We start from the raw sequence: 57,671 nt of genomic DNA, 5'->3' as shown, positions 1-57,671 counted from the left end.
CGCCTGCATCCGGACGACATCGCTGCCCTCACCCCAATGCTGTCACTCATGCCGGTGACCCGGCTGGCCGCCGACCCGGGCCTGGCACGCGGCGACCTGCGCGTACATGCGGAAAGCGTGCGCATCGACGGCAGCCTGGAAGCGCGCCTGCGTGGGGCGCTGGAAAACGTGCTGCAGCGCGCGGGAGAGCGCCGATGAGCACCGCTGGGTCCGCGACGGACAGGGCCAACCCCGCTGACTGGCTGGCGGCCCGCAACCTGCGGCTCGCCACGCGGCTGGCCGCCGCCGCGCCCGACCCTTCCTCCAACCGCGGCCTGATCCGCGAAGGCGTACTCCGCCGCGCGATCGGCCTGACCCTGGAAGCTGCGGGCTGCGAAGCTCCCTTGGGCGCCACATGCAAGGTCGAGGTGGACGGCGGCTGGGTTGATGCCGAAGTCGTCGGCTTTTCAGGCGACCGGACCTACCTCATGCCCAGCGCGGAGCTGCACGGCCTGCTGCCAAACGCCCGGGTGGTTCCGCTCGGCCGCCGGGGCCGGGTTGCGGTGGGCGAGGCCCTGCTTGGCCGGGTGATCGACAGCGATGGCGTGCCGCTGGACGGCAAGGGTCCGATCCGCGCGGAGGGCAGCGTCGGCATGGCCGGCGCCCCGATCAATCCGCTTGCGCGCGAGCCGATCACCCAGCCCCTGGACGTGGGCGTGCGGGCGATCAACGCGTTGCTGCCGATCGGCCGCGGCCAGCGCGTGGGCCTGTTCGCCGGCTCGGGCGTCGGCAAATCGACCCTGTTGGGCATGATGACCCGCTACACCGCGGCCGACGTGATCGTGGTCGGGCTGGTCGGTGAACGCGGCCGCGAGGTGCGCGACTTCGTCGAGGCCACGCTGGGCGAGGAAGGCATGCAGCGTGCCGTAGTGGTTGCCGCGCCGGCCGACCGACCACCGCTGGCGCGCCTGCAGGGCGCCTACCGCGCCACCGCTATTGCAGAATGGTTCCGCGACCAGGGGCTGCACGTGCTGCTGCTGATGGATTCGCTGACCCGGTTCGCCCAGGCGCAGCGCGAAATCGGGCTCTCTGTGGGCGAGCCGCCAACCACACGCGGCTATCCACCCTCCGTGTTTGCACGCCTGCCCGCGCTGGTGGAACGCGCCGGCAACGGTGCGGACGGACGCGGATCGATCACCGCGTTCTACACCGTGCTCACCGAGGGCGACGACCCGCAGGACCCGATCGCGGACGCTGCCCGCGCGATCCTGGACGGCCATATCCTGCTCTCGCGCCGGATCGCCGACGCCGGGCTGTACCCGGCCATCGATGTCGAATCATCGGTCAGCCGGGTGGTCACCGAGATTGCCGACGCCGGCTGGCGCGAACACATCCGCGGGCTCAAGCGCCTGGTAGCGGCCTACAACGCAAACCGCGACCTGATCGCGATTGGCGCATACCAGCGTGGCAGCGACGCCGTGGTGGACGAAGCGCTGGCGCGCTGGTCCGAGATCACCGCTTTCCTTGGACAGGACGTCGCCCACGCCGCGGACCTGGACCACAGCCGTGAGGCGCTCACGCACCTGCTGCATCCCGAAGAGGCATCCGCATGAAGCAATCCCGTCGTATCGATCCGCTGCTCAGTCGCGCCCAGGACCGCGAGGACGCCGCAGCGCGTGAGCTGGCCGAGCGCCAGCGCCTGCTGGGCGAACAGGAATCGCGGCTGGCGGAGCTGCGCCGCTATTCGCAGGAATATGCAGACAGCCAGCTTGCGGCCACCAGCCCGGCGCAGCTGGCCAACCGGCGTGCGTTCCTCGATCGCCTGCAGAGCGCAGTCGAACAGCAGAGCCGTGCGGTGGACAGCAAGCGCCAGACGGTGGAGGTGGAGCGTGGCCGCCTGCTGCTGGCCAGCCGTGACAAGCAGGTGCTGGAAAAGCTCGCCGCCAGCTACCGCGCCCAGGAGCAGCTGGTCGATGAGCGGCGTTCACAGCGCGAACTCGATGATCTGGGCGCGCGGCAGGTACGGCTTGCCTCGCTGGCAAGCAGGGAGCCAGCGGCGTGACTCCCCTGATCCCGGTGCCAGGCGCGCCACAGGCCCTTCCGTCCGGCCGCGGCTCCGGCCAGCGACCGGCAAACGATGACGCCGGCCCGGACCTGTTCGCCACCACGCTTGAGCAGGAGCGGACCGCCGTCCAGAACCAGGGCGACAACAACGGCGCCGGCACCACCGGACAGCACTGCGACGACGCGGACTCCACGGACACTGATGCGGCCCAGGCAGCAGCTGCGGCGGGAGCCATCCCGCTTCTGCCGCCCGCCCCGCCGTGGCCTCCACCCGGCCTCGCAGGGTTGGCGCTGTCCAAGGCCGCCGGGCACTCCCCGACGGAATTGAACGGGGCGGTGCCAGTCACCCCAGGCGATGCTGCTGCCGCGCAGCTATCGTCCATGCCGCCCGCAGCGGGCGAAGGCGACGGCACGCTGGAAAGCGCCAGAGCCCTGCTGGCCGCCGGCACCACTGGGAGTGGTGCAGCGGCTGGACTGCCAATCGACACCGCGGAAGCCGGGACGGAGGTGTTCGCCCTGCCCTCCCTGCCTCCGGACCCGGGACAGGCAACGGGACCGCGCCAGCCCGCCCCGCTACTGGCCACTCCATTGCCCACGCCCGACCTGCGTAACGCCGACTTCAGTGAAAGATTCAGCGCCCAGCTGCAGTGGATGGCTGGCCAGAACATCGGTCATGCCCGCATCAACATCTCGCCGCAGGACCTGGGTCCGGTCGAAGTCCTGCTGCACCTGGATGGCGACCGCATATCGGCCGACTTCATCAGTGCCCACGCGGATACCCGCCAGGCACTCGAACAGGGCCTGCCGCGGCTGCGTGACCTGCTGGGCCAGCATGGCTTCCAGCTGGCCCACGCTGGCGTCGGCAGCGAGTCGTCCGACTCGTCCGATGGCACCGACAACCGTGCCGCTGCAGAAGGTGCGGATGGTACAGACGACCCATCATCGACCACGCATGTGGCCGCACCGGTGCGGATCGCACGGGGTCTGGTCGACGCCTACGCCTGAGCGCGCCGTAAAGCTGACGCGCGAACGGCACGCGGATTGCATCGGCTGATGTGGATCCACAACCGGTACCCAACGTGTCCGCCGCAGAACATTCCCGCAAGCCCCCGTCCTCGACCTGGCACTACATCATCATGGCGATCGTCGCGCTGACGGCTTCTGCCGGGGTGGCCGCCGCCGTTGCCTGGTATCACACCTCGCGCCCCCATGAGCCCGCGGCAACCCTGCCCGCCCCGGCCCAGTACATCGCCATGGCACCGCCCTTCGTCGTCAACCTCGACGACACGGATTACGGCCCGCGCTACCTGCAGGTCGAGGTGCAGCTGGTGACCCGTGAGCCAGAGGCGGTGGAGGTACTGCAGCACCACCATCCGGCCCTGCGCGCCCGACTGTTGATGCTGTTCGCGCAGCAGACCTATGAGGGCGTTTCCACCCGCGAAGGCAAGGAGGCGCTGCAGGCGAAGGCGCTCGATGAAGTGCGCGACCTGATGACCGCAGAAACCGGGCAGCCGCACGCCGAGGCCCTGCTGTTCACCACCTTCGTGACCCAGTAATGAGGGCTACCCGATGAGCGCCAACGACCTGCTTTCCCAGGATGAGATCGATGCCCTGCTGCACGGGGTCGACTCCGGCGAGGTGGACATCGAACCACCCCCTGAACCCGGCGAGGCGCGGACCTACGACCTGGCCAGCCAGGACCGGATCATCCGCGGGCGCATGCCCACCCTGGAGATGGTCAACGAACGGTTCGCACGGCTGTGGCGGATCGGCCTGTTCAATCTGATCCGGCGCTCGGCCGACCTGTCGGTGCGCGGCATCGAACTGATCAAATTCAGCGATTACCTGCACTCGCTGTACGTGCCCACCAACCTCAATCTGATCCGCTTCAAGCCGCTGCGCGGAACGGGCCTGATCGTGTTCGAACCGAAGTTGGTGTTCGCCGTTGTCGACAACTTTTTCGGCGGCGACGGCCGCTATCCCACCCGGATCGAAGGACGCGAGTTCACGGCCACCGAAATGCGGGTGATCCAGCTGATGCTCAAGCAGACCTTCGCCGACCTTGAGGAGGCCTGGTCACCGGTGCTCGAGGCCGAGTGCGAGTACGTGAGCTCGGAGATCAATCCGCACTTCGCCAATATCGTCACGCCACGCGAGTACGTGGTGGTCAGCCGTTTCCACGTTGACCTGGAGGGCGGCGGTGGCGAGATCCACGTGACCCTTCCCTATTCGATGCTCGAGCCGATCCGCGAGCTGCTTGATGCCGGCATCCAGAGCGACCGCGTGGACCGCGACGAGAGTTGGAACATCTCGCTGCGCGAGCAGCTGATGGGCGCGGAGATCACCGTATCGAGTGCGCTCACCCAACGCCAGATCGACCTGCGCCAACTCACCGGGCTCAAGGTCGGTGACGTGCTCCCCATCGACCTGCCGGAAGAGGTTCCGGTCTGCGTTGAAGGCATCCCCCTTTTCAGCGGGCGCTTCGGCACCGCCAACGGCCGCAACGTCGTCAAGCTCACCGCCATCCATCCCCCCGGCGCCGCCACGGCCCGACAACCCGATACCCAGGAAGAGCCCACATGAACATCGAGGACAACCAGAGCGCAGGAGCCGCCCAGGCGCAATTTGACACCCTGCAGCCGGACGACCTTGGCGACGCGACCGATCTCAGTCTCGATGTCATCCTTGATGTGCCGGTTTCGCTCTCGCTCGAGGTGGGGCGCACGCGCATGCCGATCCGCAACCTGCTCCAGCTCAATCGCGGTTCGGTGATCGAGCTGGAACGCGGCGCGGGCGATCCGTTGGATGTGTACGTCAACGGGACATTGATCGCACACGGTGAGGTCGTCGTGATCAACGACCGCTTCGGCGTGCGCCTGACGGAGGTGGTGAGCCCCAGCGAGCGGATCCGGAGGCTGCGGTGATCCTTGCCGGCCAATCTCCCCTGGTGGTTGCGGTGCCAGCAGCGGTCGCATACGCCGCAGCACCAGTGGTTCCACCGTCTGCGCAGCCAGACCAGGCCATGCAGGCCCATTCCCCTGCACCGGTACAGATCGGCAGCCACGCGCCGTCGACACCGGGACTCGGCGGCGCGGTGGTGGCACTGCTGCTGGTGCTGGCGCTGATCGTCGGGCTGTCCTGGCTGCTCAAGCGCATGCCGGGCGGAGGTCTGCGTCCGGCCGACGGGCTGCGGGTGGTGGCCAGCATTCCGCTTGGCACCCGGGAGCGCGCGGCCGTGGTCCAGGTTGGCGGGGAACAACTGCTGCTGGGCATCGGCTCCGGCGGCGTGCGCACCCTGCACGTACTGCCACAGCCGCTGCCGACCGGTGGCCAGGCTTCCGGCCCGCAGGTGCGGCTGCCCGATTTCCGCCAGTTGTTGTCCCAGCGGCTGCGCAGGGAAAACTGATATGCGCGCCTGGCTCATCATTCCGCTCGTTGCCCTGCTGCTGATACCTTCGCTGGCCGCGGCCGCGCCGCAGCTGCCCGCCATGCCCGGTGTCACCGTCGGCCAGATCGGCGACGCGCCGGTCAGCCTGCCGCTGCAGACCCTGCTGCTGATGACGGCGATCACCCTGATCCCGTCCATGCTGCTGGTATTGACGGCGTTTACCCGCATCATCGTCGTGCTAGCACTGCTGCGCCAGGCGCTGGGCACCGGGCAGACTCCATCCAACCAGGTGCTGGTCGGACTCGCGCTGTTCCTGACCGCGCTGGTGATGACCCCGGTGTGGGAGGCGGCGTGGAACGCGGGCTTCGGGCCCTGGCTCAACGGCGACCTGGACTTCCGCAGCGCCTGGACACTGGGTACCGAGCCGCTGCGTGCCTTCATGCTCGCCCAGGTACGCGAGACAGACCTGATGACATTCGCCGGCCTGGCCGGCCACGACACCTATGCCGGTCCCGAAGACGTTCCGTTCCAGGTGCTGGTCGCCTCGTTCATCACCAGCGAGCTGAAGACCGCGTTCGAGATCGGGTTCCTGGTGTTCATTCCCTTCATCATCATCGACCTGGTGGTGGCCAGCGTGCTGATGTCGATGGGCATGATGATGCTCTCGCCCATGCTGGTCTCGGCACCGTTCAAGATCCTGCTGTTCGTGCTGGTGGACGGCTGGGTGCTGGCGGTGGGCACCCTGGCAGCCAGCTTCAACGCGGTGTAGGCGACATGACCCCGGAACTTGCATTGACCGAACTGCGCCGCGGCCTGGAGGTTGCGCTCTGGGTGGGTGGACCGCTGCTGCTGACCGTGCTGGTGGTGGGCGTGGTGGTCGGCGTGCTGCAGGCCGCGACCCAGATCAACGAGCCCACCATCGCGTTCGTCGCCAAGGCGGCGGCGCTCACCGCGGCCCTGTTCGCCCTGGGCGGGTTCCTGCTGACCTACCTGGTGGAATTCGTGGTGTCCCTGTTCCACCGTATTCCGCACCTCATCGGCTGAGAATGCACCGCCACCGGACCCACCGCTGATGGACGCCACTACGCAGATGCTGGTCGACGGCGAGCAGGCCTTCGGCATGATCGTGGCGCTGATGTGGACCGCGCTGCGCGTGGGCGCGCTGCTGATGGCCATGCCGCTGATTGGTACCCGCTCGATCCCTGCACGGATCCGGGTCATGGCGGCGCTGGCCCTGAGCCTGGCCCTGACGCCGCTGCTGCCGTCGCCCCCGGCCTGGCAGGGATTCGACGCTGCAACGGTGCTGTCGGTGGCGCGGGAGCTGGCGATCGGTGCGGCGATGGGCTTCATGCTGCGGCTGGTGTTTGAGGCCGGAGCGCTGGCCGGCGAGCTGATTTCGCAGGGAACCGGCTTGTCATTCGCACAGATGAGCGATCCGCTGCGCGGAGTGAACTCGGGGGTCATCGCGCAATGGTTCTACCTGGTGTTCGGGCTGCTGTTCTTCGCCGCCAACGGCCATCTCGCCATGGTGGCGCTGCTGGTGCACAGCTACCACGCAGTGCCGATCGGCGTTGCCCTGCCGGACCTGGAAGCGACACTTTCCACGGCTCCCGGGTTCTTCTCCTTCGTGCTGCGCGGCGCCGTCGGCCTGGCCCTGCCGGTGATGGTGGCCATGCTGGCGGTCAATCTGGCGTTCGGCGTGCTCTCGCGCGCGGCACCGGCACTGAACCCGATCCAACTCGGGCTGCCGATTTCAGTGCTGGTGGGATTGTTCCTGATTGCAGCGCTATCCGGTGAGCTGGGCCCGCCAGTACAGCGGTTGTTCGACGCGTCATTCGACGCTGCTGCACGGATTCCACTCGGTCACTGACGGAGCGGTACGCCGCTTGCATCCAGGTCAACAGGTACCCGGCGAGCGACACAGGCAATGGCCGAAAACGAAAACGGTCAGGAAAAAACCGAACAGCCAAGCGAAAAACGGCTGCGCGAAGCGCGCGAGAAAGGCAACGTCCCGCGCTCGCGCGAGCTGTCGACCGTGGCCGTGTTCGGCGCCGGTGTGGCTGCGCTGCTGACGCTGGGCGGCAATCTGGCCGCGCGTGCCCTGGACTGGATGCGCCTTGCCCTCAGCCCCGATCCGCTGCTGATGGCCTCACCGGAGTTGCTGCCCGCCCACGTCGGTCGACTGATGCTGGGATTCATGTGGATCCTGGCCCCGTTCCTGCTGGCCACCCTGCTCGCCTGCTTCGTGGCCCCCGCGGTCATGGGCGGATTCAACTTCGCCACCAAGGGCCTGGTGCCCGACGTCAAGCGAATCAATCCGCTGAGCGGGCTCAAGCGCATCTATGGCCCGGAAGGCCTTGCGGAACTACTGAAGTCGCTGTTGCGCGTGGTGCTGGTAGGCACGGCAGCGACGCTGTTCCTGTGGCCCGGCCTGCCCAGGCTGCGGGCCATGATCAACCAGCCACTGGAACTGGCCGCACGTAACGGCCTGGTGTTCGCGCTGTGGATGTTGATGGCAGCAGCGGGCGCGCTGCTGCTGCTTGCGCTGATGGACGCGCCCTACCAGAAGTGGAATTGGCGGCGGAAGCTGAAAATGACCCGCCAGGAGCTGCGCGAGGAACTCAAGGAAAGCGAGGGCCGCCCCGAGGTGAAAGGCCGTATCCGCCAGCTGCAGCAGCAGATGTCCCAGCGGCGGATGATGGAAGACGTACCGACGGCCGATGCGATCGTGGTCAACCCGACCCACTATGCCGTGGCGCTCAAGTACGACGGCACGATGCGCGCGCCAAAAGTGGTTGCCAAGGGCATGGATGAACTGGCACTGCGCATCCGTGAAGTGGGCGAAGCCCACGGCGTGGCCCTGGTGTCCGCCCCGCCATTGGCACGGGTCTTGTATCGGGATACGGAGATTGGTCAGGAAATCCCCGTGAAGCTCTACTCTGCCGTTGCCCACGTTCTGTCTTATGTCTACCAGCTGCGCAGCTGGCGGCCGGGCACGGCTCGCCCGCAGCTGGCGCCGGTCGAAGTCGATGAGGATGACGTGGCACCTGGAGCGGGCCAATGAGCGCCATTCCCCTGGGCACCCCGCAACGCATCTTTGCCCTGCTGCGCAATGGCCTGGGCGCGCCTCTGATCGTGCTGGCGATGCTGGCGATGGTGGTGGTGCCCCTGCCGCCGCTGATTCTGGACGTGCTTTTCAGCTTCAACATCGCGCTGTCACTGGTGGTCCTGCTTGCAGTGATCCACGTGCAGCGGCCACTGGACTTCAGCATCTTTCCGATCGTCCTGCTGATGACCACGATGCTGCGGCTGGCACTGAACGTTGCCTCGACCCGGGTGATCCTGATGCGTGGGCAGGAAGGGCCAGGCGCTGCGGGGCGGGTGATCGAAGCGTTCGGCGAATTCGTCGTTGGCGGCAACTTCGCGGTCGGCATCGTGGCGTTCACGATCCTGGTGATCATCAATTTCGTCGTCATCACCAAGGGCGCGGGGCGCGTTTCTGAAGTGACCGCGCGCTTCATCCTCGACGCCATGCCCGGCAAGCAGATGGCGATCGACGCCGACCTCAATGCCGGCCTGCTGTCCCGGGACGAAGCCAAGGCGCGCCGCGATGAAGTGCGCCAGGAAGCGGACTTCTACGGAGCCATGGATGGTGCCAGCAAGTTCGTGCGCGGCGACGCCATCGCCGGCATCCTCATTCTCGTGGTGACCCTGATCGGCGGTGTGGCGATTGGAACCATGCAGCACGGCATGTCCCTGGCCGATGCCGGCTCATCGTACGTCCTGCTGACGATCGGCGACGGCCTGGTGGCGCAGATCCCCGGCCTGCTGATCTCCACGTCCGTCGCCTTGCTGATCACCCGTGCGTCGCGCTCGCAGGACATGGCCGGCGCAGTGGCTAGCCAAGTGTTCGGTCATTACCGGACGCTGGCGATCGCCGCAACAATCCTGCTGATGGTCGGCCTGGTCCCAGGCATGCCCGGCTTCGCCTTCCTGAGCCTGGCTGCGATCACCGGGAGTGGCGCGTGGCTGGTGCGCCGCCGCACCCTTGAGGCCGAAGCCGCCGGACGCCAGGATCCGGCGCTGGCACCGCCTGAGCAGGGTCCGGCCGCCGAACTGGGCTGGGACGACCTGGATCCGGTCGATCCGATCGGACTGGAGGTCGGATACCGCCTCATCCCGCTGGTGGACAAGAGCCAGGGCGGCGAGCTGATGGCCCGCATCAAGGCAGTGCGGCGCAAGCTCACCCAGGACATCGGCTTCCTGATCCCGCCGGTGCACATCCGCGACAACCTGGAGCTGGCTCCCAACGCTTACACCGTGATGGTGCATGGCGTCCCGGTTGCCCGGGCTGAAGTGCATCCGGACCGCCTGCTCGCACTCGACCCTGGTGGCGCGCTGGGCGATCTGGATGGCATCCCGGGCAAGGACCCGGCGTTTGGCCTGGACGCCGTGTGGATCCTGCCGTCCCAACGGGTACAGGCCGAGTCGGCGGGCTACACGGTGGTCGATCCAGCCACCGTCATTGCCACCCACATGTCCCACCTGACCCGCGAGCAGGCGCCCGAGCTGCTGGGTCACGAGGAAGTACAGCAGCTGCTGGCCACCCTGGCCCGCAATGCACCCAAGCTGGTCGAGGAACTGACGCCCAAGTTGCTGCCAATCGCCGTGGTGGCCCGGGTGCTGCAGAACCTGCTGGTCGAGCGCATTCCGATCCGCCAGCTGCGACGGATTGTCGAAGCCCTGGTCGAACACGCGCCGAACAGCCAGGACCCGGCGCAGCTCACAGCCGCAGTGCGGACGGCACTCGGCCGCTTCATCGTGCAGGAGATCACCGGCCCCGCGCCCGAGCTGCCGGTATACACCCTGGCACCGGAACTGGAACGGGTCTTGCAGGAGTCTGCACAGGGCAACAGTGCCGCGCTAGAGCCCGGACTGGCGGAGCGCCTGCAGCAGAGCTTGGCTGAATGTGCCAGCCAACAGGAAGCCAGGAACGAGCCGGCGGTTGTGCTGGTGCCTGCTCCGGTTCGCGCAGCGCTTGCGAGGCTGGTACGCCACAGCGTCCCGAACCTGTCGGTACTGGCCTACACCGAAGTACCGGAAGACAAGCGGTTGAAGCTGATTGGAACCATCAGCTGACATCCACGAAAAACGATTCCGACCGGATCCAAGAATGCAGAGGAACGGCAATGAAACAAATGACAGAGATGGCTTCAGGACTGCCGGCAGCGGGCAATACGATCGGCGCACGCGTCCTGCTTCCGGTAACGCCCCACATCCAGCCTGGGCGACGGCCATGAGGATCCGTCGTTTCGTTGCCGACGACATGCGCGGCGCCCTGCAGCTGGTGCGCGAAGCGCACGGTCCGGATGCGGTGATCCTGTCCAACCGCCGTACTGAAGAAGGGGTGGAGATCGTCGCCGCCAGTAACTACGACGAGGCTTTCGTCCAGCGCGCACTGGTGGACGCCGAGCGCGAGCGCAAGGCGGCTCCCGCGGAGGTTGCGCCACCTGTTCGCATGGAAACCGACGACGCGGCACTGTCCCCATCCGAGCGCTGGCTCAAATCCTTGGCACCGGATGCGTCGCCCGTCGGACAGCCCGTGCCCGCACCTGCCCTCGCAGCGGATCCGCAACCTGGCGGCCATGCCGCCGCTCCCGGGCCTCCGGCTGATTCCGGGACCCCAGTCCTGGCTGGCGCTTCCGCCACAGGGCCGGAACCGCCCAGCTTTGCCAACCTGCTCACGCGCCACCACACCGATCCCGATCCCGTTCCCGTTCCCGCCAAGGGCCCCGCTCCCGACCCCGTTCCGGCCACCGCTCCCGCCAGACCCCATGTCCAGGCCGATCCCGGCGACGGAAATCCGGCGCCGACGCCGCTCGTCTCGGTTCCGTCTCCACCTGCGGCGGCCAGCGACGGAGAATTGGCGCAGCTGCGCGGGGAGCTGGCGCAGATGCGGCAGATGATCGAACGCGAGATGACGCGGCTGACCGACGAGCGCCTGCGCGGATCACCGGTGCGCGCGCTGACGATGGACCTGATGGACGACTATGGCTTCGATGCCGGCATCACCCGGGACGTCGCGCTGCAGATTCCTGCCGACACGCCCGAGCAGCGCGCACGCGCGCTGATGCTGGGACTGATTTCCAAACGCCTGCCGGTGTGTCCCATCGACCCGCTGCACGATGCCGGCATCATCGCCCTGGTCGGGCCGACCGGTGCGGGCAAGACCACCACCATCGCCAAGCTGGCCGCCCTGTACGCCGCCCAGCACCAGCCCCGCGACGTGGCGCTGGTGACCACCGACACCGTCCGCGTCGGCGGCCGCGACCAGCTTTACAGTTACGGCCGCCAACTGGGAATTGCCGTGCATGAGGCCAACAGCGAGGCCGGCCTGCTTGAACTGTTGCAACGCCTGCAGGACTACCGCCTGGTCCTGATAGATACCGCCGGATTGAGCCAGCGCGATCGCGCCCTGGCCGCCCAGCTCAACTGGCTGCGCGCCGCGCGCCAGGTCCGCACCCTCCTTGTGCTCCCGGCCAACACCCACTTCGCCGACCTGGACGAAGTGGTCCGCCGCTTCCAGCACGCCCGCCCGCAGGGCGCTGTGCTTACCAAGCTGGACGAAACAGGCCGCCTGGGCAGCGCATTGTCGGTGGTCGTGGATCACCAGCTCCCGCTGGCGTGGATCACTGATGGGCAGCGGGTCCCCGACGACCTGCGGCGCGCGAACGCCGCCCACCTGGTGCTGCGCCTTGAAGATCTCCGGCGCGCTGCCGATAAGTCGATTGTCCCGGAGTATCACGATGCCATTGCCTGATCCACTGTTGACAACCCACTCCCCGCACCCGCGATCGGTGCGCACCCTGGCCGTGACCGGGGGCAAGGGCGGCGTGGGCAAGACCAACGTGTCGGTCAACCTCGGCGCCGCCCTGTCCCGGATGGGCAAACGGACGATGCTGCTCGACGCGGACCTGGGTCTGGCCAACGTGGATGTGTTGCTCGGCCTGGCACCAAAGCACACCATCGCCGACCTTGTCGCCGGCCGCTGCACCCTGAACGACGTGATCGTGGACGGGCCGGAAGGTCTGCTGATCGTGCCGGCTGCATCGGGCCGCCGCCACATGGCGGAACTGCTGCCTGCCGAGCACACCGGCCTGGTCAACGTGTTCAGCGAGTTCAACCGCGAGCTGGACATGCTGCTGGTGGACACCGCTGCGGGCATCACAGATTCGGTCCTGACCTTCTGCCAGGCCGCGCAGGACGCGGCAGTGGTGGTATGCGACGAGCCGGCCTCGATCACCGATGCCTACGCCCTGATCAAGGTGCTGGCCCGCGAGCGTGGCGTGCACCGGGTGCAGATCATTGCCAACATGGTGCGCGAACCCCGCGAGGGACGGGTGCTGTATGACAAGCTGTCGCGGGTCTGCGAACGCTTCATAGGCGATGTGTCGCTCAACTACCTGGGTGCGGTCCCGCACTGTGAGTGGCTGCGCATGGCAGTACAGCGCCAACAGCCCGTCGTGCAGGCTTTCCCGGGCAGTCCATCGGCACGGGCCCTGGTCGATATCGCCCAGCGGGCCGCACGCTGGCAGGCGCCAACCGCACCGCGCGGACACGTGGAATTCTTCGTTGAGCGGATGATCCGCCAGGGAGCGCCGGCATGAACCTGGCGGCCCGTAGCTACCAAGCGGTGCAGCGCTCCACAGCCGCCGACCCGACGATCGAGCATGCGGAACTGGTTCGGCGGATTGCCCATCATCTGGCAGCGCGTCTGCCGCCCAGCGTGGACGTTGATGATCTCATCCAGGCCGGGATGATCGGCCTGATCGAAGCTTCGCGCAGTTATGACGCGAACCAGGGTGCAGCGTTCGAAACCTATGCCTCGATCCGGATCCGCGGGTCAATGATCGACGAGATACGTCGCGGCGACTGGGTGCCGCGCTCGGTGCACCGGCGCGCACGGGAAGCAGCAGCCGCGATCCGCGAAATCGAGCAGGCTACTGGCCGTTCGGCGACTGCACAGGAGGTGGCCGAGCGGCTGGACATCCCGATGACAGACTATATGCGCCTGCTGGAAAACGCGGCGCGCGGCTACGTGTTGAGCCTGGATGCGCATGTGGAGGATCATGGCGAATCCGAGCCGGTGGGCAACCAGGCGTTCCCTACCCCGCACGAGACAGCCGTGCGCAGCGAGTTCGGGCGCGAGCTGGGTAATGCCATCGGCCACCTGCCCGAGCGCGAGCAACTGGTGCTGTCGCTGTACTACGAACAGGATCTGAACCTGAAAGAAATCGGCGCGGTGCTGGGCGTGAGCGAATCTCGCGTGTGCCAGCTGCATGGCCAGGCCGTGGTGCGCCTGCGCGGACGCCTGACAGCCTTTGAACTGGCGGACACCGGCATCGGCGCCGACGACTGATGCTGCAATATGGGAGTTGCAATTGAACAAGAACATGCGCGTGCTGATCGTCGACGATTTCTCGACGATGCGCCGGATCATCAAGAACCTGTTGACCGACCTCGGCTTCAACAACATGGTCGAGGCTGAAGACGGGCACAGCGCGCTAGCGGTGCTGCGCCGCGAGACCGTGGACTTCGTGGTCACCGACTGGAACATGCCGGGCATGAGCGGCATCGAGCTGCTGCGGGCGATCCGCGCCGACCAGCAGCTGCGGTCGATGCCGGTGCTGATGGTCACCGCCGAAGCCAAGCGCGAGCAGATCATCGAAGCGGCCCAGTCCGGGGTCAATGGCTACATCATCAAGCCTTTCACCGCGCAGGTCCTGGAAGAAAAGCTCAGCCGGATCTTCGAGCGACTGGAGGCCGGAAAATGACCGTGGATGCGGCCAACCGCAACCTGCTGACCCGGCTGCTGCAGGATGCACTTGAGGCGCTGGAGCGCGGCGATGAAGCCACCTGGCGTGAGCGGATCGAAACGCTCTCCGACTCGAAGACCCGAAACGTGGTCAAACGCCTGGGGCGGTTGGCACGGGAGCTGGAGCAGGCGCTCGAGACCCTGCCTCCTTCGCCTGCAGAAGGGGGGCTGGGAGATGCCTGTGCACGGCTGGACCACGTGGTTGAAATGACCGAGCAGGCCACCCATCGCACACTGGACCTGATTGATGACAGCCGCGCCCTTTTGGCGCAGTTGCAGGACGAGGCGCTGGCGCCCGCACAGGCAACCATCGTGGAAGGTCTGCGCACCCACTTGAAGGATATGGCGTTGACTCAGAGCCACCAGGACCTGGGTGGGCAAATCATCCGCCGTGTCGCCGGGATCGTGCGTCACGTCCACGAGAACCTCGGCGCGCTTGATCTGTCGTCGCCAGATGGCGGGACGGACTCCGCCCGTGGCCACGGTCCGGCCGTATCCGGACTGGACCGTGACACCGTTGACCAGCGGGACGCGGACGACCTGCTTTCCCACCTGGGGCTGTGACCGATGTCATCATGGTCACCGGAAATCGCCGCGGATTTCTGCCTTGAAGCCAGGGAGCTTCTCGACGAACTGGGCGGACAGCTGGTCGAGCTGGAACACACCCCGGATGACCACGAGCTGCTGAACGCGGTATTCCGCGCCTTCCATACCATCAAGGGCGGAGCCGGCTTTCTTGGCGCCACGCCGCTGGTCGAGCTTTGTCATGCCGCCGAAGAAACACTCGGCGTCGTGCGCAGCGGTGCGGCAGCGATGCAGCCTCGGCATTTCGATGCCGCGCAGCAGTCACTGGACTGGCTGCACGCCATGGTGGATGCGATTGAGCGGAACGCCAAGCTGCCGCAGGCGCCGCCGGAACTGATTGCCGCCTTCGCCATCGAGGAATCCGCCGCCTCCGCGCCCGTCGCCCCCTCCCCCGACGCGGTCCAGTCTTCATCGCCGGAAGCCACGGTGGCGGGCGATGTCATTTCCGACGACGAGTTCGAGGCCCTGCTCGACCAGCTGCACGGCAGCGGCCCTCCGGGCGCATCCTCACCGGCGCCATCACCAGCACCGGCACCCCCGCCGGTGCCGACGCGCCTGCCCCTCCCGGCAGCTTCCAGGGTGCCAGCCCCCGGCCCGTCAGCGAACGGCCCCGAGCGGGAGCAGAGCGTTCGCGTCAACACCCGTCGCCTGGATGCAATCGTCGATCTGGTGGGCGAACTGGTGTTGGCGCGCAACCGCCTCAAGACGCTGCGCGACCGACTGCGCGACGAGGAACTCGACCGCGCGGTCAGCACCCTGGACATCGCCACCGCACGTCTGCAGGGAGCAGTCATGCGCACCCGCATGCAGCCGGTGGGCAAGGTGTTTTCCCGATTCCCCAAAGTGACCCGCGACCTCGCCCGAGCCCTGGACAAGGAAGTCGAGCTGGAAATAGAAGGCGCGGAAACCGAGCTGGATCGCAACCTCGTGGAAGCATTGGCCGACCCGCTGGTGCACCTGGTCCGCAACTCGATAGACCACGGGATTGAATCACCCTCCGTGCGTGCAGCGGCGCGCAAGCCCCGCGCCGGCAAAGTCAGCCTGATCGCTCAGCAGCAGGGCGACCACGTCGGGATCGAAGTACGTGACGATGGCGCAGGCATCGATCCGGAAAGGCTGCGCAGCAAAGCCCGCGAGAAGGGTTTGATTGACCCCGAGGTGGCAGCCCGGCTCGGCCCGGAAGAATGTCTCAACCTGCTTTTTCTGGCTGGCCTGTCCACCCGTACCGAAGTCAGTGATGTCTCTGGACGCGGTGTTGGCATGGATGTGGTGCAGTCCCGAATCCGGGAGCTGGGTGGTCAGATCCAGGTCCAGTCGGAACTTGGTCGCGGCAGCCGCTTTCTGCTGCGCCTGCCCTTGACCCTCGCCATCCTGCCCACCCTGCTGGTCCATGCCGGGGGCGATGCCTATGCCTTGCCGCTGGCCCGGGTGCAGGAAGTCCTGCACGCTCCGCAGACGGCGCTGAACTGGATCGACGGGCAGGCCACCCTCGACCGTCGATCCCATACCCTGCCGCTGTTGGACCTGCGCAAATGGCTTGCCGTCCCTCCTCCGGCCGCACAGCTGCTCACCATCGTGGTGCTGCAAAGCGGCGACAGCAGGTTCGGCCTGGTCGTGGACGAGGTGCGCGGGCGTGAGGAAGTGGTCATCAAGCCCCTGCCCCACGCCCTTCGTGGCCTGCCCGGATACGCCGGCGCTTCACTGATCGGTGACGGCCGGCTGGCGCTGATCCTCGACGTCGACGAACTGCGGGGAGGCTGATCCGGAGATGTCCGCCCCGCCTGTCGCCGACCAGGCCCCGGCTCAAGTCCGCAGCCGTCGGGCCGATACCGTTCGCATGGACATCCTCAGTCTCATCGGCATCCTGCTCGGACTGTTTTCGATCCTGGGCGGCACCATGCTCAAGGGAGCGGGACTCGCCTCCCTGTGGTCGCCGGCCGCCTTTGCGATCGTGATCGTCGGCACCGTGGCGGCGATCTTCCTGCAAACACCGGGGCCAGTGTTCAGCCGCGCGCTGAAGATCGCACGGTGGACGTTCCAGCCGCCGGTGGCCGATCGCCGTGTGCTGGTGGACCAGTTGCTGGAGTGGAGCAACGCGTCGCGCCGCCAGGGGCTGCTGTGGCTGGAAAACCAGGTGGAGGAGCAGAGCGACCCCTTCGTGCGCAAGGGGCTGCAGATGTTGGTGGACGGCGTGGAACCCGAAGCGATCCGCCACATGCTCGAAATCGAGATGGCAGGCGAAGAGACGCAGGACCTGGCCGCGACCAAGGTGTTCGAAGGCATGGGGGTGTACGCACCCACCCTGGGCATCGTAGGCGCGGTGCTGGGCCTGATGGCAGTCATGCAGAACCTCGCCGACCCCAGCAAGCTCGGCCCCGGCATCGCGGCGGCCTTCACCGCCACCGTTTACGGCATCGCCTCTGCGAACCTCTTGTTCCTGCCGATGGCATCCAAACTCAAGAGCGTGATCCATCGCCGCAGCGGTGAACGCGAGCTGGTGATCGAGGGATTGATCGCCATCGCCCAGGGCGAGAATCCGCGGAACATCGAAGCGCGCCTGGTCGGCTTCCTGTACTGAGGCGCCGGCGATGGCACGACGCAGGCGCCAGGAAGAACACGTCAACCATGAGGCCTGGGCAATCCCCTACGCTGACCTCATGACGCTGCTGCTCGCTTTTTTTGTGGTGATGTACGCGATCTCTTCGCTCAATGAAGACAAGTACCGTGTCCTTTCCGAATCGCTGACCAGCGCCTTCACCGGAACGCCACGAAGCGTCGATCCAGTACAGATCGGCGAGCGCCAGGCGAACGATCCGGATTTTGGACGCCCGATGCCCATTCCATCCGCCGCCCGCCATGGCTCGCAGGTGGCGTCTCCGGGATTGGATTCGCCGCTGCGTCCACTGCTCGAGTCCAAGCTGCGTGCCGACCGCACCGGCGACGACGCCAGCGCTGCCACGATGGCCGATTCCCGTCGGCAGCTGTCGCGTATCGCGGAGCAGCTGGAACATGAGCTCGCGGACCTGATCCGCACCCGTACCGTGACGCTCAGGCGCACCGACCTGTGGCTGGAGGTTGAGATCCACAGCGACGTCCTGTTCGACACTGCCTCGGCCTCGCTTGCCCCCCCGGCACAGCACCTGCTTGCCCGGCTGGCACGGCTGCTGCGCGACCAGCCCAACCTGGTGCGGGTCGAAGGCCATACCGACTCCCGTCCCATCAATACCCAGCGCTTTCCTTCAAACTGGGAGCTCTCAGCGGCGCGCGCCGCCAGCGTGGTCCATCTGTTCATCCGCGAACATGTAGCGCCGGAGCGCCTGGTGATGGTTGGCTATGGCGAGCACCGGCCCAAAGCCGACAACAACAGCGTTGCCGGGTTCGACGCCAATCGCCGGGTGGTGTTGCTGGTACTGGCCTCTCCTGACACGCCCAACGCCGCACGCCCGGCCGACGCTCCGGAACTGCACAGCACCGGAGAAATTCCGGTCGCCACGGCGTCGCTGCGCCGCGAAAGAGCTGCCAGCCAGCCAGGAGGCCGATGATGCGCGTTTGGGCTGTTGCCAACCAGAAGGGTGGCGTGGGCAAGACCACAAGCACCATCGCGCTCGCTCGGGCCTTGGTGGCCCAGCACCGCCGCGTGTTGCTGATCGACCTCGATCCGCACGCCTCGTTGACCCGTGCCTTCGGTGTGCTGCCCGAGCCGCCCCCCACCGGCGTGGCGGACCTGTTTGCCGTGCCCCCTGGAACCCTGTCCAGCCTGCTGCGCCCTTCCCGTGTCGAAGGCCTGGATTTCATCTGTGCCCAGACCTCGCTCGCCACCCTCGAGCGGCGCAGCGTCACCCAGCCGGGGCTCGGGCTCGCGCTGTTCCAGGCGCTTTCGCGCCACGCAGGCCACGACTTCGTCCTGCTTGACTGCCCTCCCATGCTCGGCCTGCTGGTGGTCAATGCGCTCGCTGCAGCGGACCGTCTGATTGTTCCCACCCAGTGCGAACCCTTGGCGATGCACGGCCTTTCCGGCATGTTGCGGACCGCGTCCATGATCGAGCGTTCCCGCAAGCGGCCACTGCCGGTCACCATCCTGCCAACCATGTTCGACCGCCGTACCCGCGCCAGCCGTGACACCTACCTGCTCCTGCAGAAGGAGTACCGGGATCAGGTGTGGGAGGACGCGATCCCGGTCGACACGCTAGTCAGCAATGCCGAAGCACTGGCCAGCCAATCCTTCGAAGGCGCGCTGCCCGGGCGTGCGCTGGCGGCATATGGCCGGGTGCTGCAATGGTTGCTGGCGCGGGAACGTGCCCTGGAACAGGCGGCATGAGCAAGGCCATGGATGCGATCGAAGACTACGTTGACCTGCTGCTGTCCCCGGGGGAGTACCCGCCGCCGGCCGCGTCTCCGACCAACCCGGCGCCCGGCGGCCCGGCCACACTTGCGCAACACCACGCACTTCGGCAGCAGAACGCGGAGCTGCCCCGGCCTGGAGCCCGCTGCGACGCTCAGGACGGCGAGGTCCCGGCCGCGCAGAACGGGAAACTGGCACGCTGGCTGCGCCTGCGGTGCGGCTCCCAGACCTATGCGCTGGAGTTGCTGAAAATCCGCGAAGTCGTGCTGCCCGCCGCGCTGCTGCCACTGCGCGGCGTGAACAGCGCTGTGAGCGGAGTCATGAATCTCCGCGGCCAGGTGGTGCCAGTGCTTGACCTGGGATTGCATTTCGACGGTGTTCCCATCGAGACGACTGCCGATACCCGCATCGTGGTGTTGGAAGAGAGCAATGAGGTCCTGGGACTGAGGGTGTCGGCCGCGGATGACATTGTCCTGCTGGATGAAACCGGGATCGAGGACGCACGGGCATCCAATCTCGCACCGGTCGGAGACCAACGCATCCGGGGCATCGCACGGCTGGGTGGGCAGGTCATGCTGCTGCTCGACGCCTCGCGGCTGATCCAGACCCCGCTGCACTGAACAGCGGGGCCTAAAGTCTTTCTCCCTGCGGCCGCTACAGACTGCAGACCGTCGTCATCCGGAGTCCCATGGACGTCCTGACATTGGAAAATGATCTGGGAATTGAGCACTGCTCCTTGCTGAAGGAGACACTCGCCACATGCCTTGATTCCTCCCCGCTGCAAGTGGATGCGGGCGCCGTGGAACGGCTGCATGCCGCGAGCCTGCAGCTGCTGGTTGCGTGGCTGCGTGACCGGACGTCGGCTGGACTGGATACGCGATGGAGCGCGTGCAGCGATGCGCTGCACGCCGCGGCGCGCAGTCTCGGACTGGAAGCGGCACTCGACCTGCCCGCGCCCGCCGCACAACCACACAATGCTTTGGAGGAACCCGCATGACGGCACGCATACTGGTAGTGGACGACTCGACCTCGATGCGGCAGATGGTCTCGTTCGCGCTGACCTCTGCCGGCTTCGACGTGGAGGAGGCCGAGGACGGCGACGTAGCCCTGGCCTGCGCCCGCAATTCGAAGTTCAACGCGGTGATCACTGACGTGAACATGCCCAACATGGATGGCATAACCCTGATCCGCGAGCTGCGCCAGCTTCCGGACTACAGGTTCACACCGCTGCTCATGCTGACCACGGAGTCAGGGGCCGATCGCAAGGGAGAGGGTCGCGCCGCCGGCGCGACCGGCTGGATGGTGAAACCCTTCGACCCCGACCAGCTCGTCGCCACCGTGCGGCGGGTACTCGGCTGAGCCCCGGCAGGATCCCGGCTTGAGCATCGATCTGCAGCGGTTCCACGTCGCCTGGTTCGAGGAGAGCCGCGAGGGGCTGGACGAAATGGAGAACGGCCTGCTTGCGCTGGAAGCGGGCGAGCGCGACGCGGAACTGGTCAACTCCATCTTCCGTGCCGCGCATTCCATAAAGGGCGGCGCCGCGACCTTCGGCTTCAGCACCATGGCCGACCTGACCCATCTGCTGGAAACCCTGCTCGAAGGCATCCGATCAGGGCAGCGTGGGATCGAAGCAGCTGCGGTGGATGCCATGCTGGGATCGGTGGATGTGCTACGCGCACTGCTCGCCGAGGCGGAGCACGGCCGACCTGCCGACCCATCCCAGGTGCGCGCCGTGCATGAGCGACTGCAGGCCATCCTGGGCGGCGAACCCCCGTCGCAGCCGGCTGCCACCGCAGACGGACCCGGCGACACCGAGGCGTCGGGCGGTCAGCTGATCGGCTGGCGGATTGGTTTCACGCCTGAGCCGGACCTGTTCATGAGCGGCAACGACCCGCTGCGCATCCTGCGTGAGCTGGAGGAACTTGGACCGCTTGAGGTACAGGCGAACCTGGATGCCCTGCCCCTCTTCAACGACCTGGATCCGCTGCAGGCGACAGTCGGCTGGAACATCGAACTGCAAGCGCCTGCCGCGCGGGCAGCCGTGGAGGGCGTGTTTGCCTGGGTGGAGGACGTATGCCGGCTGGAGCTTTCCCCCATCCAACGACAGGAAGAGCAGGTGTCATCGACGTCCGCCACCCGGTCCGCCCGGGACAGTGGCGAGGGGTCGATCCGGGTGAGCGTCGACAAGGTTGATGCGCTCATCAACCTGGTCGGCGAGCTGGTGGTGACCCAATCGATGCTGCAGCAGCTGGGTACAGGAGTTGAGCCCGAATTGGCCGAGCGCCTGTCCACTGCGATGGAGCAGCTCGAACGCAATACCCGCGATCTGCAGGATGCGGTGATCGGCATCCGCATGCTCCCGGTCGATGCGGTTTTCCGCCGCTTTCCGCGCCTGGTGCGAGACCTGTCCGGCAAACTGGGCAAGCTGGTGCGCCTGCAGGTCCGGGGCGAAGGCACGGAGCTCGACAAGGGCTTGATCGAAAACATCACCGATCCACTTGTGCACCTGGTCCGCAACGCGATCGACCACGGCCTGGAACTGCCCGCCGAGCGTGTTGCCGCGGGCAAGGACGCCACCGGCACGGTCACCCTGGCGGCATCCCACCAGGATGGTCACGTCGTGATCGAGGTGGCGGACGATGGTCGCGGACTGGACCGGGACCGCATCCTGGCCAAGGCCCACGAGCGCGGGCTGGGCATCGCCGACGATCCCGCCGACGCCCAAGTCTGGGATCTCGTGTTCCACCCGGGCTTCTCAACGGCAGGCGCGGTGACTGACCTGTCCGGGCGCGGCGTGGGCATGGACGTTGTGCGCAGCAATATCCGCAAGCTCGGCGGAAGCGTGCAGATCGATTCCCGTCACGGCTTCGGCACCCGGGTGGTGATCCGTCTGCCCCTGACCCTGGCGATCCTGGACGGCATGACGGTGACGGCCGGCGACGAGTCCATGGTGCTGCCGCTGGCCAACGTGCGCGAGGTAATCCAGCCGGAGCCCGGCGACGTCAGCACCGTCAAGGGCCGCGGGCGCCTGCTGAAGGTGCGCGACGAATACCTGCCGCTGCTCACGCTTGCCGAGGCTTTCGGCTACGGGACGCATGAATCATCCCCCATGCCGGTCGCGGTGGTGGTTGAAGGAGACGGCCAGCGCCTGGCGGTGGAAGTTGACGCGCTGCTCGGCCAGCAGCAGATCGTGGTCAAGAGCCTGGAGCGCAATTACCGGCATGTGGACGGCATCTCCGGGGCCACCATCCTCGGCGATGGCCGCGTGGCGCTGATCGTCGATGTCGGCGGGCTGGCGCGCAGCCGCCTGCTCGCCCCGGCGGCCTGACAGGCACTGCTCAAGTTTTCCGGATCGCGGCCGATTCTCCCTGCACAGGGCGGATTCCCGCCCGCGACCGAAGCAGGAGCGGCACTTGAATACCCCCGACACCCTCCCCGACCCCGGCGAATACCTGAGCTTCACCCTGACCGACGAGCACTATGCGCTCAGCATCCTCAAGGTCCAGGAAATCCGAGGCTACGAAGGGGTCACCCGGGTCCCGGACACGCCCGATTACATCCGTGGCGTGGTCAACATCCGCGGCGCCATCATCCCGGTGCTGGACCTGCGCATGAAGCTCGGCCTGCAGGCCCACTACGACGCCTTCACCGTCATGGTGGTGCTCAACCTGGACGGCCGCTACGCCGGAGTCGTCGTGGACGCGGTCTCGGACGTCGTAGTCCTCGATGCCGACCAGATCCGCCCCACGCCCGAACTTGGTGCCGCGGTGGACACCCGCTTCATCTCTGCGATCGGCACAACAGAGGAGCGGATGGTGATCCTGCTGGACATCAAGTCACTGATCGACTGGGCCGACATCGGTGACGAGTCTCTGGAAAGTGCGTGAAGTCCGGCCTCAAGCTTTTCCAACTGCGGCCGATAGCAAGTGTGGAAGCCACTGCCGGACATCCCGTTCCCGGCCCCCCCCTTTCAATTGATGTGCCCCGGAGTCGATCTATGAAGTCCAGCCACCTTTTGGCCGCCACCAGTCTCGGCGCGGTCCTGCTTTTCTCCACCGCTGCGCTGTTGCCGTCGCAAGCGTCGGCACAGGAAATGATTCCCGCAGCCCAGGCCACCCGCTTTGTCGGCAGGACCGGCATGGTCTGCGGCAAGGTTGAGCGCACCCGCCACGCTCGCAACACCGAGGGTGAGCCCACATTCCTGTACATGGGCGGCTCGTTCCCGCGCCATACGTTCTCGGCCCGCATTCCGAACACGATCCGTGACAGCTTCCGCCCGACGCCTGAGGAACTGGAAGGCCAGGACGTGTGTGTCACCGGCAGCATCCAGCGTGATGCCAGCCGTGCGGAAATCGCGGTGAACTCCCCATCGGACATCAGGCTCGCCGACATCCGCTGACCGCCAGTCACGCCCCTCTCCACCCCGGAATCTGGAATGGCCATGTTGCAGAAAATCAACGATCTCAAGTTTGCCTACAAGCTGCCCATGGCCTTCGGCCTTGTGCTGATGCTGATGCTCGCCCAGGGCATCGTGTCCTATGTAGGGATGTCGTCGATCGCGCGCGAAACCGGCCATCTTGTCGACGGCACCATGCAGTCTCTGGCTACAGGCACTGGAATCAAGATGGCACTTGGCCAGTACAGGGACAATTCGTACCGGGGGCTGGTGCGTGCCAGCGACGCAGTAAAGGAACAGGCGCGCCGCGAGGCGGAAACGGTCAATGCCCAGATCGGCACGTTGCTGGCCGAGTATGAGGCGCTGCTTGATGTCGACAACGAGGCGGCACGCAAGCTGTATGAAGACGTGCTTGCAGCTTGGGGCCTCGCCCGGCTCTCCTATGTCGATGTCAACGAGATGATCGATCTGGACCTGCCGGATGATGCGCTCGACACCTTCCTCGGCGAAACGAACGAGCTGCATGCCGCCACGATCGCGGCCATCGACACGCTGATTGCGCACGACAACGCGGCGGCAGAAGCCGCTGAAGCGAGCGTGCGAAGCACGCACGCCACCTCCAATACCCTGGTGACCGTAATGCTGCTGGCCGGCATTGCCCTGGGGATGCTGATCGCATGGGCCGGCGCGATGGTCCTCACCCGCCGGTTGCGGCGTGCGGTCGAGGTGGCCAACTCCGTCGCATCCGGGAACCTCGACAACGAGATCACTGTAAACAGCAAGGACGAGGTGGGAGAGCTGCTGCTTGCCATGCAGCGCATGCAGCACGATCTGCGCGAGCGCATCGAGGAAGACCGCAAGGTGGCGCTGGAAAACATGCGCATCCGCACCGCCCTGGATGCTTCCGGCACCAGCGTGATGATCGCCGATGCCAACCGCAACATCATCTACGCCAACGAGGCGATGGAATCGCTGTTGCAGGGCTACCTGGACGAGATCCACAAGGACCTGTCCCATGTGGATCCCGACGCTCTGGTCGGCACCAACATTGATGGTTTCCATGCCGATCCGCAGCGCATCGCCAGGCTTCTGGAAAGCCTGGAGGGTACTCACCGCGGCGAAATCAGGATGGGCGACGCCCACTTCGTGCAGAACATCTCGCCTGTGCGCACCGCAGACGGAAGCCTGCTGGGCTATGTCGTGGAGTGGCGCGACCGCACCCCCCAGGTCCGGGTCGAGGATGAGCTTGCACAGGTGATCCGCGCCGCGGTGGCAGGCGACCTGTCGCAGCGCATCACCCTGGACGGAAAGGAAGGGTTCTACCTGCTCCTGGCCGAACAGTTGAACCGTCTGCTGGAGGAGAACGCTTCCAGCCTCGAAGGCGTACTGGCCGTCCTGCAGGCCCTCGCTGCCGGCGACCTCACCGTGCGCATGGACGGCGATTACGAGGGCGTATTCGCTCGCATGCGTGACGACACCAATCGCACTACCGAGCAGCTGACCGCCCTGGTGGCCAGCATCCAGCAGGCATCGTCCGCAATCAACGCCGCATCCGGCGAAATCGCCGCGGGCAACAGCGACCTTTCAACGCGTACCGAACAGCAGGCAGCCAACCTGGAGGAAACCGCCGCCTCCATGGAAGAACTCACATCAACCGTCCGGCAGAACGCCGAACACGCCCATCAGGCCAATCATCTGGTCATCAATGCGGCCGAGGTCGCCACACGAGGCGGCGACGTGGTCGGCCAGGTGGTGGGCACGATGCACGAGATAGAACAGGCATCGCGCCGCATCGCCGAGATCCTCTCGGTCATCGATGGTATTGCCTTCCAGACCAATATCCTTGCCCTCAACGCCGCGGTGGAGGCTGCGCGCGCAGGTGAACAGGGACGCGGATTTGCGGTGGTTGCCGCCGAAGTGCGCTCGCTGGCGCAACGCTCAGCTACTGCCGCGAAGGAGATCAAGACCCTGATCGACGACTCGGTGGCCAAGGTGGCCAGCGGCTCCACCCTGGCCGAACAGGCAGGACAGACCATGGGCGAGATGGTGACCTCGGTGCGTCGGGTGACCGACATCATGGCTGAAATCTCGGCCGCATCGCAGGAGCAGGCTTCAGGCATCGAGCAGGTCAACCAGACCATTGCCCAGATGGATGAAACGACGCAGCAGAACGCGGCCCTGGTTGAAGAGGCGTCCGCAGCCGCCCGCAGCATGGAGCAACAGGCTGGCGAACTGTCGGGCGCCGTGTCGGTCTTCCGCTTGAATGGGGTGGATGAGACAGAGATTGTTGACGTACTGGCCATTCCCGCCTCCCGCACGGCGCGCACCGGCGCCGCTGCTCCCGCCGCCCGGCGCCCCGCGCCGCGCCGTGTCCAGACCGATCCTGCCCTGGCCGGCGAGGACTGGCAGGAGTTCTGAGGAACTCGCCCCGGGTCGCCAATCGAAGCCGGGGCGTTCCAATCAACCATGGTCACAGGACGACTGGCCTCATTACCCCATGCCGCGGAGCGGGAGTTTCCTTTCGGCGAGCGTGAATTCCGCCGGGCCCGCGAACTGATCCACCATCATGCCGGCATCTCACTGGCCGACGGCAAGCGCGACATGGTGTACAGCCGGCTTTCGCGGCGGCTCAGAGCCCTGGGCCTCCACGAATTCCGCCTGTACCTGGACATGGTGCAAGACGATCGTGATGGCGAGCTGCAAGCGTTCATCAACGCGCTGACCACCAACCTCACCGCATTTTTTCGCGAGCCCCATCACTTCGACCGGCTACGTGAAGAGCTCGCCAGTTGCTCTCTTGCGTCCCAGCCGCTCCAGCTATGGTCGTGCGCTGCATCAACCGGGGAAGAACCCTACTCCATGGCGATCACCGCCTGTGAGGCGTTCGGCACCCTCACTCCACCGGTGCGGATCCTGGCTACTGATATCGACACGCGTGTCCTGGAGTCAGCGGCACGAGGCGTGTACTCCCTCGAACGAATCGCCGACCTGGACCGTGGCCTGGTGCGCCGCTACTTCCTGCGGGGGACAGGCCCGAATGCGGGCTGGTGCCGGGTGCGCCCCCAACTCCAGGCGCTGGTGGAATTCAGGTCCTTGAATCTGCTGCAGCCACGTTACGACGTGGCGCGTGACATCATCGCCCTGTTCTGCCGGAACGTGATGATCTACTTCGACAAGCCGACCCAGCGGGAAATCCTGGCCAAGCTGGTCACGCACATGGCGCCGGAGGGTCTGCTTTATACGGGCCATTCCGAGAACTACCTCCACGCTTCGGATCTGATCGTGCCGTGTGGCCGCACGCTGTATCGGCGTGCATCCGGATCCACTCCATGAGCAGCGTCGGCAACGAGGTCATGCGCTACCGCGACGCACGCTTCCAGGTGCAGGCGGCCAAGCTCATCCCCACCCAGTACCTTGCGGTGGAAGACGGCACAGCGCTGGTAACCGTCCTGGGCTCATGCGTGGCAGCCTGCCTGCGCGACCCGCTGCTGCAGATCGCCGGCATGAATCACTTCATGCTGCCTGACGGCAGTGCCGATGACGGCCGACCCGCCCGTTACGGCAGCCATGCGATGGAATTGCTGATCAACGACATGCTCAAGCGCGGGGCCAGCCGGCACCGCCTGCAGGCAAAGGTATTCGGTGGTGCCAATGTACTGCCGGGGTTCACCAGCAATCCGGTGGGCAGCCGCAATGCAGAATTCATCAACACCTATCTCCGGGCCGAGCACATTCCGGTGCTGGCCACCGACCTTGGCGGCATCCATCCGCGCAAGATCTGGTTCTTCCCGGACAGCGGAAAAGTGATGATGCAGCGATTGCCGCACGCACACGGCGCAGAGGTTGCAGCCGCAGAACGCGCCGCTCGCGACACCCTTCTCGAGCGCCCGGTCAGCGGCGGAGTGGAGTTGTTCGAATGAACGACCGTCGGGTACGGGTGCTGGTCATCGACGATTCGGCGGTGATCCGCCAGCTTCTGGCCGAAATGCTCTCACGGGATCCCGGCATTGAAGTGGTGGGGACTGCCGCTGACCCGTTGATCGCCCAACAGAAGATCCAGCGACTGAAACCCGATGTGCTGACACTTGACGTGGAAATGCCGCGGATGAACGGCCTGGATTTCCTCAAGCAGCTGATGAGGACCACACCACTGCCGGTGGTAATGGTGTCAGCGCAGACCGACCGCGGGGCCGCGGCCACTTTCACAGCCCTGGCATTGGGCGCCGTAGACGTGGTGGCAAAGCCGGCAGCTGCCAATCTGCGGGAATTCGAATGCTCTGCCACCGAGATCGCGCACAAGGTACGACAGGCGGCCCTCGCGAAAGTCCAGCTCCGTACCAGCCCGCCAACGCCCCTGCAGGCTTCCACCTTGTCCGCTGACGCGGACACACCGGCTGCGCCATCGATGCGTCTCGTTGCCATTGGGGCGTCAGCCGGCGGAACCGAAGCCATCCGGCGGGTACTGGAAGCGATGCCGGTGAACTCGCCACCGGTGATGATCGTCCAGCACATTCCACCCGCCTTCAGTCGCTCCTTCATCGCTCGTCTTGGCCGCCACAGCGCGATACGCGTGGTAGAGGCGCAAGACGGCGCTCAGTTGTTGCCGGGCCACGCATACCTGCCTCCTCCGGAACGCCATCTGGGCCTTGTTCGCAAACGCAGCGGAGCATGGACATGCGTGGTGATCGATGGCGATCCGGTCAACCATCACCGACCCTCTGTGGACGTGCTTTTCGAATCAGTGGCGCGCTGGGCCGGTCCCGATGCGGTAGGCGTTCTGCTGACCGGCATGGGAGCCGACGGGGCCCGGGGCCTGCTTGCGATGCGCCAGGCCGGAGCCGCCACTGTGGTCCAGGACGAAGCCACCAGCGTGGTCTGGGGGATGCCGGGCGCAGCGGTGCGAATGGGCGCAGCCGAAACGGTACTGCCCCTTGAAAGGATCACGGAGCGCGTACTGGAACTGGCTGGTCGAACCGCAGACGTTCACACCCCGCCTTGCGCAAGAGTAAAAAAAAGACGCCCCGCAGTGTAGGCTCTTCCAGTTGCGATCTTCAAAATCCGCGCCGTGCTGCTGGCTGCAGTGCGCTCGTGGAGCAGATGCTCGCCTGAGCCAACGGGAGTGGCCGATTTTGTCACTCCGTTGACCCCGGAATGTGGATAGGATGGCGACGATGGCCGCGTCTGGCGCGGCTCACCGTCCAGTCAGTGCCCGGGAGGCGCCATGTCGATCCAGACCATCCTGTCCGACCTCGATTCCAGCAGGGAAATCCTCGAGGAGCTATACCGGCATTTCCACCGCCATCCCGAACTGTCGCTGCAGGAATACAAGACAGCTGACCGGATTGAGCAGGAGCTGCGCTCGCGCGGCATCGAGGAGGTGCAGCGGATCGCCAAGACCGGCCTGGTAGTGGTCCTGCGCAACGGCGACGGCCCCATCGTCGCGATGCGCGGCGACATTGATGCCCTGCCGATGGCCGAGCGCTCCGGCGTGGCATACGCCGCCGAGGGCGTGACCCAGGTGGACGAGACCACCGGCAAGGAAACCCCGGTCGCCCACACCTGTGGCCATGACATGCACATCGTCTGCCTGCTGGGTGCGACCTGGGCGCTGCACGCCAAACGCGACGCGTGGTCCGGCACCTTCATCGCGGTGTTCCAGCCCGGCGAGGAGAATGCCGCCGGTGCCAAGGCCATGGTCGCTGACGGGATCGTGGACAAGGTACCCAGGCCCGACGTGTACCTGGGGCAGCACGTGCTCGGCTCGCTGCCCGGTGGCGCGGTCGGCATCCGCAGCGGCCCGCTGTTTTCGGCCGCGGCCTCGATCGAGATCATCTTGCACGGCAAGGGTTCGCACGGCTCGATGCCGAACCTGGGCGTGGACCCGATCGTGCTGGGCGCGGCGATCGTCAGCCGCCTGCAGACCATCGTCTCGCGCGAAGTGGCGCCGAGGGAAACCGCAGTGGTCACGGTGGGCAGCTTCCATGCCGGCAGCAAGTCCAACATCATTCCCGACTCCGCCGTGCTGCAGCTCAACACCCGCGCCTTCGACAAGGACGTGGAAAAGCACCTGCACGAGGCGATCGAGCGCATTGTCCGCGCCGAATGCGAGGCCGCCCGTTCGCCGAAGCCGCCGGAGTTCCGCTACTACGACCAGTACCCGCTGACCTCCAACCACGAGGAGCCCACGGTCCGCGTGCGCGCCGCCTTCGACGCGTTCTTCGGCGATGACTCGGTCGACATGTCGCCGGTGCCTGCGTCGGAGGACTTCTCCGTCATTCCCGATGCATTCGGCTGTCCCTACACCTACTGGGGCCTGGGTGGATTCGAAGACTGGAAGAACGCGCCCGGCAACCATTCGCCGTTTTTCGCGCCCGACATCCAGCCCACCCTGGACCGTGGCATCGAAGCGATCGTGGTCGCCGTCTCCCCCTGGCTGATGGGAGACAAATGATGGCCACCGCAACTACTTCCGCAACCGACGCCAGCGGCTTCAAAGGCAACGACTCGGCCCTGCTGGGCATCGTGCTCGCCGTCATCACCTTCTGGCTGTTTGCCCAGACCACCATGAACATCGGCCCGCTGATGGCCGACGACGTCGGCATGCCGATGCCGGTGATGAACATCGCCATTTCGCTGTCGGCGCTGTTCTCGGGGATGTTCATCGTGGTCCTCGGCGGTCTCGGCGACCGGTTTGGCCGGGTGAAGATCGTCTTCTTCGGAAACATCCTCAATATCGTTGGTTCGCTGCTGATCGCGTTCGCGATCGAGGGCGCCCTGGCCACGCCGATGATCCTGCTCGGCCGCATCCTCCAGGGCCTTGCCGCCGGCGCGATCATGCCCTGCACCATGGCGCTGCTGAAGGTCTACTGGGATGGCAAGCAGCGCCAGCGCGCCGTGTCGATGTGGTCGATCGGCTCCTGGGGCGGCTCGGGCCTGACCGCCATCTTCGGCGGCTTCATGGCCTCCACCGTTTTCGGCTGGCGCTCGATCTTCATCATCTGCGCGCTGGTTTCGGTGGCCTCGATCGCGCTGATGCGGCAGATCCCGGAATCCGCGCCGCTGGCCGGGCGTCCCGGCAAGACCGACTGGACCGGCATCATCTCCATGGCCGTCGGTCTGGCGGCGCTGCTGATCGTGGTCACGCAGGGCTCCACGATCGGCTGGGCGAACCTGGCCACCTGGGCGCTGTTCGCGGTGTTCCTGGCGGCCTTCGGGATCTTCGTCAACGCCGAGCTGAAGGCGGCCTACCCTTTGGTGGATTTCAAGCTGTTCCGGAACTCGGTCTTCACCGGCGCGACCATCTCGAACTTCCTGATCAATGGCACCGCCGGCGCGCTGACGGTTTCGCTGTGGGTGCTGCAGGGCGCTGCGGGCATGTCCGCAGCCACGGCCGGCTACCTCACCCTCGGCTACGCGATCTTCATCATCGCCTTCATCCGGGTGGGCGAAAAGCTGCTGCAGCGCTTCGGGCCGCGCAAGCCGATGCTCTGGGGCTGCCTGATCGTGCTGGTCTCGATCCTGCTGCTGATGGCCACCCACACCCTGCAGTGGCAGTACTCGATCCTGGCGATCGTTGCCTACTCCCTGTTCGGCCTGGGCCTGGCCTTCTACGCCACGCCCTCCACCGACGCGGCGCTGACCAACCTGCCAGGCGATCAGGCGGGCGCAGGCTCCGGCATCTACAAGATGGCCTCCTCCCTCGGCGCAGCATTCGGCGTCGCGGCGTCCGCCGCCCTCTTCACCGCACTCTCGACAACGGGGCTGGAAGTGGTCGGCACCGTGATCGAGTTCTCCGGCCGGCAGGACAACCTCGCCGTTCGTGAAGCCGGCATGGTGGGCCTGGCATTCAACGCGCTGATGGCAATCGCCGCGCTGATCTCGGTGACGATCTTCATTCCGAAGCAGAAGAAGGGCTGACCGGGCCGATTTTCACGCGGCTTCGCGCGCATGGCGCGCTCCTACAGAGGGCCTGGCTTCGCACGCGTGGCCCGTTTTGCGGAGGCGGCCGATTTTAAGCGCGCGCCCCGTTCGACCCGAGGCGGCCCATTTTGCGCACACGGCCCGTCCGACCGGAGGCGGCCCGTTCTTCGCACGCGGCCCGTCCGACCGGCAGCGTTGTAGGAGCGCGCCATGCGCGCGAAGCCGCGTGAAAAAAAAACGCCCCGGATGTCCGGGGCGTTCCGTGTCACTTCCCGCCTTGATCAGGCGGTTGCTGGTTCCTCAGCCTCAGCCTCCCGATACTCCTCGATCTGGTCGAAGTTCATGTAGCGGTAGATCTCGTCGGCATGCCCGTCGATCACGCCGACGTCCACCAGGTACTCCTCGCGCGTCGGGATCCGGCCCAGGCGTGAGCAGATTGCCGCCAGCTCCGCCGAGCCCAGGTACACGTTGGCACCACGCCCCAGGCGGTTGGGGAAGTTGCGGGTCGAGGTGGACATGACCGTGGCACCCTCGCGCACCTGGGCCTGGTTGCCCATGCACAGCGAGCAGCCCGGCATCTCCAGCCGCGCGCCGGCGGCACCAAAGGTGCCGTAATGGCCTTCCTTGGTCAGCTCGGCCGCATCCATCTTGGTCGGCGGGGCGACCCACAGACGGGTCGGGATGTCGCGCTTGCCTTCCAGCAGCTTGGCCGCCGCGCGGAAGTGACCGATGTTGGTCATGCACGAACCGATGAACACCTCGTCGATCTTGTTGCCGGCCACGTCGGACAGGGTCTTGGCATCGTCCGGGTCATTGGGACAGCACACGATCGGCTCGATGATCTCGTCCAGGTCGATCTCGATCACCGCGGAGTACTCGGCGTCGGCGTCCGCCTCCATCAGCTGCGGGTCGGCCAGCCACTGTTCCATCTTGTCGATCCGGCGCTGGATGGTGCGCGCGTCGGAATAGCCTTCTGAGATCATCCACTTCAACAGCGTGATGTTGCTGGTGAGGTATTCAATGATCGGCTCCTTGTCCAGGCGCACGGTGCAGGCGGCAGCGGAGCGCTCGGCCGAGGCGTCGGCCAGTTCGAAGGCCTGTTCGATCTTCAGGTCGGGCAGGCCCTCGATCTCGAGGATCCGGCCGGAGAAGATGTTCTTCTTGCCCTGCTTGGCCACGGTCAGCAGGCCCTGCTTGATCGCGTACAGCGGGATCGCGTGCACCAGGTCGCGCAGGGTCACGCCGGGCTGCATCTTGCCCTTGAAGCGCACCAGCACCGATTCAGGCATGTCCAATGGCATCACGCCGGTCGCGGCGGCGAAGGCCACCAGGCCCGAGCCGGCCGGGAACGAAATGCCGATCGGAAAACGGGTGTGCGAGTCGCCACCGGTGCCCACCGTGTCGGGCAGCAGCATGCGATTGAGCCAGGAGTGGATGATGCCGTCGCCAACGCGCAGGCTGACGCCGCCGCGGGTGGAGATGAACTCCGGCAAGGTGTGGTGGGTCTTCACGTCCACCGGCTTGGGATAGGCCGCGGTGTGGCAGAACGACTGCATCACCAGGTCCGAGCTGAAGCCCAGGCAGGCCAGGTCCTTCAGCTCATCGCGGGTCATCGGGCCGGTGGTGTCCTGCGAACCCACGGTGGTCATCTTCGGCTCACAGTAGGTGCCCGGGCGCACGCCCAGCCCCTCCGGCAGGCCGCAGGCACGGCCGACCATCTTCTGCGCCAGGGTGAAACCCTTGCCGGTGTCGGCGGGCACCGCCGACTGGCGGAACAGCTCGACGGCGGGCAGCCCCAGCGACTCGCGCGCCCGGGCGGTCAGCCCACGGCCGATGATCAGCGGGATCCGGCCGCCGGCGCGGACCTCGTCGAACAGCACGTCGCTCTTGAGCACGAACTCGGCGATCACTGCGCCATCCTTGAGCGCCTTGCCCTCGTAGGGGCGCAGCTCGACCACGTCGCCGTGTTCCATCTTGGACACGTCCAGCTCGATCGGCAGTGCGCCTGCGTCCTCCATGGTGTTGTAGAAGATCGGTGCAATGTTGCCGCCCAGGCAGACACCACCGGCGCGCTTGTTGGGGATGTACGGGATATCGTCCCCCGTCCACCACAGCACCGAGTTGGTGGCCGACTTGCGGCTGGAACCTGTGCCGACCACGTCGCCCACGTAGGCCACCAGGTGGCCCTTCTCCTTCAGCTTGAGGATCTCGCCGATCGGACCGCGCTTGCCGTCGTCCTCGGGCACGAACGGCGCATCCGGGCGCTTGTTCTTGAGCATCGCCAGCGCGTGCATCGGGATGTCCGGCCGGGTGGTGGCATCGGGCGCGGGCGACAGGTCGTCGGTGTTGGTCTCGCCAGGCACCTTGAACACGGTGATGGTCATCGACTGCGGCACTTCCGGCCGGTCGGTGAACCATTCGGCGTCGGCCCAGCTCTGCATCACGGCCCGGGCGTTGGCGTTGCCGGCCCTGGCCTTCTCTTCCACGTCGTGGAAGGCGTCGAACACCAGCAGGGTGTGCTTCAGGCCGTTGGCGGCGATGGTGCCCAGGTCGGCGTCGTCGAGCAGTTCGATCAGCGGCGCGACGTTGTAGCCGCCGAGCATGGTGCCCAGCAGTTCGGTAGCGCGCTCGCGGCTGATCAGCGCGCTCTTCTCGCTGCCAAAGGCCAGCGCGGCCAGGTACGAGGCCTTGACCTTGGCGGCTTCGTCAACGCCCGCAGGCACGCGGTGGGTGATCAGGTTCAACAGGAACTGCTCTTCGCCGGCGGGCGGGTTTTTGAGCAGTTCGATGACATCGGCGGTCTGCTGCGCATCGAGCGGCAGCGGCGTGATGCCGAGCGCTTCGCGTTCGGCGGCGTGTTGGCGATAGGCTTGCAACATGGTGCTCAAAACTCCGGATTCGTGGAAATGGAATGGACCAGGCCGGACTTAGTCGGGCCGTGGCACGACCAGCTTCAGGCCCTTGAAGTAGTCGCGATAAAAGGATTTGTCGTGGGTGATCAGGCCGTCGCACTGCAGCAGCGCATGGGCGCCGACCAGGAAATCGGCCACCGGGCGCATCGGGCCGCCACGTTGGCGCTGGCGCCGGTGCATTTCGCCGGCGCGCACGGCGGACTTGGACTCGATGGCGCCAAAGCGGATGCCCATTTCCTCGAGCACCGCCACCACCCCGTCGCCGCCCTGCAACGCGCTGCAGACTTCCGCCAGCACCACGTCACACACCACCACCGGCCCGACGCTCAGGCTGCGGCGCAGGCTGGCTTCGGCAGCATCGGCCAGCGGCCCGTCGGCCAGCAGGTCGACAAGCACCGGTGAGTCGATGGCAATCATGTGCCGCTGTCGTCCTGGTCGCGGCCGCGCAGGGTGTCAACCGCCGCCTCACTGGATTCGAACCCGTCAAGGCGGAATCGGCCCCGGGCACGGGACACGGCATCGTCCACGCTTTTGCGCAGGATGATCCGCCCCCCTTCCAGCTCGACCTTCAGCGCAGTGCCCTTGGTCAGACCCAGCGCATCACGGACCGCCTTGGGCAGGGTGATCTGGCCGCGTTCTGCAACGGTGACTTCCACCGGGATCTCCTAGGGGAACCGAATATGCGCACATTATACATACTTTTTTACGCATACCTGACGTGCCATATCCCGCTGATGCCTGCACCCGTCACCGAAGCTGAACCGGATATCCGTACACTGTCTGTTTACATCGCCGCGCCCACGCATCCAGTTACAGGAGGTTCCAATGACCGATTCCTTTGCCGCCCGCAGTACCTTTGAGGTCAACGGCAAGACCTATACCTATGCCAGCCTGCCCAAGCTCGGCGAGCGCTTCGACATCGCCCGCCTGCCTTTCTCCATGAAGATCCTGCTGGAGAACCTGCTGCGCCACGAGGACGGCGTATCCGTGCAGGCCAGGCACATCGAAGCCGTTGCCAACTGGGACCCCGCGGCCGAGCCGGATACCGAGATCGCCTTCATGCCCGCGCGCGTGGTGCTGCAGGACTTCACCGGCGTGCCCTGCGTGGTGGACCTTGCGGCAATGCGCGATGCGGTGGTGAAACTGGGCGGCCGGCCCGAGCAGATCAATCCCCAGATTCCTTCGGAGCTGGTGATCGACCACTCGGTGCAGGTCGACGCGTTCGGCCGTGCCGAGGCGCTGGATATCAACGGCCGCATTGAATTCGAGCGCAACAAGGAGCGCTACGGCTTCCTGCGCTGGGGCCAGAACGCGTTCCAGGACTTCAAGGTGGTGCCGCCCAACACCGGCATCGTCCATCAGGTGAACCTGGAGCATCTGGCGCGGGTGGTCTTCGAACGAGAGATTGACGGCACCCTGTGGGCGCTGCCGGATACGGTGTTCGGCACCGACTCGCACACCACCATGATCAACGGCATCGGGGTGCTCGGCTGGGGCGTGGGCGGGATCGAGGCCGAAGCGGCCATGCTCGGCCAGCCCTCCTCCATGCTGATTCCGCAGGTGATCGGCTTCAAGCTCACCGGCAGGATGCCCGAGGGCGCAACCGCCACCGACCTAGTCCTCACCGTCACCGAGATGCTGCGCAAGCACGGTGTGGTCGGCAAGTTTGTCGAGTTCTTCGGCGAGGGCCTGCAGCATCTGCCGCTGGCCGACCGCGCCACCATCGGCAACATGTCACCGGAGTACGGCGCGACCTGCGGCATTTTCCCGATCGACGCCGAGGCGATCACCTACCTGCGGCTGTCTGGTCGCAGCGAGGAGCATATCGCCCTGGTCGAGACCTACGCCAAGGCCCAGGGCCTGTGGCATGAGCCGGGGGCGCCGGAGGCGGAGTATTCGTCCGTGCTGGAGCTGGACATGGGCACCGTCAGGCCATCCCTGGCCGGCCCGCGCCGTCCCCAGGATCGTGTGCTGCTGGAAGACATGAAGCAGAACTTCCATGACAACGTCGGTCCCCTGGTCTCACGTCGCGAAATTGGGCGCGATCGCCAGATCAACCGCTTCGAAAAGGACGGGGGTGACCAGCCACAAGCTGAGCACCTGGCGGCCAAGCCGGTCTCCACGATCTGCGTGGATGACTGCCAATACCAGATCCACGACGGCTCGGTGGTGATCGCTGCCATCACGTCGTGCACCAACACCTCCAACCCGGCGGTGATGCTTGGCGCTGGCCTGGTGGCGCGCAACGCGGCGGCCAAGGGGCTCAGGCCCGCGGCGTGGGTCAAGACCTCCCTCGCTCCCGGATCGCTGGTGGTCACTGACTACCTGAACAAGGCGGGCCTGATGGACGACCTGGAGCAGATGGGTTTTTACCTGGTCGGTTACGGCTGCACCACGTGCATCGGCAACTCCGGTCCGCTGCCGGAGGCGGTGTCGAAAGGCATTGCGGAAAACGACCTCGCCGTGGCTTCAGTGCTTTCCGGCAACCGCAACTTCGAGGGCCGGATCCACCCCGAAGTAAAGATGAACTACCTCGCCTCGCCGCCGTTGGTGGTGGCCTATTCGATCGCCGGCACCGTGGATATCGACCTGACCACCGAGCCTCTGGGCAAGGACAACGACGGCAACGACGTCTACCTGCGCGACATCTGGCCCAGCAACAAGGAGATCGGCGACCTGATTGCCGCCACCGTGGGGCCGGAGCTGTTCAAGCAGAACTACGCCGACGTGTTCACTGGCAACGATCGCTGGAACTCCATGGATTCGCCCGACAGCGAGCTCTACCCATGGAGCGATGACTCCACCTATATCAAGAACCCGCCCTACTTCGAGGGCATGACCATGGAAGTGGGCAGCATCGAGGACGTGCGCGGTGCGCGCGTGCTCGGCCTGTTCGGCGACTCGATCACCACCGACCACATCTCGCCGGCCGGCGCGATCAAGGCCGACTCGCCTGCAGGACGGTTCCTGCAGTCAAAGGGCGTGCTGCCTGCGGACTTCAACAGCTATGGCTCGCGCCGCGGCAACGATGACGTGATGGTGCGCGGCACCTTCGCCAACATCCGCATCAAGAACCTGTTCTTCGGCGGTGAGGAAGGCGGCAACACGCTGTATTTCGGCACTGGCGGTGCTGGTCAAGGCCGGCCCGAGAAGATGTCGATCTACGACGCGGCCATGAAGTACAAGACCGACGGCGTGCCGCTGGTGGTGATTGCAGGAGAGGAGTACGGAACCGGCTCGTCACGTGACTGGGCCGCAAAGGGCACCGTCCTGATGGGGGTCAAGGCGGTCATTGCCGCCAGCTTCGAGCGCATTCACCGCTCCAACCTGGTGGGCATGGGCGTGCTGCCGCTGCAGTTCAAGGATGGCGAGAACGCGCAGACCCTGGGTCTGGACGGCACCGAGACCTTCGACATCACCGAGCTGGAGGATGGCAACGCCCGTACGGCCACCGTGGTGGCCCGCAGCGAGGATGGCAGCGAGAAACGCTTTGAGGTCCACGTGCTGCTGCTGACGCCCAAGGAAGTCGAGTACTTCCGCCATGGAGGACTGCTGCATTACGTGCTGCGCGACCTGGCTTCCCGCACCGCCGCGTAAGCCGGCTTGGGCCGGGCCGGACGCAAGCCCGGTCCGGCACCTCATAAAGCCACCGACACTGTTCGTCGGTGGCTTTTTCATTCCCACACCAGCGACTGGGCCCGGTCTAGCGCGCAGCGGTCCAACGTGCGCTGGTGATGCGCCATTGCCCGTCTTCCATCTCCCAGCCGGTCTCCACCTGATATAGGTTGGCCTGATCTGGAAGCAGTCGTCCGGACCCGCCGGTCAGCGCCGCGCTGAAGCGGACCGTGGCGTGCGGTTCCTGCAGCTGGATCTCCAGCGGCCCCATGGTCAGGCCGACCGACTGGTGCTGCATCATGTACAGCGCAGCGGTGCGCCGTGCCTGGTCACGGTCCATTCCGCCCGGACCGATGAAGTCTTCGGCCAGGTGCCGCCGCAGCGCTCCGGCATCGCGGCCCTCGATGTTCTGCTGCACCTCCGCCACGGCCTGGCGCAATGCCTCCTCAGGCTCCGTCCGAGCGCAACCCGACGCCAACGTCAGGGCACAAGCGATGCCGGCAAACAGCCATCCCCGCGCCTTCCCCAATGCCGCGCGCCGCGCTCCATCCACCCCTCGCATCGTGTCTGTACTCCTCCATCAAGGCACCGAGCGTAACGCGTCCGCAGGCCATCATCAGCCGCCTTGCCAGCTTCCGCGGCGCTATGCTCCAATCCGGTGACAGCGCGCGCGGACGACATTGCACACGCGCAACAATATTCAGGGAGTGGAATTCATGACCATCGAACGCCCTTGGTTGGCGAGCTATCCCCAGGGCACGCCGGCGCAGATCAACGCCGACGAGTTCGCTTCGATTCCGGAGGTCCTGCAGGACGCGCTTGAAAAGTATCGCGACCGCCCGGCCTTCTCCAACATGGGCGTGACCCTGAGCTATGCGCAGATCGATGAGCTGAGCCAGCAGTTTGCGGCTTATCTGCTGGGCGAGTTGAAACTCAAGAAGGGCGACCGGGTGGCAATCATGATGCCCAACTGCCTGCAATACCCCATCGCCACCTTCGGCGTGCTGCGCGCGGGGCTGACCGTGGTCAACGTCAACCCCATGTACACCGCGCGCGAGCTGCGCCACCAGCTCGGCGATGCCGGCGTGAGCGTGCTGCTGGTGCTCGACAACTTCGGCCATACGGCGCAGAAGGCGCTGGAAAATCTGGATGTCCCCCACCTGATCACCACGGGTCTGGGCGACATGCTCGGCTTCCCCAAGGGCGCGATCGTGAACTTCGTACTGCGCCACGTGAAGAAGATGGTGCCCGACTACAGCCTCCCCGGTGCCGTGCGCTTCCGCGACACCCTGGCCGCCGGTCGCAAACACACACTGCCGAAAATTTCGATCTCACCGCAGGACATCGCCTTCCTGCAGTACACCGGTGGCACCACCGGCGTAGCCAAGGGCGCCATGCTCACCCACCGCAACATGGTGGCGAACATGGAACAGGCCTCTGCGTGGATTTCCACCGGGCTTGAGCCAGGCGGCGAGACGATCATCACCGCTCTGCCGCTGTATCACATCTTCGCGCTGACAGCGAACGGCCTGGTGTTCATGAAGCTCGGCGGACACAACTGGCTGATCACCAACCCGCGCGACATGCCCGGCTTCGTCAAGGAGCTGAAAAAGGTGCGCTTCACCGCCATCACCGGCGTCAACACCCTGTTCAATGGCCTGCTCAACACGCCAGGCTTTGACGAGGTGGATTTCTCATCGCTCAAGGTCGCCTTGGGCGGAGGCATGGCGGTGCAGCGTTCGGTGGCCGAGCGCTGGAAGAAGGTCACCGGCGTCACCCTGGTGGAGGCCTACGGCCTGACCGAAACCGCACCGGCTGCCTGCATCAACCCGATGAACCTGGCCGAATACAACGGCGCCATTGGCCTGCCCATTCCCTCCACCGACGCCTGCATCAAGGACGACGAGGGCAACATGCTGCCGGTGGACGAAGTGGGCGAGCTGTGCATCCGCGGTCCGCAGGTGATGAAGGGCTACTGGCAGCGGCCGGAAGATACCGAGGCGGCCATCGACGCCGACAACTGGCTGCACACCGGCGACATGGCGCGGATGGATGAGCAGGGCTTCTTCTATATCGTCGACCGCAAGAAGGACATGATCCTGGTCTCCGGATTCAACGTGTATCCCAACGAGGTCGAGGACGTGATCGCGATGATGCCGGGCGTGCTTGAAGTGGCCGCGGTGGGAGTCCCGGATGAAAAGTCCGGCGAGGTGGTCAAGCTGGTCGTGGTCAAGAAGGATGAAAGCCTGACCGCCGATCAGATCAAGGCCCATGCCCGCGAGAACCTGACCGGCTACAAGCAGCCGCGCATCATCGAATTCCGCCGGGAGCTGCCCAAGACCAACGTGGGCAAGATCCTGCGGCGCGAACTTCGCGACGATTCCCCGGAGTGATCCCGTGGGCGGCCTGCGGGCCGCCCAGCCCCTGTAACCGGCGGAAATACTTGCAGTTCTGCTGGATTCAGCGCATAGAAGGAACCGATCGGCCTGCATTCATCCCGGCCCTGTCCTGGGCCCGGATGACCGGTCCCCGCTTTCCTTCCGTCCATTGATCCACAGGGGATTTACCCAATGAACAACGTTCAGCAGCTTCACCGTACCCGCCCGTTTCCCAGCATGCGCGTCGAGTCGGCCCCTTCCGGCGACGCCCACTGGCTGTATATGCACCACGGGCTCCAGCCGGGCGCGCGGCCCTGCTACCACCCGGCGTTGATGACCGAGATGTGGAGCTTCCTGAACTCGATCACGCTGCGTGAAAGCCAGCGCCAGCCGGGCCGCCTGCGTCATCTGGTTCTTGCGTCAGATGCTGCGGCCTTCAACCTCGGGGGAGACCTGGAGCTGTTTGCGCAGCTGATACGCAAAGGGGACCGTGAACCACTGCTCGACTACGCCCGCAAGTGCGTGGACGGCGTCCACCACATCCACAACGGACTTGGCGGCGATGTACGCACCATCGCCCTGGTACAGGGCGATGCGCTGGGCGGGGGACTGGAGATGGCCCTGGCCTGCCACACCATCGTGGCCGAGGAAGGCGTGAGCATGGGGCTGCCGGAAGTATTGTTCGGCCTCTTCCCCGGCATGGGCGCGTACTCGTTCCTGTGCAAGCGGGTATCGCCGCAGCTGGCGGAGAAGATCATCCTGGAAGGGAAAATCTATCGCAGCGAAGACATGTACGAAATGGGAGTAGTCGACATCCTGGTACCACCCGGCGAAGGCGAGGCAGCAGTCGCTGAGCTGATCCGCCGCCAGCAGCGTTCCGCCACCTCACACCTCGCCCTCAATGCCGTACGCAACATTGCGCAGCCGGTAGGCTACGACGAGCTGATGGGCATCACCGAGGTGTGGGTGGATACCGCCTTGACCTTGAGTGATCGCTCACTCAAGACGATGGACCGGATCGTGAAAGCACAAACCCGGCGGATCTTCAGCAACGAGGCCGGAACCGGCAGCTGATCCCGGCTCAGCTTTCCCGGCCCAGGTCGCGGCCGCGCGTGTCAGCACCTCCGCGCGCGGCCACGGCCTGCTGGCCCAGCCTGTATTCCTGGGTCAATGCAGCCATCCGCTGCTTCCAGTCACGCCGCAGCTGCCACTCGGACAGGCGCATCAGCTCGCCGCTCTGGGCGGCAATCCTGACCAGCCCCAGGTTGCTGGCCACTCCCTTCAGCGCATGGGCGTGGTCACGCATGGCATTGCAATCTTCCGCCTTGCCCGCTGATTCAAGCCGTTCCAGGCATGCCGCCGCATCATCCATGCACTGGGCCACGAATTTGCGTACGAAGTCCTCACCCATGCCCAGGGAAGAGAGCTCATCAAGGACCGATGGGTCGAATCGGCCATCGGCGACGGCCCCCGCGGCGGCTACCCTCGCCTGCTCCTGGTCCACCGTGGTTTCCGCCGGCCGCAACCTGCCGCCCGAGGCCGCGATATCAGCCAGCAGGTCCAGCAGCCGGGAAACAGACACCGGTTTGGCGAGGAATGCGTGGGCACCCGCGCTGTGGCAGTTGGAAATGGCTTCCGTGGTGACATCCGCACTGAGGATGATCACCGGCGTTGCCGGAGCGCCTGCCTGCATGGTCCGCAGCTGACCGAGCAGGTCAAGTCCACTGAGGCCAGGCATGTGCAGGTCACAGATGATGGCCTCGTAATCCGCCACTTCAACGGCGTCCAGCAGCGCTTCACCCCCGTCCACGCTGACCACCGCGTGGCCGGCCTTCTGCAGGATCCGTTCCAGCACCATGCGATTGGCAGCGTGATCGTCTGCGATCAGCACCTGCATCGGCCGCACCCTTGCACGGTGGCGCAGGAAAGGATCGCCGAAAGCGATCACATTGGCCGCGGGGGCCGTGGAGCCGACCGGCCCGTCAAGCGCATCGTGCCCGGGCTGCCGGGCATCGGGGGTTTCCCGTGCAAACGGGAGTTCCACCCAGAACCGGCTGCCCACGTTCTCGCGGCTCTCGAACCCGATGCTGCCGCCCATGGCTTCGGTCAGCTTCTTGGCAATGCTGGTCCCAAGGCCGGTGCCGCCAAAACCACGCACCAGGGTGCTGTCCACCTGCTCGAAGGCATTGAACAACCGCTCCCGGGCGGATTCGGGTATGCCGATGCCGGTGTCGGCCACGGTGAACTTCAGCCGCAGTTCTTCGGCATCGCTCCCGGCCAGCTCCACCTCCAGCCGCACCGACCCTTCCCGGGTGAACTTGACCGCGTTGGCCACCAGGTTGATCAGCACCTGGCGCAGATGGTCGCTATCGCCGCGCAGACGCTCCGGCACATCCGGCGCAATCCGCGATTCGTAGTTCAGTCCCTTGGCCCGGGCGCCCGGCCGAAGCATCAGGTCCACGCCATTGACCGCTTCACGCAGATCGAAATCAGCGTCGGCCACCTTCAGCTTTCCGGCCTCGATAGCCGAAATATCCAGCACATCCTCGACCAGGGAGAGCAGGTTCTGGGTGGAAGCGCGGACGGTAGCCAGGTACTCGCGCTGCTCGTTGTCCAAACGTGTGGTGGCCAGAAGCTCCGTTACCCCAGCCAGGCCGTTGAGCGGGGTTCTGAATTCATGGCTCATGTTGGCCAGGAAGCGGCTCTTGGCCTGGCTGGCCCGCATTGCTTCGCGCGTGGCCCGCGTGAGCTCGCGCAGCAGCCCTGACAGGTACATCGGAACGGCCACGAGCCCCACCAGGAGCCCTAAACCAAGGATCAGGTTGGCCTGCCAATATGCATTGACGAACAGCGGCAGGCTGAAGCCTGCCACCGCCATGCCCATCGCCGCATACAGATAGCCGCTGCCATAGCGCAGGCCGTTGCCCACGGTGACCCACATGATCAGGACATAGACCCATGCCAACGGCTCACCCATGATGGTCATGGCTGCGGCCATCAGTCCGTAATCGGACACCATGCCGATCACCCGCCGTATGTGGGAGATGCCGGGTCTGGCAAGGATGCCGGCCAGCAGGCAGAGTCCGATGCAGAAGCCACTGAGCACCATCACCAGCACCTGCCCGTAGGCCGGGGGCCGGGAGCCGGTCATGTCGCTCCACAGCAGGTAAACCAGCACGACCAGCAGCAGTCCGAGGCGTACGGTTGCCTGGCCGTGTTCGCTGTCAGGCCGGTTTTCCAGCCTCAGCCTGACCCTTTGCAGCAGCGTACCCATGGTCGCACTCACTGCAGCTGGCGCCGCAACAATGGCGCCTCACCACCGAATTCAATGGCCAACTCCTCTACCCGGACGCGGTTGCGCAGCAGCGCATCCACACAGCCCGGGTCAAACAGCCGGCCGCTGTTGTCGGCGAGGTAAGTGAAGGCCTCCTCCAGGCTCCAGGCACGCTTGTACGGGCGTTTGGAGATCAGCGCGTCGAAGACATCCGCCACCGCGACAATGCGGGCCTCAACCGGGATGGCGTTGCCACGCAGCCCTTCGGGATATCCGCTGCCGTCGTATCGTTCCTGGTGATACAGGGCGATGGTGGCGCTGAGCTGGATAAAGCGGTTCTGGCTGCCGCTCAGCAACTCGTAACCGATCTGCGGATGCTTGCGCATCAGCTCCGTCTCCGCGTCGTCAAGCGGGCCGGGCTTCATCAACAGCGCGTCGGGAATCGCGATCTTGCCGATATCGTGCAGGGGCGCGGCAAGCTCGATCATCCGCACCTCTTCCTCGAACATGCCGAGTTCCTCGGCGATCACCCCGGCCACCCGCGCGACGCGCTCCAAGTTGGCACTGGTGCCGGCGTCGCGGTAGGCGATCGCCCGCGCCAGCCGGGTCATGGTTTCGCGTTCGCGCTCCTCCACCTCGTGCATGCTCGCCAGCAGCCGCTGTTCAAGTGACAGCGCACGCTGTTTGACCGACTCGGAATGCTGGCGCAGCTGCAGCAGATTGCGACAGCGGGCGCGCAGCTCACGCGGCCGCACCGGTTTGACCAGGAAATCGATCACCCCGGCATCCAGTGCTGCCTGGCGCACGGGCTCGTCCCCCACCACCGTGACCAGCACGATCGGCACATCCCGATGCAGCAGCGGACGACGGAAACGCCGGGCGAACTCCAGCCCATCCATGCCGGGCATGCGGTAATCGAGCAGCAGCAGGTCCGGACGGTTTTCCTGGCACCACTGCAGCGCGACCTGGGGGTCATCGAAGTCGAGCACTTCCAGCTCGGGACCGATGTCCTCGATGATGTGGCGCAGCATGGTCCGCGCGGAAGTCTGGTCGTCGACAATGACGATATTCACATCGGCAATCCCGTTGGCTGGGGCCGGTTGATCCGGTTAGCGCCGGATGGTCGCCGCATCGTGGGGGAACAAGCAAGTCCGGCCGGCACTGTCGGCTTGCCTGTCCGCCCGCCTGCTCCCTCCGGACGCCTGCCCAGTATGCAACGTTCCGGGGAGCCTTGGCAGGACAGCCCTGCCGCCGGTCTAGTCCCGGGCGGGCCCGATAGCTTCGGGCCGCATATAGGGGAACAGCAGCACGTCGCGGATCGAAGATGAACCGGTCAGCAGCATCACCAGCCGGTCAATCCCAACGCCCAGGCCGCCGGTGGGCGGCAGGCCGACTTCCAGCGCGCGGATGTAGTCGCCGTCATAGTGCATGGCTTCGACATCGCCACCCTCCCGCGCCTGGACCTGGGCGCGGAAGCGGGCCGACTGTTCTTCGGCATCGTTGAGCTCGGAGAAGCCGTTGGCCATTTCCTTGCCGCCGATGAACAGCTCGAAGCGGTCGGTGATGCCGGGCTCGGTATCCGACTCGCGCGCCAGCGGAGAGACCTCCACCGGGTAATGGGTGATGAAGGTGGGTTGCACCAGGCCTTCCTCGACGGTGGCCTCGAAGATCTCCAGCAGCAGCTTGCCCCAGCCCCAATCGGGCTTCACCGGGGCCTTCAGCCGTGCGCAGTGCGCGGCCAGCGCGTCCCGGTCGCGGCAGTCCGCCGCGCTGATTTCCGGATTCAGTTCGCGCACCGCCTCTTCCAGCTTCCAGCGCCGGAATGCCGGCTCGACCTCGATGTCGTGGCCATCCCAGGCGAAGCTGGTGGTGCCCATGACTCCGGTGGCAACGTCGCGGATCATCGCTTCGGTCAGATCCATGATGTCCTCGTACGTGGCATAGGCCTCGTAGAGTTCGAGCATGGTGAATTCCGGGTTGTGGCGGGTTGATACGCCTTCGTTGCGGAAGTTGCGGTTGATCTCGTAAACCCGCTCGAAGCCGCCCACCACCAGCCGCTTGAGATACAGCTCCGGAGCTACCCGGAGGTACAGGTCCAGATCCAGCGCATTGTGGTGGGTCACGAACGGACGCGCCGCTGCGCCGCCGGCGATGTAATGCATCATCGGCGTTTCCACTTCCAGAAACTGGCGCCCATCCAGCCAAGCGCGGATCGCAGCGATGATCCGCGAACGCTTCATGAACACCTCGCGCGCTTCGGGATTGACGATCAGGTCCACGTAACGCTGGCGATAGCGCTGTTCCACGTCGGCCAGGCCATGCCACTTGTCCGGCAGCGGCCGCAGCGACTTGGTCAACAGGCGCAGCGTCTCCACCTTCACCGACAGCTCGCCGGTACGGGTGCGCATCAGCGTGCCCTCGGCGGCGACGATGTCGCCCACGTCCCAGCCCTTGAACGCGTCGTAGCGCTCGCCCAGCGCCGCCGACTGCAGAAACAGCTGTACCTGGCCGCTGACGTCCTGGATCTGTGCAAACGCCGCCTTGCCCATGACCCGTTTGGCCATCAGCCGCCCGGCCAGCGCGACCCGGCGCCCTTGCTGCTCCAGCGCCTCGCCGCTCCATGCCTCGGCATCGGCGTATTCGGCCTGCAGGTCGCCGGCGTGGTCGGTGCGGCGGAAGTCGTTCGGGAACGCCCCGCCCTGCCCTCGCAGCGATGCCAGTTTGGCCCGACGTTCGGCGATCAGCCGGTTCTCGTCCTCGTGCGTGGGCTGGGATTCGGAGGTCTTGTCAGTCATGTAGCGGATCTCAAAAGCGGGGTGTCCCTGCCGCGCGGATCCGTGCGGCAGGGGAATGGATCAGTTGGCGTCGATGCGCTTGGAACCCACGGCCAAGCCGGACTTCAACGCGGCGGCCACGAATTCGTCCAGGTCGCCATCCAGCACGTTCTGGGTGTCGCTGCGCTCGATGCCGGTGCGCAGGTCCTTGATCCGCGACTGGTCGAGCACGTAGTTGCGGATCTGGCTGCCCCAGCCGATATCGGACTTGGTGGCTTCCACCGCATCCCTTTCCGCGTTGCGTTTCTGCAGTTCCAGCTCGTACAACCTGGCGGCAAGCATTTTCATGGCCCGGTCGCGGTTGGCATGCTGGCTGCGTTCGGTCTGGCAGGCGGCCACGGTGCCGGTGGGCACGTGGGTCAGGCGCACCGCCGACTCGGTGGTGTTCACGTGCTGGCCACCTGCGCCGGACGAGCGGTAGACATCAAGCTTGATGTCGGCCGGATTGATCTGGATGTCGATATCGTCGTCAACTTCCGGCGACACGAACACCGAGGTGAAACTGGTGTGGCGGCGGGCGTCGGAATCGAAAGGCGATTTGCGTACCAGCCGGTGCACGCCGGTTTCGGTCTTGAACCAGCCGTAGGCGTAATCGCCCTCCACGCGGAAGGTGGCCGACTTGATGCCTGCCACGTCTCCCCCGCTCACTTCCATCAGTTCGGTCTTCCAGCCGCGGTCCTCGGCCCAGCGCAGGTACATGCGCAGCAGGATCTCGGCCCAGTCCTGGGCTTCGGTGCCGCCGGCGCCGGCCTGGATGTCGACGAAGGCCGCCGCACCGTCCATCTTGCCGGAGAACATGCGCTGGAATTCCAGCTCTTCCACGCCTGGGGCATAGCGCTCGATATCTTCGGCAACCGCGTCCGCGGTTTCCTCGTCTTCTTCGGCATCGGCAAGGTCGAGCAGCTCGGAGGCGCCGGACAGGCCTTCCAGCAGGCCCTGGATCCCGTTCACGGTCTTGTCCAGCATCGAACGCTCGCGGCCCAATGCCTGGGCCCGTTCCGGATCGTTCCAGACGTCCGGATTTTCCAGCTCGCGCTCTACTTCTTCCAGGCGCTCGCGCTTGGCATCGTAGTCAAAGATACCCCCTGAGCGCTTCCAGCCGACGCTGCAGGTCGGCGATGCGCTGGCGGACAGGATTGAGTTCCATCGTGCTTGGGATCGGCAGTTGTGAAGCCGGCTAGTCTAGCAATTTCCGCCCGGTTGCCGCCGCGGCGGCGAATCTGGAGCGGACCGCCTCCCGATGGCTGCGGCTGCACGGAAGCACCGTGCCGTCACGCAGGTGGACACGGGCATCGCCTGTATCCAGCGGCTCGATCGATTCCACCTGGCGCAGGCGTACCAGGAAGCTGCGGTGGATCCGCACGAAGGAGTCCGGATCCAGCTTCTCCTCGATCCCGGCCAGCGTGCTGCGCAGGGGATAGGTCCGTCCGGCCACGTGCAGGTTCACGTAGTTACCCGAGGCCTGGAGCCATTCGATGTCATCCGCCGCAATCAGGAATTCGCGGCCCAGGGTTCGCACCAGGAAGTTGTCGGGAAACGCGCCCCGAGGCTCTGGGATGCCCGGGTCGGGCCGGTCCAGCAGCCGCGCCTCGCCCTGGAGCCTGCGCCACAGCCAGCTGTATCCGTGGGCCAGGAACACGATCAGGGCGAAGGTCTGAACGTCCTTGAGATATTCATAGGGCAGGCCCAGCTGCCAATCGAAGCTGTAGCTATCGCCCATCAGGGCGTAGCCCAGGTGACGCAGTGCGACCATGCCGGCGACGTGCAACAGCGACCAGGCCACGCTGGCCAGGGCGTAGCCGGGCAATCGCCGGAGCCAGGTATCCGCGTGCAGTGGCCAGCGCTCACACAGCCACAGCAGCGGCGGCACCAGCAACAATGCCACCAGCGCACTGCTTCCCTCCCACAGCACCGGCTTCCAGGGTTCAAGTGCAACGCTCCTGCGGCTGGCGTCGATGAGGACCACCGCGGCATTGGCTGCGGCACTCGCCGCGAACACCAGGATCCAGATCCCGATCTCCAGCGGGCGGCGCCAGGACAGGTGACGGCTCCAGAAATCCCGGGCCCGGTCGGCCGGAGTCATGGCGGCTGGTGACATGGGAGTCTGGTGCATGGCCGGATTGTATCGGCGCGACGGGACTGCTCCCTGCAGCCCGTCCCTCCAGCCCCACGATCCGTCCCCTGGTCGCGTCGCTCAGGCACTTATGGATGGTCATCGCCTGGCCTGCCGGCAATGCTGATCTCTTCCAGCACGGAACAGCCCATGCCACGCCGCCACGATATCGACACCCTGCGGGTGTTCGCCTTTGCCCTGCTGATCGTCTACCACGTGGGCATGGTCTACGTGGCCGACTGGGGCTACCACGTCAAAAGCGCTCACCAGGCAGAGTGGCTGCAGTGGCCGATGATCGCCGTCAACCGCTGGCGGATGCCGCTGTTGTTCATGATTTCCGGCATAGCACTGGGACTGGCGATGGCTTCAAGGGGCGGTTCGCGCCTGGCCTTGTCGCGAAGCTGGCGCCTGCTGCTGCCACTGTCGTTCGGGATGTTGGCTGTCGTGCCCGTCCAGGCCTATTGCGAAGCGCTTGGCAATGGTGCGATCGAGCCCGGCTTCGGCGGCTTCATGGTCCGCTACCTGCAGTTGCAGCCCTGGCAGGAGGGCGGATGGACCGGCGCCGAATACGGGATCAGCTGGAACCACCTGTGGTACCTGGCCTACGTGTGGGTCTACAGCGTGGCGCTGCTGGCGCTGGCGCCGGCACTGGATTCGGCCGCGGGGCAACGCCTGCGGAGCTGGCTGTTCGACCGCCATCGCGCCCTGTGGGTGCTGGTGCCGGCGGCGTGGCTGTTCGCCGGCCTGTGGTGGCTGATGCCCCGCTGGCCGGAAACCCACGCGCTGGCGGGCGACTGGTATGCGCACGCGAAGTATCTGTTCTTCTTCACCATCGGCTGGCTGGTGGCGCGCGAGGAGCGGTTCTGGACCGGCGTGGTGGCCATGCGCGGACCGATGCTGGCACTTGCGCTGGCAGCGATCACCGTCGAGCTGTTGCTGCGAGCGGCGGGGCGCCATCTGCCGCCCGGCGACATTCCGGTGTGGGCGCTGCACGTGAACTGGGCCATGATCGAGCGCATGGCCCGCGCCGTCTATTCGTGGACCGCCCTGCTGGCGATCTTCGGCTGGGCGCGGACCCTGCTCGACCGCCCCTTCCGCTGGCTGCCGTGGGCGCGCGAGGCGGTGTATCCGTGGTACATCCTGCACCAGAGCCTGATCGTGCCGCTGGCGTTCGCACTTTCGGCGTTGGCCCTGGGGTCGTGGCTGGAGCCACTGCTGGTGGCCGCGGGGACCATCGCCGGCTGCTGGCTGCTGCATGAATTCGTAATCCGCAGAGTCTGGCCGCTGCGGCCGCTGTTCGGGCTGCCGGCCGGGGTGCCTGTCCGGGCACCGGATGCCACCACCGCCTCACCCCATCCATGACCACCAGGGACGCTCCGCATGTTCGCCTCTGAACCTATCCTTTGGTTGCAGCAGTTCTCCACCCCGTGGTTCGACGCCTTCATGCGCTTCATGAGCTGGATCGGCGAGGCGTGGTTCTACACGCCGGCGGTGCTGGTGGTGGTCTTCGGCATCCGGCTGAGGCCGGGGATGGGCGTGCTGCTGGCGCTGCTGCTGGTGGCGTTCGCGACCGAGGGCTTCAAGCAGGGCTACGGTCTGCCGCGGCCGAGCGAGGTCGACGCGCGCGTGCTGTACAAGGGCGAAAGCGGCCGGCACCTGGTCGCCGACGGCGCCGCGGACAGCTTCTGGGAACTGCCGTCGGACGAGGCCATCGCCGCCAAGCGGGCCACGCATGACCCAAGTTTCGGATTCGTCAGCGGCCACACCAGCGCAGCCACCGCCTTCGCGCTGGCGCTGGCGCTGTTCTTCGGCGCGCGCAGGCGTTGGATCTGGGCCGCGGTGCTGGCCTGGCCGCTGCTGATGGGGCTGTCGCGGATGTACCTGGGCCGGCACTTCCTCGCCGACTTACTGGGCGGGCTGGCGGTGGGCGTGGCCGGCGCGCTGATTGCCTGGGCGCTGATGCGCAGGTGGGAAGCACCCTGGCTGCAGGCATGGCGAAGCTGGGCCGCAGTGCTCGGTGGTGCCTGCGCGCTGGCGGTGGCTGCCTGGCGGGTGCCCTGGATCGACCCGGGAATCGCCGGGGAAGTCGTTGGCACGCTGCTGTGCATCGGCGCGCTGATGCGCTTGGGCTGGCCGGACGGCGACACCGGTTGGCTCCGGCGCGTCGCCCGCGTGGCGTGCGCGCTGGTGCTTGGCTACGGGGTAACCTGGGCCTTCAGCGCCGCGTACGATGCCGGCGGCTGGCCGGATCGCCACCTGATGGCGTTCTTCTTCGGTTTGGGCGGATTTGCCGTAGCGCTGCTTGGCACCGTGGCAGTCGCCCGTTGGCTGGGGCTTTACCGGTCGCCGTGCGTCAGGCCGGCGACCGGTGCGTGACGCAATGCCTCAAAGGGCGCTGATGGAGATCCGGTAACGGCCGCCGCCGCTGATCGAGCTCGCTGCGATCACGTAGTTGCCCGGGTCCAGACGCATCCGGATACGTGCGTTCAACGCTCCGCCGCCGTCGTCATCGCTGGCGACTTCATCGCCGTCGGCGTCGAACAGCTCCAGCCAGCTGTCGAACTGGCCGGACGCCATGTCGATGACGTATTCGCCTTCGGTCTCCACCGTCAAGGTGTAGCGGTCGGTGGCATCGGGCAGAAGCACCCGCTCCAGCGCCTCGCCAATAACCAGGGGGCCGCCGCCGGTGCCTTCCGGGACCGCTTCGGCAGCCAGTGCCAGCGAGAACAGGCCGGCACCACCGGTCGCGGCCGAGGCCTCGATGGTGTACTCACCGGGCTCCAGGACCCGCACCAGCCTGGCGTCGAGGCCTTCGCCACCGTCATCGTCGTAATGTTCAACGCCCGCGCCCCGCAGCACCAGCAGCGGATCGATGTCGGTGCTGCGCATGTCGATGCTCACCAGCTGTCGGCTGCGCAAGGCGAACTGATAGCTCAGCGGCGTGCCCTGATAGGCACCCTGCAGTGCAGCACCGCCCGGACGGATGATGCCGCCCTGGTTGAGTCCGGATGGAATCGGGCGACTGTCCACCGCCAGTCGGTACAGGCCCTTGCCACTGTCGCCCCACCCGCTCACCGTCAGCGTATAGGTGCCCGGAGCCAGCATCACGCCCAGGCGCGAATGGGTACCCTCCCCGCCGTCGTCATCGCTGGCGTCCACCCCTTCGCCTGAAATCCCAAGCATCGTGTCGAACTGGTCGGAGCGCAGGTTGATCGTGTACATCGCCTGCCTGTCGACCCGCAGCGGAATCCGGGCGCTGCCATCCACCCAATCCATGATCTCGGTGCCCGCGCGCAATGGCTGCCCGTCCCACCCGGCCAGCACCTGCGAACGCAACGTGTAGGGGCCGAATGCGTCGCCATCGGCCCCGCTTACCGCCAGCGTGTACGCGGCGCTGCGCGGCGCACGCAGCGCAAGCGAAGCCGGTTGGGTTCCATCACCAGCACGGGCCACCAGCTCCTCTCCGTCAAACAGCGAGAGTTGTGCCCGCAGCGGACCGCTCAAGTCAAAGCTCACCAGCTCCCGCTCGCCGATCTCGATCTGATAGAGCCGGCTGCGCGAGCCGTCGGAATGGTTGAGGCTGGCGGAGGTGGTGATCTCTCCGCGCATGTCGACTCCGTGCTGCAGCGGCTCGGTTTCTGCCGCGTAAAGATTTCCGCCCACGGCGGCGGCGATCAGCACGCCCAGAGCCAATCGGGTTCCGTAATTCATGGAATATCCTCGTCGAATCCTTCCGCCGGCCTGTCGCCCCTGCGGCTGCAGCCACGGTGGCCGCGGGCGAATCATAAACGCTTCATCTGCTTTACGACCGGTCGGGATTCAGGCCGGTTCGAGGTGTTCGACCACCAGCTGGATATCCCGCGCACCGCGCCAGTCGTCGGTGGCCAGGCGGTACGCCAAGCGTAGCCGCGAGGGCGGCGGCTGGTCACGCCATCCACCGAACTGGATGGCTTTGAGCGGCTGGCCGCGACCGGGAACTCCCAGGCGCATGCGCAGGTGGCGTTCGCCTACCCGCTGCCAGTCCACCAGGTCGAACTCCCCATCAAACAGCGGCTCCGGAAACGCCTGGCCCCATGGACCACCGTCGCGTAATGCCTCTGCGTGATAGCGATCGAATTCCGCGGATTCCAACTCACCGTCACTGTGGATCAGCGACTGCAGCAGGGCTTTATCCATGCTTGCGACCACCTGCGCACAGAACGCGTGCTCGAACCGCTCCAGGCACTCCGCCGGGAGACTCAGGCCGGCGGCCATGGCGTGTCCGCCGAAGCGCTCGATCAGTCCGGGATGCGACACATCAACGGCTGCCAGGGCGTCGCGCATGTGGAAGCCGGGGATGGATCGGGCGGAGCCGCGGAGCATGGTGCTTCCGGGCTCGGCCGGGGCAAAAGCGATGACCGGCCGGTGCATGCGCTCCTTGAGCTTGGATGCCACCAGGCCCACCACGCCCGGGTGCCACTGCGGATCAAACAGGCAATAGGAAGCCGGCACTTCAGCCCCGTCTCCGCCAATGGAGCAGCTGGCGACTGCCGCCTCCGCTTCCTCCACCATCGTCGCCTGCACATTGCGACGCTCGGCGTTGATCTGGTCCAGGGTGCGGGCCAGCCCGCGCGCCTGGTCCGGGTCGTCACACAGCAGGCATTCAATCCCCAGCGACATGTCGTCCAAGCGGCCGGCGGCATTCAGCCGGGGCGCCACCGCATAGCCGATATCGGCAGCGCTGAGGGTGCTCGAATCGCGACCGGACACCTCGATAAGCGCCTGCAGTCCGGCGCTGCCCCGGCCGGCCCGCAGCCGGCGCAGCCCGGCGGCCACCAGCGCCCGATTGGTCGGGTCCAGAGGCACCAGATCGGCCACGGTGCCAACCGCCACCAGGTCCAGCAACACGGTCAGGTCCGGGGCCTGGCTGGCGAACGCGCCACGGGTGCGCAGCAGTGCACGCAGGGCCAGCAGCACATAGAACGCCACTCCTACCCCGGCCAATGCCTTGGCGGGAAAGGCGTCGCCGCTGCGATTCGGATTCACGATTGCATTGGCGTCTGGCAGCTGCTCGCCGGGCAGGTGGTGATCGGTCACCACCACCTGCCAGCCCCGCTGCCGGGCGGCTGCAATTCCCGCATGGCAGGCAATGCCGTGGTCGACCGTCAGCAGCAGGTCCGGCTCCAGCGCGGCCACTTCTTCCACCAGCGCTGGCGACAGGCCATAGCCATGGACCTGCCGGTTGGGGACCGCGTGCACCACGTTGCGGGCGCCCATCATGCGCAGTCCGCGCACCGCTACCGCGCAGGCGGTTGCGCCATCCGCGTCGAAGTCCCCTACTACCAGGATGCGCCGGTCATGGGCAATGGCATCGGCCAGCAGTCCGATGGCCGCCTGGATATCGAGCATCCCGTCCGGTGGCGGCAGGTTGGCAAGGCGCGGGGTGGCCAGCGCAGGATCGGAAATGCCGCGCGCGGCATACACCCGGCGCAGCAGCGGTGGAATGTGATCAGGCCAGCTGCCGCCAGTCTGATAGCTGCGGCGTCGGATGCTGCGAAGCGGCGTCATTGCGCCAAAGATGGCCGTGCGCCGCGCCAGAAGCGCAGGCGCTGGCGACGCCCGAAGCGATAGCCGGTTCCGTCTTCCAGATCCAGCGTCAGCCCGGTGAGCCGGCTGCTGGCGATGGCCTTCAGCGCCGGCATCAGCCAGACATCGGCGAACAGGCGCAGGTCACGCAGCGCCCGCAGGTCGACAAGCGTGGCGGGAGAGTCCGGATCGAATGCCGGCGGCAATTCAGCCACCCGTGCGTCTGCAGCCAGGGACAGTGCCTGCAGTTCCTCTTCCGCGGTCATCACCGCAGCGTGTGCTGTTTTCACCTGGTCAGGCAGCACGCCGCCGCCCCAGAACCACAGCGAATTGACCGGCGTCAGGCCACGCTCGGCCCGCTCCGCGTTCACCGGATGGTTGTGCAGGATGATCTGCGCCTCGCTCAGCAGGGCGCGCCAGCGCCTGGGAATGGTCCCCTCGCCGTGCAGATGCTCACCCAGATCGGTGCCCAGCGCCTCGGCCGGCGGCACGGACTCCGGCAAGCTGGCCCCAGCCGGAAGCCGCAGGTACCAGCGCGAAGGATGCGGTGCATCGATCGGACAGCCGGCATCGCCAAATACGGGCCGCAGGGCCTTTACCAACGCAGCGGTGTCATCCGCTGACAGCTGCAGGTCCTGTCCACAGGCCAGCAGCCGGGCGCCGTTGATATCGGGCCGGACCCAGGCAGGGTCCGCGCGCAGCCAGGCGGCACCTGCGGCATCGCCGGCATCAGCCTGTCGGCTCAGCGCGGCGATTGGCCACTGCCGGGGCAGCAGGCTGAAATGGCGAAGCAGCTGCGGGCGACGACCCGCGTCGGCCGGCGGCAGCCGATCCGCCCGACCCAGGTGCGCTGCGCCATCCTGACCCAGCCGCTGGGCGCCGAAGGCTTCAGCGGCGGGCAGCAGGTATGTGACTGCGGGCATCAGGCGTCAGGAGTAGCTGACAGAAACGATGTCGTATTCGAACGTCCCGCCGGGGGTATCGATGCTGACCGAATCACCCTCGAGCTTGCCGATCAGCGCACGCGCCACCGGCGACGAGATCGCGATCAGCCCCTGTTTGATATCCGCTTCCAGGTCACCCACGATCTGATAACGGGTTTCCTTTCCGGACGCCACGTCTTCCAGCTCCACGGTGGCGCCGAACACCACCTTCGAGCCCGCTTTCAGCGTGGACACATCAATAATCTGGGAGTGCGACAGCTCGCCCTCCAGCTGCTTGATGCGCCCTTCGATGAAGCCCTGCTGCTCGCGGGCAGCGTGGTACTCGGCGTTCTCTTTCAGGTCGCCGTGCGCGCGCGCTTCGGAGATCGCGTTGATCACCTCGGGACGCTTGACGCTCTTGAGTTCCTCAAGCTCGGCGCGCAGTCGCTGTGCGCCCTGGACGGTCAGTGGTGCTCTCATGCCTGTGTCAGTTCCTCATGCAGTTCATGCAGCGCCAGGACTGGCCCCGTTCCGCGGAATTCCAGCGAATGCAACAGGGCCCGGGCGCCGGCAATGGTTGTTGAATAGGTCACCCGCTGCTGCAGGGCCTCACGCCGGATCGAGAACGAGTCGGCGATCGCCTGCTTGCCCTCGGTGGTGTTCACAATGTAGGCGATTTCGCCGTTCTTGATCAGGTCGACGATGTGCGGACGGCCTTCCATCACCTTGTTGACCCGCTCGCAGGCGATGCCGTTTTCAGTCAGCCAGCTGGCGGTGCCGCCGGTGGCCACCAAAGCGTAGCCGCGGGCCACCAGGTCACGGGCAACCGGCACCAAGCGCGCCTTGTCCGGATCACGCACCGAGAGGAACACCTTGCCGTCAGCAGGTGGAGTGCGGATGCCGGCGGCTTCCTGCGCACGCGCGAACGCGGCACCGAAGCTGCGGCCTACGCCCATCACCTCACCGGTCGAGCGCATCTCCGGCCCCAGGATCGGATCCACGCCCTGGAACTTGGCGAATGGGAAGATCGCCTCCTTCACCGAGTAGTAGTGCGGCACCACTTCCCGGGTCATGCCCTGCTCGGCCAGGCTGCGACCGGCCATGCAGCGCGCCGCGATCTTGGCCAGCGGCAGGCCGGTGGCTTTGGACACGAACGGCACCGTACGCGAGGCCCTGGGGTTCACTTCCAGCAGGAAGATCAGGTCCTCGCCGTCGTCATTGGACTGCACCGCAAACTGGGTGTTCATCAGCCCGATCACGTTGAGCGCGCGCGCCATCGCGGTGACCTGCTCACGCAGGCGGGCCTGGGTGTCCTCGGACAGCGAATAGGCGGGCAGCGAGCAGGACGAATCCCCGGAGTGCACGCCGGCCTCTTCGATGTGCTCCATCACGCCGCCGATCAGCACCTGGCCATCGGCGTCGGCGATCAGGTCGATATCCACTTCCACCGCGTTGTCGAGGAAGCGGTCCAGCAGCACGGGCGAATCATTGGAAACCTTCACCGCCTCGCGCATGTAGCGCTCCAGGTCCTCGTCGGCATGCACCACTTCCATCGCCCGGCCGCCCAGCACATAGCTCGGGCGCACCACCAGCGGATAGCCGATCTCGCGGGCAAGCACCAGCGCCTCTTCGGGGCTGCGCGCAGTGCGATTCGGCGGCTGCTTCAGGCCCTGCTGGTCCACCAGCTTCTGGAAACGTTCGCGGTCTTCGGCCAGGTCGATCGACTCGGGCGAGGTGCCGATGATCGGCACCCCGGCCGCCTCCAGCGCCCGCGCCAGCTTCAGCGGGGTCTGCCCGCCGTACTGCACGATCACGCCCTTGGGCTTCTCGACTTCCACGATCTCCAGCACGTCCTCAAGCGTGAGCGGCTCGAAGTACAGGCGGTCGGAGGTGTCGTAGTCGGTGGAGACGGTTTCCGGGTTGCAGTTGACCATGATGGTCTCGAACCCGTCCTCGCGCAGCGCCAGCGCCGCGTGCACGCAGCAGTAGTCGAACTCGATGCCCTGCCCGATCCGGTTCGGTCCGCCGCCCAGCACCATGATCTTGTCGCGATCGGTGGGGTTGGCTTCGCACTCCTCCTCGTAGGTGGAATACATGTAGGCCGTGCTGGTGGCGAACTCGCCTGCGCAGGAATCCACCCGCTTGTACACCGGGCGCACGTCGAAGGCGCGGCGCAGCGCACGCACCGCCTGCTCGTCACTGCCGGTCAGCTGGGCCAGGCGCGCATCGGAGAAACCCATGCGTTTGAGCGCGCGCAGGCGTGCGGCGTCCAGACCTTCGAGCCCGGCCGAAGCCACCTCCTGCTCGGCGAACACCAGCTCCTGGATCTGGTCCAGGAACCACGGATCCACCCACGACAGGGCGTGCACCTGCTCCACGTCCATGCCGCTGCGGAACGCGTCGGCCAGATAGAAGATCCGCTCCGGGCCGGCGTCTTTCACCTCGCGCCGCAGCGCGGTCAGGCCATCTGCGCTGCCCAGATCCAGATCGGTGGGGTCCAGCCCCACC

53 protein-coding genes (2 of these 53 running past the window's edge) are annotated in these 57,671 nt (G+C 66.1%); 39 read left to right on the top strand and 14 right to left on the bottom strand.

Annotated features, from left to right (window positions below; translation table 11 throughout):
- From ACW7G3_RS02425 to ACW7G3_RS02260, 34 genes are all read left to right on the top strand, one after another.
- Positions 1–198 carry the end of a FliH/SctL family protein gene (locus ACW7G3_RS02425; RefSeq protein ID WP_456980885.1) on the top strand. It extends 432 nt beyond the left edge of the window, so the window shows 198 of its 630 coding nt (coding positions 433–630); the start codon falls outside the window, past its left edge; it ends in the stop codon at positions 196–198.
- Entirely contained in the window at positions 195–1,592 is a 1,398-nt protein-coding gene (gene fliI, locus ACW7G3_RS02420; RefSeq protein ID WP_456980884.1) for a flagellar protein export ATPase FliI, read from the top strand. Before ACW7G3_RS02425 ends, fliI begins: the two co-directional genes overlap by 4 nt.
- The gene (fliJ, locus tag ACW7G3_RS02415) at positions 1,589–2,041 is read left to right on the top strand and encodes a flagellar export protein FliJ (protein ID WP_456980883.1); all 453 of its coding nucleotides are present in this window, start codon (positions 1,589–1,591) and stop codon (positions 2,039–2,041) included. The genes fliI and fliJ overlap by 4 nt, the downstream gene beginning before the upstream one ends.
- Entirely contained in the window at positions 2,038–3,048 is a 1,011-nt protein-coding gene (locus ACW7G3_RS02410) for a flagellar hook-length control protein FliK (RefSeq protein ID WP_456980882.1), read from the top strand. The genes fliJ and ACW7G3_RS02410 overlap by 4 nt, the downstream gene beginning before the upstream one ends.
- A 74-nt stretch (positions 3,049–3,122) precedes the next feature.
- Complete coding sequence (locus tag ACW7G3_RS02405) at positions 3,123–3,599, top strand: flagellar basal body-associated FliL family protein (RefSeq protein WP_456980881.1); 477 nt, start codon at positions 3,123–3,125, stop codon at positions 3,597–3,599.
- A 13-nt stretch (positions 3,600–3,612) separates the two neighbouring features.
- Complete coding sequence (gene fliM, locus ACW7G3_RS02400) at positions 3,613–4,626, top strand: flagellar motor switch protein FliM (protein ID WP_456980880.1); 1,014 nt, start codon at positions 3,613–3,615, stop codon at positions 4,624–4,626.
- The gene (fliN, locus tag ACW7G3_RS02395) at positions 4,623–4,967 is read left to right on the top strand and encodes a flagellar motor switch protein FliN (RefSeq protein WP_456980879.1); all 345 of its coding nucleotides are present in this window, start codon (positions 4,623–4,625) and stop codon (positions 4,965–4,967) included. Before fliM ends, fliN begins: the two co-directional genes overlap by 4 nt.
- Positions 4,968–5,065: 98 nt before the next feature.
- Positions 5,066–5,449 (top strand): flagellar biosynthetic protein FliO, encoded by a 384-nt coding sequence (gene fliO / locus ACW7G3_RS02390; RefSeq protein ID WP_456980878.1) that lies wholly within the window; start codon positions 5,066–5,068, stop codon positions 5,447–5,449.
- A gap of 1 nt (position 5,450) precedes the next feature.
- On the top strand, positions 5,451–6,200 hold the full coding sequence (fliP, locus tag ACW7G3_RS02385; protein WP_456980877.1) for a flagellar type III secretion system pore protein FliP: 750 nt from the start codon (positions 5,451–5,453) through the stop codon (positions 6,198–6,200).
- 5 nt (positions 6,201–6,205) lie between these two features.
- Positions 6,206–6,475 (top strand): flagellar biosynthetic protein FliQ, encoded by a 270-nt coding sequence (locus ACW7G3_RS02380; RefSeq protein WP_456980876.1) that lies wholly within the window; start codon positions 6,206–6,208, stop codon positions 6,473–6,475.
- A gap of 28 nt (positions 6,476–6,503) precedes the next feature.
- Positions 6,504–7,301 carry a flagellar biosynthetic protein FliR gene (gene fliR / locus ACW7G3_RS02375; protein ID WP_456980875.1) on the top strand — a complete coding sequence of 266 codons (798 nt, stop codon included), beginning with the start codon at positions 6,504–6,506 and terminating at the stop codon, positions 7,299–7,301.
- Positions 7,302–7,358: 57 nt separating this feature from the next.
- Entirely contained in the window at positions 7,359–8,495 is a 1,137-nt protein-coding gene (gene flhB / locus ACW7G3_RS02370) for a flagellar biosynthesis protein FlhB (protein ID WP_456980874.1), read from the top strand.
- Complete coding sequence (gene flhA, locus ACW7G3_RS02365; protein ID WP_456980873.1) at positions 8,492–10,570, top strand: flagellar biosynthesis protein FlhA; 2,079 nt, start codon at positions 8,492–8,494, stop codon at positions 10,568–10,570. The genes flhB and flhA overlap by 4 nt, the downstream gene beginning before the upstream one ends.
- A gap of 157 nt (positions 10,571–10,727) precedes the next feature.
- Positions 10,728–12,251: a flagellar biosynthesis protein FlhF gene (gene flhF / locus ACW7G3_RS02360; RefSeq protein ID WP_456980872.1), complete on the top strand. Its 1,524-nt coding sequence runs from the start codon at positions 10,728–10,730 to the stop codon at positions 12,249–12,251.
- On the top strand, positions 12,238–13,098 hold the full coding sequence (locus tag ACW7G3_RS02355) for a MinD/ParA family protein (protein WP_456980871.1): 861 nt from the start codon (positions 12,238–12,240) through the stop codon (positions 13,096–13,098). Before flhF ends, ACW7G3_RS02355 begins: the two co-directional genes overlap by 14 nt.
- Positions 13,095–13,850, top strand: coding sequence for an RNA polymerase sigma factor FliA (locus tag ACW7G3_RS02350; protein ID WP_456980870.1), 756 nt, complete (start codon positions 13,095–13,097; stop codon positions 13,848–13,850). The genes ACW7G3_RS02355 and ACW7G3_RS02350 overlap by 4 nt, the downstream gene beginning before the upstream one ends.
- Positions 13,851–13,872: 22 nt before the next feature.
- Entirely contained in the window at positions 13,873–14,265 is a 393-nt protein-coding gene (locus tag ACW7G3_RS02345; protein ID WP_456980869.1) for a chemotaxis response regulator CheY, read from the top strand.
- A complete protein-coding gene (locus ACW7G3_RS02340; protein WP_456980868.1) occupies positions 14,262–14,870 on the top strand; it encodes a protein phosphatase CheZ in 609 nt (202 codons plus the stop codon). The genes ACW7G3_RS02345 and ACW7G3_RS02340 overlap by 4 nt, the downstream gene beginning before the upstream one ends.
- Positions 14,871–14,873: 3 nt before the next feature.
- On the top strand, positions 14,874–16,652 hold the full coding sequence (locus tag ACW7G3_RS02335) for a chemotaxis protein CheA (protein ID WP_456980867.1): 1,779 nt from the start codon (positions 14,874–14,876) through the stop codon (positions 16,650–16,652).
- A gap of 76 nt (positions 16,653–16,728) precedes the next feature.
- On the top strand, positions 16,729–17,469 hold the full coding sequence (locus tag ACW7G3_RS02330; protein WP_456980866.1) for a flagellar motor protein: 741 nt from the start codon (positions 16,729–16,731) through the stop codon (positions 17,467–17,469).
- Positions 17,470–17,479: 10 nt separating this feature from the next.
- Complete coding sequence (gene motD / locus ACW7G3_RS02325) at positions 17,480–18,433, top strand: flagellar motor protein MotD (protein WP_456980865.1); 954 nt, start codon at positions 17,480–17,482, stop codon at positions 18,431–18,433.
- A complete protein-coding gene (locus ACW7G3_RS02320; RefSeq protein ID WP_456980864.1) occupies positions 18,433–19,209 on the top strand; it encodes a ParA family protein in 777 nt (258 codons plus the stop codon). The genes motD and ACW7G3_RS02320 overlap by 1 nt, the downstream gene beginning before the upstream one ends.
- A complete protein-coding gene (locus ACW7G3_RS02315) occupies positions 19,206–19,853 on the top strand; it encodes a chemotaxis protein CheW (RefSeq protein WP_456980863.1) in 648 nt (215 codons plus the stop codon). The genes ACW7G3_RS02320 and ACW7G3_RS02315 overlap by 4 nt, the downstream gene beginning before the upstream one ends.
- Positions 19,854–19,921: 68 nt before the next feature.
- Positions 19,922–20,230, top strand: coding sequence for an STAS domain-containing protein (locus ACW7G3_RS02310; protein ID WP_456980862.1), 309 nt, complete (start codon positions 19,922–19,924; stop codon positions 20,228–20,230).
- Positions 20,227–20,592, top strand: a complete 366-nt coding sequence (locus ACW7G3_RS02305) for a response regulator (RefSeq protein ID WP_456980861.1) — start codon at positions 20,227–20,229, stop codon at positions 20,590–20,592. Before ACW7G3_RS02310 ends, ACW7G3_RS02305 begins: the two co-directional genes overlap by 4 nt.
- A gap of 19 nt (positions 20,593–20,611) precedes the next feature.
- Positions 20,612–22,561 carry a chemotaxis protein CheA gene (locus ACW7G3_RS02300; RefSeq protein WP_456980860.1) on the top strand — a complete coding sequence of 650 codons (1,950 nt, stop codon included), beginning with the start codon at positions 20,612–20,614 and terminating at the stop codon, positions 22,559–22,561.
- Positions 22,562–22,646: 85 nt separating this feature from the next.
- Positions 22,647–23,120: a chemotaxis protein CheW gene (locus ACW7G3_RS02295; protein WP_456980859.1), complete on the top strand. Its 474-nt coding sequence runs from the start codon at positions 22,647–22,649 to the stop codon at positions 23,118–23,120.
- Positions 23,121–23,326: 206 nt separating this feature from the next.
- Entirely contained in the window at positions 23,327–23,632 is a 306-nt protein-coding gene (locus ACW7G3_RS02290; protein ID WP_456981137.1) for a hypothetical protein, read from the top strand.
- 45 nt (positions 23,633–23,677) lie between these two features.
- Positions 23,678–26,047 (top strand): methyl-accepting chemotaxis protein, encoded by a 2,370-nt coding sequence (locus tag ACW7G3_RS02285; protein ID WP_456981135.1) that lies wholly within the window; start codon positions 23,678–23,680, stop codon positions 26,045–26,047.
- A 48-nt stretch (positions 26,048–26,095) separates the two neighbouring features.
- Positions 26,096–26,962, top strand: coding sequence for a CheR family methyltransferase (locus ACW7G3_RS02280; protein ID WP_456980858.1), 867 nt, complete (start codon positions 26,096–26,098; stop codon positions 26,960–26,962).
- A complete protein-coding gene (gene cheD / locus ACW7G3_RS02275) occupies positions 26,959–27,549 on the top strand; it encodes a chemoreceptor glutamine deamidase CheD (protein ID WP_456980857.1) in 591 nt (196 codons plus the stop codon). Before ACW7G3_RS02280 ends, cheD begins: the two co-directional genes overlap by 4 nt.
- Positions 27,546–28,661, top strand: coding sequence for a protein-glutamate methylesterase/protein-glutamine glutaminase (locus ACW7G3_RS02270; RefSeq protein ID WP_456980856.1), 1,116 nt, complete (start codon positions 27,546–27,548; stop codon positions 28,659–28,661). Before cheD ends, ACW7G3_RS02270 begins: the two co-directional genes overlap by 4 nt.
- A gap of 189 nt (positions 28,662–28,850) precedes the next feature.
- Complete coding sequence (locus tag ACW7G3_RS02265) at positions 28,851–30,080, top strand: amidohydrolase (RefSeq protein ID WP_456980855.1); 1,230 nt, start codon at positions 28,851–28,853, stop codon at positions 30,078–30,080.
- Positions 30,080–31,546, top strand: a complete 1,467-nt coding sequence (locus ACW7G3_RS02260; protein ID WP_456972110.1) for an MFS transporter — start codon at positions 30,080–30,082, stop codon at positions 31,544–31,546. Before ACW7G3_RS02265 ends, ACW7G3_RS02260 begins: the two co-directional genes overlap by 1 nt.
- A gap of 284 nt (positions 31,547–31,830) precedes the next feature.
- Here the strand turns inward: ACW7G3_RS02260 and acnB are convergent, their stop codons facing one another.
- Genes acnB through ACW7G3_RS02245 form a run of 3 tightly spaced genes read right to left on the bottom strand, consistent with a single transcriptional unit; the run spans position 31,831 to position 35,117 of the window.
- Positions 31,831–34,428 (bottom strand): bifunctional aconitate hydratase 2/2-methylisocitrate dehydratase, encoded by a 2,598-nt coding sequence (acnB, locus tag ACW7G3_RS02255; RefSeq protein WP_456980854.1) that lies wholly within the window; start codon positions 34,426–34,428, stop codon positions 31,831–31,833.
- Between the two features lie 48 nt (positions 34,429–34,476).
- Positions 34,477–34,878 carry a PIN domain-containing protein gene (locus ACW7G3_RS02250; RefSeq protein ID WP_456980853.1) on the bottom strand — a complete coding sequence of 134 codons (402 nt, stop codon included), beginning with the start codon at positions 34,876–34,878 and terminating at the stop codon, positions 34,477–34,479.
- Positions 34,875–35,117 carry an AbrB/MazE/SpoVT family DNA-binding domain-containing protein gene (locus ACW7G3_RS02245; protein WP_456980852.1) on the bottom strand — a complete coding sequence of 81 codons (243 nt, stop codon included), beginning with the start codon at positions 35,115–35,117 and terminating at the stop codon, positions 34,875–34,877. Before ACW7G3_RS02245 ends, ACW7G3_RS02250 begins: the two co-directional genes overlap by 4 nt.
- Before the next feature lie 169 nt (positions 35,118–35,286).
- Here ACW7G3_RS02245 and acnA point away from each other — a divergent pair, with 169 nt between their 5' ends.
- Positions 35,287–38,058 carry an aconitate hydratase AcnA gene (acnA, locus tag ACW7G3_RS02240; RefSeq protein ID WP_456980851.1) on the top strand — a complete coding sequence of 924 codons (2,772 nt, stop codon included), beginning with the start codon at positions 35,287–35,289 and terminating at the stop codon, positions 38,056–38,058.
- A 106-nt stretch (positions 38,059–38,164) separates the two neighbouring features.
- Here the strand turns inward: acnA and ACW7G3_RS02235 are convergent, their stop codons facing one another.
- Positions 38,165–38,515 (bottom strand): nuclear transport factor 2 family protein, encoded by a 351-nt coding sequence (locus ACW7G3_RS02235; protein WP_456980850.1) that lies wholly within the window; start codon positions 38,513–38,515, stop codon positions 38,165–38,167.
- A 277-nt stretch (positions 38,516–38,792) separates the two neighbouring features.
- On the opposite strand from ACW7G3_RS02235, the gene ACW7G3_RS02230 reads away from it, so the two are divergent.
- A complete protein-coding gene (locus ACW7G3_RS02230; RefSeq protein ID WP_456980849.1) occupies positions 38,793–40,469 on the top strand; it encodes a long-chain fatty acid--CoA ligase in 1,677 nt (558 codons plus the stop codon).
- Between the two features lie 177 nt (positions 40,470–40,646).
- Positions 40,647–41,528, top strand: coding sequence for a crotonase/enoyl-CoA hydratase family protein (locus tag ACW7G3_RS02225; protein WP_456972096.1), 882 nt, complete (start codon positions 40,647–40,649; stop codon positions 41,526–41,528).
- A 7-nt stretch (positions 41,529–41,535) separates the two neighbouring features.
- Here ACW7G3_RS02225 and ACW7G3_RS02220 read toward each other — a convergent pair whose 3' ends face one another.
- The 5 genes from ACW7G3_RS02220 to ACW7G3_RS02200 all read right to left on the bottom strand — a co-directional run bounded on the left by ACW7G3_RS02220 (position 41,536) and on the right by ACW7G3_RS02200 (position 48,675).
- Positions 41,536–43,728 (bottom strand): ATP-binding protein, encoded by a 2,193-nt coding sequence (locus ACW7G3_RS02220; RefSeq protein WP_456980848.1) that lies wholly within the window; start codon positions 43,726–43,728, stop codon positions 41,536–41,538.
- Positions 43,729–43,736: 8 nt separating this feature from the next.
- Positions 43,737–44,801 (bottom strand): HD domain-containing phosphohydrolase, encoded by a 1,065-nt coding sequence (locus ACW7G3_RS02215; RefSeq protein WP_456972092.1) that lies wholly within the window; start codon positions 44,799–44,801, stop codon positions 43,737–43,739.
- A 183-nt stretch (positions 44,802–44,984) separates the two neighbouring features.
- Positions 44,985–46,523: a lysine--tRNA ligase gene (lysS, locus tag ACW7G3_RS02210; RefSeq protein WP_456980847.1), complete on the bottom strand. Its 1,539-nt coding sequence runs from the start codon at positions 46,521–46,523 to the stop codon at positions 44,985–44,987.
- Between the two features lie 60 nt (positions 46,524–46,583).
- Positions 46,584–47,709, bottom strand: a protein-coding gene (gene prfB / locus ACW7G3_RS02205) for a peptide chain release factor 2 (protein WP_456972088.1) whose coding sequence is annotated in 2 segments (ribosomal slippage) — positions 46,584–47,636 and positions 47,638–47,709 — 1,125 coding nt in all. Because the reading frame shifts where the segments join, the coding sequence is not laid out codon by codon here.
- 30 nt (positions 47,710–47,739) lie between these two features.
- Positions 47,740–48,675: a LytTR family DNA-binding domain-containing protein gene (locus tag ACW7G3_RS02200; RefSeq protein WP_456980846.1), complete on the bottom strand. Its 936-nt coding sequence runs from the start codon at positions 48,673–48,675 to the stop codon at positions 47,740–47,742.
- Positions 48,676–48,795: 120 nt separating this feature from the next.
- Here ACW7G3_RS02200 and ACW7G3_RS02195 point away from each other — a divergent pair, with 120 nt between their 5' ends.
- Positions 48,796–50,037, top strand: coding sequence for an acyltransferase family protein (locus ACW7G3_RS02195; RefSeq protein ID WP_456980845.1), 1,242 nt, complete (start codon positions 48,796–48,798; stop codon positions 50,035–50,037).
- A gap of 18 nt (positions 50,038–50,055) precedes the next feature.
- On the top strand, positions 50,056–51,051 hold the full coding sequence (locus ACW7G3_RS02190) for a phosphatase PAP2 family protein (RefSeq protein WP_456980844.1): 996 nt from the start codon (positions 50,056–50,058) through the stop codon (positions 51,049–51,051).
- A 9-nt stretch (positions 51,052–51,060) separates the two neighbouring features.
- Here the strand turns inward: ACW7G3_RS02190 and ACW7G3_RS02185 are convergent, their stop codons facing one another.
- The 5 genes from ACW7G3_RS02185 to carB all read right to left on the bottom strand — a co-directional run.
- The gene (locus ACW7G3_RS02185; protein ID WP_456980843.1) at positions 51,061–52,386 is read right to left on the bottom strand and encodes a PPC domain-containing protein; all 1,326 of its coding nucleotides are present in this window, start codon (positions 52,384–52,386) and stop codon (positions 51,061–51,063) included.
- A 108-nt stretch (positions 52,387–52,494) separates the two neighbouring features.
- Positions 52,495–54,222: a single-stranded-DNA-specific exonuclease RecJ gene (gene recJ, locus ACW7G3_RS02180; protein WP_456980842.1), complete on the bottom strand. Its 1,728-nt coding sequence runs from the start codon at positions 54,220–54,222 to the stop codon at positions 52,495–52,497.
- The gene (locus ACW7G3_RS02175; RefSeq protein WP_456980841.1) at positions 54,219–55,163 is read right to left on the bottom strand and encodes a phosphoglycerate mutase; all 945 of its coding nucleotides are present in this window, start codon (positions 55,161–55,163) and stop codon (positions 54,219–54,221) included. The genes recJ and ACW7G3_RS02175 overlap by 4 nt, the downstream gene beginning before the upstream one ends.
- A 6-nt stretch (positions 55,164–55,169) precedes the next feature.
- Entirely contained in the window at positions 55,170–55,643 is a 474-nt protein-coding gene (gene greA / locus ACW7G3_RS02170; RefSeq protein WP_456972074.1) for a transcription elongation factor GreA, read from the bottom strand.
- Positions 55,640–57,671 carry the 3' portion of a carbamoyl-phosphate synthase large subunit gene (carB, locus tag ACW7G3_RS02165; RefSeq protein WP_456980840.1) on the bottom strand. Its footprint extends 1,217 nt past the window's final position, so 2,032 of the gene's 3,249 nt are visible here — the last part of the coding sequence; the start codon falls outside the window, past its right edge — the gene reads right to left on this strand; the stop codon is at positions 55,640–55,642. The genes greA and carB overlap by 4 nt, the downstream gene beginning before the upstream one ends.

The organism is Luteimonas sp. A478, assembly GCF_054052025.1.
Note: the sequence above shows the minus strand (reverse complement) of the source record. Positions and strands in the feature narration are given on the sequence as shown.

Coding starts and splice junctions, on each gene's coding strand:
- ACW7G3_RS02195 (WP_456980845.1), top strand. CDS start 48,796: ATGCTGATCTCTTCCAGCACGGAACAGCCCATGCCACGCCGCCACGAT.
- ACW7G3_RS02355 (WP_456980871.1), top strand. CDS start 12,238: ATGCCATTGCCTGATCCACTGTTGACAACCCACTCCCCGCACCCGCGA.
- flhA (WP_456980873.1), top strand. CDS start 8,492: ATGAGCGCCATTCCCCTGGGCACCCCGCAACGCATCTTTGCCCTGCTG.
- ACW7G3_RS02340 (WP_456980868.1), top strand. CDS start 14,262: ATGACCGTGGATGCGGCCAACCGCAACCTGCTGACCCGGCTGCTGCAG.
- ACW7G3_RS02190 (WP_456980844.1), top strand. CDS start 50,056: ATGTTCGCCTCTGAACCTATCCTTTGGTTGCAGCAGTTCTCCACCCCG.
- ACW7G3_RS02305 (WP_456980861.1), top strand. CDS start 20,227: ATGACGGCACGCATACTGGTAGTGGACGACTCGACCTCGATGCGGCAG.
- ACW7G3_RS02225 (WP_456972096.1), top strand. CDS start 40,647: ATGAACAACGTTCAGCAGCTTCACCGTACCCGCCCGTTTCCCAGCATG.
- greA (WP_456972074.1), bottom strand. CDS start 55,643: ATGAGAGCACCACTGACCGTCCAGGGCGCACAGCGACTGCGCGCCGAG.
- cheD (WP_456980857.1), top strand. CDS start 26,959: ATGAGCAGCGTCGGCAACGAGGTCATGCGCTACCGCGACGCACGCTTC.
- fliI (WP_456980884.1), top strand. CDS start 195: ATGAGCACCGCTGGGTCCGCGACGGACAGGGCCAACCCCGCTGACTGG.
- flhB (WP_456980874.1), top strand. CDS start 7,359: ATGGCCGAAAACGAAAACGGTCAGGAAAAAACCGAACAGCCAAGCGAA.
- ACW7G3_RS02200 (WP_456980846.1), bottom strand. CDS start 48,675: ATGCACCAGACTCCCATGTCACCAGCCGCCATGACTCCGGCCGACCGG.
- fliP (WP_456980877.1), top strand. CDS start 5,451: ATGCGCGCCTGGCTCATCATTCCGCTCGTTGCCCTGCTGCTGATACCT.
- recJ (WP_456980842.1), bottom strand. CDS start 54,222: ATGACGCCGCTTCGCAGCATCCGACGCCGCAGCTATCAGACTGGCGGC.
- fliR (WP_456980875.1), top strand. CDS start 6,504: ATGGACGCCACTACGCAGATGCTGGTCGACGGCGAGCAGGCCTTCGGC.
- fliO (WP_456980878.1), top strand. CDS start 5,066: ATGCAGGCCCATTCCCCTGCACCGGTACAGATCGGCAGCCACGCGCCG.
- ACW7G3_RS02185 (WP_456980843.1), bottom strand. CDS start 52,386: ATGAATTACGGAACCCGATTGGCTCTGGGCGTGCTGATCGCCGCCGCC.
- fliM (WP_456980880.1), top strand. CDS start 3,613: ATGAGCGCCAACGACCTGCTTTCCCAGGATGAGATCGATGCCCTGCTG.
- ACW7G3_RS02350 (WP_456980870.1), top strand. CDS start 13,095: ATGAACCTGGCGGCCCGTAGCTACCAAGCGGTGCAGCGCTCCACAGCC.
- ACW7G3_RS02220 (WP_456980848.1), bottom strand. CDS start 43,728: ATGGGTACGCTGCTGCAAAGGGTCAGGCTGAGGCTGGAAAACCGGCCT.
- ACW7G3_RS02380 (WP_456980876.1), top strand. CDS start 6,206: ATGACCCCGGAACTTGCATTGACCGAACTGCGCCGCGGCCTGGAGGTT.
- ACW7G3_RS02320 (WP_456980864.1), top strand. CDS start 18,433: ATGCGCGTTTGGGCTGTTGCCAACCAGAAGGGTGGCGTGGGCAAGACC.
- flhF (WP_456980872.1), top strand. CDS start 10,728: ATGAGGATCCGTCGTTTCGTTGCCGACGACATGCGCGGCGCCCTGCAG.
- ACW7G3_RS02330 (WP_456980866.1), top strand. CDS start 16,729: ATGGACATCCTCAGTCTCATCGGCATCCTGCTCGGACTGTTTTCGATC.
- ACW7G3_RS02175 (WP_456980841.1), bottom strand. CDS start 55,163: ATGCCCGCAGTCACATACCTGCTGCCCGCCGCTGAAGCCTTCGGCGCC.
- ACW7G3_RS02260 (WP_456972110.1), top strand. CDS start 30,080: ATGGCCACCGCAACTACTTCCGCAACCGACGCCAGCGGCTTCAAAGGC.
- fliJ (WP_456980883.1), top strand. CDS start 1,589: ATGAAGCAATCCCGTCGTATCGATCCGCTGCTCAGTCGCGCCCAGGAC.
- ACW7G3_RS02270 (WP_456980856.1), top strand. CDS start 27,546: ATGAACGACCGTCGGGTACGGGTGCTGGTCATCGACGATTCGGCGGTG.
- fliN (WP_456980879.1), top strand. CDS start 4,623: ATGAACATCGAGGACAACCAGAGCGCAGGAGCCGCCCAGGCGCAATTT.
- ACW7G3_RS02230 (WP_456980849.1), top strand. CDS start 38,793: ATGACCATCGAACGCCCTTGGTTGGCGAGCTATCCCCAGGGCACGCCG.
- acnB (WP_456980854.1), bottom strand. CDS start 34,428: ATGTTGCAAGCCTATCGCCAACACGCCGCCGAACGCGAAGCGCTCGGC.
- ACW7G3_RS02315 (WP_456980863.1), top strand. CDS start 19,206: ATGAGCAAGGCCATGGATGCGATCGAAGACTACGTTGACCTGCTGCTG.
- acnA (WP_456980851.1), top strand. CDS start 35,287: ATGACCGATTCCTTTGCCGCCCGCAGTACCTTTGAGGTCAACGGCAAG.
- ACW7G3_RS02280 (WP_456980858.1), top strand. CDS start 26,096: ATGGTCACAGGACGACTGGCCTCATTACCCCATGCCGCGGAGCGGGAG.
- ACW7G3_RS02310 (WP_456980862.1), top strand. CDS start 19,922: ATGGACGTCCTGACATTGGAAAATGATCTGGGAATTGAGCACTGCTCC.
- ACW7G3_RS02290 (WP_456981137.1), top strand. CDS start 23,327: ATGATTCCCGCAGCCCAGGCCACCCGCTTTGTCGGCAGGACCGGCATG.
- ACW7G3_RS02250 (WP_456980853.1), bottom strand. CDS start 34,878: ATGATTGCCATCGACTCACCGGTGCTTGTCGACCTGCTGGCCGACGGG.
- ACW7G3_RS02265 (WP_456980855.1), top strand. CDS start 28,851: ATGTCGATCCAGACCATCCTGTCCGACCTCGATTCCAGCAGGGAAATC.
- lysS (WP_456980847.1), bottom strand. CDS start 46,523: ATGACTGACAAGACCTCCGAATCCCAGCCCACGCACGAGGACGAGAAC.
- ACW7G3_RS02335 (WP_456980867.1), top strand. CDS start 14,874: ATGTCATCATGGTCACCGGAAATCGCCGCGGATTTCTGCCTTGAAGCC.
- motD (WP_456980865.1), top strand. CDS start 17,480: ATGGCACGACGCAGGCGCCAGGAAGAACACGTCAACCATGAGGCCTGG.